General features: G+C 34.1%; 33 protein-coding genes and 22 pseudogenes. 37 read left to right on the forward strand and 18 right to left on the reverse strand.

Annotated features, from left to right (window positions below; genetic code table 11):
• The first annotated feature begins 1,152 nt into the window (after positions 1-1,152).
• Positions 1,153-1,395: a hypothetical protein gene (locus NHG49_RS30345; protein ID WP_258127136.1), complete on the forward strand. Its 243-nt coding sequence runs from the start codon at positions 1,153-1,155 to the stop codon at positions 1,393-1,395.
• A 354-nt stretch (positions 1,396-1,749) separates the two neighbouring features.
• Here NHG49_RS30345 and NHG49_RS31945 read toward each other — a convergent pair.
• The 4 genes and pseudogenes from NHG49_RS31945 to NHG49_RS30360 all read right to left on the reverse strand — a co-directional run.
• Positions 1,750-2,246 (reverse strand): annotated as a pseudogene (locus tag NHG49_RS31945) (transposase); the annotation flags it as partial.
• Between the two features lie 163 nt (positions 2,247-2,409).
• A complete protein-coding gene (locus NHG49_RS30355; protein ID WP_374987943.1) occupies positions 2,410-3,120 on the reverse strand; it encodes an IS3 family transposase in 711 nt (236 codons plus the stop codon).
• On the reverse strand, positions 3,121-3,222 hold the full coding sequence (locus NHG49_RS31790) for an IS3 family transposase (protein WP_374987938.1): 102 nt from the start codon (positions 3,220-3,222) through the stop codon (positions 3,121-3,123).
• A 127-nt stretch (positions 3,223-3,349) separates the two neighbouring features.
• Entirely contained in the window at positions 3,350-4,081 is a 732-nt protein-coding gene (locus NHG49_RS30360; RefSeq protein ID WP_258127137.1) for a hypothetical protein, read from the reverse strand.
• A gap of 306 nt (positions 4,082-4,387) precedes the next feature.
• Here NHG49_RS30360 and NHG49_RS31795 point away from each other — a divergent pair.
• From NHG49_RS31795 to NHG49_RS30385, 5 genes and pseudogenes are all read left to right on the forward strand, one after another.
• Positions 4,388-4,602 (forward strand): annotated as a pseudogene (locus NHG49_RS31795) (zinc ribbon domain-containing protein); the annotation flags it as partial.
• Positions 4,603-5,228: 626 nt separating this feature from the next.
• A complete protein-coding gene (locus NHG49_RS30370; RefSeq protein WP_258127138.1) occupies positions 5,229-6,641 on the forward strand; it encodes an AAA family ATPase in 1,413 nt (470 codons plus the stop codon).
• Complete coding sequence (locus NHG49_RS30375) at positions 6,634-7,416, forward strand: hypothetical protein (RefSeq protein ID WP_258127139.1); 783 nt, start codon at positions 6,634-6,636, stop codon at positions 7,414-7,416. Before NHG49_RS30370 ends, NHG49_RS30375 begins: the two co-directional genes overlap by 8 nt.
• A gap of 178 nt (positions 7,417-7,594) precedes the next feature.
• Entirely contained in the window at positions 7,595-7,993 is a 399-nt protein-coding gene (gene tnpA, locus NHG49_RS30380; RefSeq protein WP_258127140.1) for an IS200/IS605 family transposase, read from the forward strand.
• 11 nt (positions 7,994-8,004) lie between these two features.
• Positions 8,005-9,117, forward strand: a pseudogene (locus tag NHG49_RS30385) (RNA-guided endonuclease TnpB family protein).
• 81 nt (positions 9,118-9,198) lie between these two features.
• On the opposite strand, the gene tnpB (NHG49_RS30390) reads toward NHG49_RS30385, so the two are convergent.
• Positions 9,199-10,320, reverse strand: a complete 1,122-nt coding sequence (gene tnpB / locus NHG49_RS30390; protein WP_258127141.1) for an IS200/IS605 family element RNA-guided endonuclease TnpB — start codon at positions 10,318-10,320, stop codon at positions 9,199-9,201.
• A 1,133-nt stretch (positions 10,321-11,453) separates the two neighbouring features.
• On the opposite strand from tnpB (NHG49_RS30390), the gene NHG49_RS30395 reads away from it, so the two are divergent.
• The 5 genes and pseudogenes from NHG49_RS30395 to NHG49_RS30415 form a co-directional block, all read left to right on the forward strand.
• Entirely contained in the window at positions 11,454-13,328 is a 1,875-nt protein-coding gene (locus NHG49_RS30395; protein WP_258127142.1) for a S8 family peptidase, read from the forward strand.
• A gap of 422 nt (positions 13,329-13,750) precedes the next feature.
• Positions 13,751-14,602: pseudogene (locus tag NHG49_RS30400) on the forward strand (transposase); the annotation flags it as partial.
• 239 nt (positions 14,603-14,841) lie between these two features.
• Positions 14,842-16,030: pseudogene (locus NHG49_RS30405) on the forward strand (IS110 family RNA-guided transposase).
• Between the two features lie 46 nt (positions 16,031-16,076).
• Positions 16,077-16,409: pseudogene (locus NHG49_RS30410) on the forward strand (tyrosine-type recombinase/integrase); the annotation flags it as partial.
• 120 nt (positions 16,410-16,529) lie between these two features.
• Positions 16,530-16,718: pseudogene (locus NHG49_RS30415) on the forward strand (zinc ribbon domain-containing protein); the annotation flags it as partial.
• Positions 16,719-17,077: 359 nt separating this feature from the next.
• Here NHG49_RS30415 and NHG49_RS30420 read toward each other — a convergent pair.
• Positions 17,078-18,426 (reverse strand): annotated as a pseudogene (locus NHG49_RS30420) (IS1182 family transposase); the annotation flags it as partial.
• 369 nt (positions 18,427-18,795) lie between these two features.
• Complete coding sequence (locus tag NHG49_RS30425) at positions 18,796-20,328, reverse strand: collagen-like protein (protein ID WP_258127143.1); 1,533 nt, start codon at positions 20,326-20,328, stop codon at positions 18,796-18,798.
• Positions 20,329-20,641: 313 nt separating this feature from the next.
• On the opposite strand from NHG49_RS30425, the pseudogene NHG49_RS30430 reads away from it, so the two are divergent.
• A pseudogene (locus tag NHG49_RS30430) lies at positions 20,642-20,995 on the forward strand (DDE-type integrase/transposase/recombinase); the annotation flags it as partial.
• A gap of 1,104 nt (positions 20,996-22,099) precedes the next feature.
• On the opposite strand, the gene NHG49_RS30435 reads toward NHG49_RS30430, so the two are convergent.
• Positions 22,100-23,065 carry a hypothetical protein gene (locus tag NHG49_RS30435; protein WP_002144228.1) on the reverse strand — a complete coding sequence of 322 codons (966 nt, stop codon included), beginning with the start codon at positions 23,063-23,065 and terminating at the stop codon, positions 22,100-22,102.
• 1,431 nt (positions 23,066-24,496) lie between these two features.
• Between NHG49_RS30435 and NHG49_RS30440 the strand changes: the two genes are divergently transcribed.
• The 3 genes from NHG49_RS30440 to NHG49_RS30450 are packed head-to-tail and all read left to right on the forward strand — an operon-like array spanning position 24,497 to position 27,519.
• Positions 24,497-25,777 carry a radical SAM protein gene (locus NHG49_RS30440; RefSeq protein ID WP_258127144.1) on the forward strand — a complete coding sequence of 427 codons (1,281 nt, stop codon included), beginning with the start codon at positions 24,497-24,499 and terminating at the stop codon, positions 25,775-25,777.
• Positions 25,777-26,697, forward strand: coding sequence for an ABC transporter ATP-binding protein (locus NHG49_RS30445; RefSeq protein WP_258127145.1), 921 nt, complete (start codon positions 25,777-25,779; stop codon positions 26,695-26,697). Before NHG49_RS30440 ends, NHG49_RS30445 begins: the two co-directional genes overlap by 1 nt.
• Positions 26,698-27,519 carry an ABC transporter permease gene (locus tag NHG49_RS30450; RefSeq protein WP_258127146.1) on the forward strand — a complete coding sequence of 274 codons (822 nt, stop codon included), beginning with the start codon at positions 26,698-26,700 and terminating at the stop codon, positions 27,517-27,519.
• Between the two features lie 137 nt (positions 27,520-27,656).
• Here the strand turns inward: NHG49_RS30450 and NHG49_RS31950 are convergent.
• Positions 27,657-27,770: pseudogene (locus NHG49_RS31950) on the reverse strand (zinc ribbon domain-containing protein); the annotation flags it as partial.
• Between NHG49_RS31950 and NHG49_RS30455 the strand changes: the two are divergent.
• Positions 27,771-28,412: pseudogene (locus NHG49_RS30455) on the forward strand (RNA-guided endonuclease InsQ/TnpB family protein); the annotation flags it as partial. It abuts the pseudogene before it with no gap.
• Positions 28,413-28,532: 120 nt separating this feature from the next.
• On the opposite strand, the gene NHG49_RS30460 reads toward NHG49_RS30455, so the two are convergent.
• A complete protein-coding gene (locus tag NHG49_RS30460) occupies positions 28,533-28,706 on the reverse strand; it encodes a DUF4030 domain-containing protein (RefSeq protein ID WP_258127147.1) in 174 nt (57 codons plus the stop codon).
• Between the two features lie 41 nt (positions 28,707-28,747).
• On the opposite strand from NHG49_RS30460, the pseudogene NHG49_RS30465 reads away from it, so the two are divergent.
• Positions 28,748-28,954 (forward strand): annotated as a pseudogene (locus tag NHG49_RS30465) (transposase); the annotation flags it as partial.
• 140 nt (positions 28,955-29,094) lie between these two features.
• A complete protein-coding gene (locus tag NHG49_RS30470; protein WP_258127148.1) occupies positions 29,095-29,262 on the forward strand; it encodes a hypothetical protein in 168 nt (55 codons plus the stop codon).
• A gap of 236 nt (positions 29,263-29,498) precedes the next feature.
• On the opposite strand, the pseudogene NHG49_RS30475 reads toward NHG49_RS30470, so the two are convergent.
• A pseudogene (locus NHG49_RS30475) lies at positions 29,499-29,606 on the reverse strand (IS200/IS605 family transposase); the annotation flags it as partial.
• Between the two features lie 177 nt (positions 29,607-29,783).
• On the opposite strand from NHG49_RS30475, the pseudogene tnpA (NHG49_RS30480) reads away from it, so the two are divergent.
• Positions 29,784-30,038: pseudogene (gene tnpA / locus NHG49_RS30480) on the forward strand (IS200/IS605 family transposase); the annotation flags it as partial.
• 39 nt (positions 30,039-30,077) lie between these two features.
• A pseudogene (locus tag NHG49_RS30485) lies at positions 30,078-30,764 on the forward strand (RNA-guided endonuclease TnpB family protein).
• A 45-nt stretch (positions 30,765-30,809) separates the two neighbouring features.
• Here the strand turns inward: NHG49_RS30485 and tnpB (NHG49_RS30490) are convergent.
• The gene (tnpB, locus tag NHG49_RS30490; protein WP_258127149.1) at positions 30,810-31,931 is read right to left on the reverse strand and encodes an IS200/IS605 family element RNA-guided endonuclease TnpB; all 1,122 of its coding nucleotides are present in this window, start codon (positions 31,929-31,931) and stop codon (positions 30,810-30,812) included.
• 593 nt (positions 31,932-32,524) lie between these two features.
• Here tnpB (NHG49_RS30490) and NHG49_RS30495 point away from each other — a divergent pair.
• From NHG49_RS30495 to NHG49_RS30505, 3 genes are all read left to right on the forward strand, one after another.
• Positions 32,525-33,715: an esterase/lipase family protein gene (locus NHG49_RS30495; protein WP_374987944.1), complete on the forward strand. Its 1,191-nt coding sequence runs from the start codon at positions 32,525-32,527 to the stop codon at positions 33,713-33,715.
• A gap of 835 nt (positions 33,716-34,550) precedes the next feature.
• Positions 34,551-37,175, forward strand: coding sequence for a binary toxin-like calcium binding domain-containing protein (locus NHG49_RS30500; protein ID WP_258127150.1), 2,625 nt, complete (start codon positions 34,551-34,553; stop codon positions 37,173-37,175).
• A 500-nt stretch (positions 37,176-37,675) separates the two neighbouring features.
• Positions 37,676-39,010: an anthrax toxin lethal factor-related metalloendopeptidase gene (locus tag NHG49_RS30505; protein WP_258127151.1), complete on the forward strand. Its 1,335-nt coding sequence runs from the start codon at positions 37,676-37,678 to the stop codon at positions 39,008-39,010.
• Positions 39,011-39,097: 87 nt separating this feature from the next.
• On the opposite strand, the pseudogene NHG49_RS30510 reads toward NHG49_RS30505, so the two are convergent.
• Positions 39,098-39,741: pseudogene (locus NHG49_RS30510) on the reverse strand (IS6 family transposase).
• A 219-nt stretch (positions 39,742-39,960) separates the two neighbouring features.
• Between NHG49_RS30510 and NHG49_RS30515 the strand changes: the two are divergent.
• The 9 genes and pseudogenes from NHG49_RS30515 to NHG49_RS30550 all read left to right on the forward strand — a co-directional run bounded on the left by NHG49_RS30515 (position 39,961) and on the right by NHG49_RS30550 (position 49,750).
• Positions 39,961-42,576: a collagen-like repeat preface domain-containing protein gene (locus NHG49_RS30515; RefSeq protein ID WP_258127152.1), complete on the forward strand. Its 2,616-nt coding sequence runs from the start codon at positions 39,961-39,963 to the stop codon at positions 42,574-42,576.
• A gap of 827 nt (positions 42,577-43,403) precedes the next feature.
• Positions 43,404-44,525: an IS200/IS605 family element RNA-guided endonuclease TnpB gene (tnpB, locus tag NHG49_RS30520; protein ID WP_258127153.1), complete on the forward strand. Its 1,122-nt coding sequence runs from the start codon at positions 43,404-43,406 to the stop codon at positions 44,523-44,525.
• Positions 44,526-45,300: 775 nt separating this feature from the next.
• Positions 45,301-45,472 (forward strand): annotated as a pseudogene (locus NHG49_RS30525) (DUF6262 family protein); the annotation flags it as partial.
• Between the two features lie 49 nt (positions 45,473-45,521).
• A pseudogene (locus NHG49_RS30530) lies at positions 45,522-45,710 on the forward strand (NUDIX domain-containing protein); the annotation flags it as partial.
• Positions 45,711-46,314: 604 nt separating this feature from the next.
• Positions 46,315-46,488, forward strand: a complete 174-nt coding sequence (locus NHG49_RS30535; RefSeq protein WP_258127154.1) for a hypothetical protein — start codon at positions 46,315-46,317, stop codon at positions 46,486-46,488.
• A 24-nt stretch (positions 46,489-46,512) separates the two neighbouring features.
• Positions 46,513-46,620, forward strand: coding sequence for a DUF3983 domain-containing protein (locus tag NHG49_RS31955; RefSeq protein ID WP_483861637.1), 108 nt, complete (start codon positions 46,513-46,515; stop codon positions 46,618-46,620).
• A 648-nt stretch (positions 46,621-47,268) separates the two neighbouring features.
• Positions 47,269-47,802: pseudogene (locus tag NHG49_RS30540) on the forward strand (tyrosine-type recombinase/integrase).
• A 1,025-nt stretch (positions 47,803-48,827) separates the two neighbouring features.
• A complete protein-coding gene (locus tag NHG49_RS30545; protein ID WP_258127155.1) occupies positions 48,828-48,953 on the forward strand; it encodes a hypothetical protein in 126 nt (41 codons plus the stop codon).
• 431 nt (positions 48,954-49,384) lie between these two features.
• Complete coding sequence (locus NHG49_RS30550; RefSeq protein ID WP_258127156.1) at positions 49,385-49,750, forward strand: hypothetical protein; 366 nt, start codon at positions 49,385-49,387, stop codon at positions 49,748-49,750.
• Between the two features lie 504 nt (positions 49,751-50,254).
• Here NHG49_RS30550 and NHG49_RS30555 read toward each other — a convergent pair.
• Positions 50,255-50,424, reverse strand: a pseudogene (locus NHG49_RS30555) (IS4 family transposase); the annotation flags it as partial.
• Between the two features lie 179 nt (positions 50,425-50,603).
• A complete protein-coding gene (locus tag NHG49_RS30560) occupies positions 50,604-50,804 on the reverse strand; it encodes a hypothetical protein (protein ID WP_258127157.1) in 201 nt (66 codons plus the stop codon).
• A 969-nt stretch (positions 50,805-51,773) separates the two neighbouring features.
• Here NHG49_RS30560 and NHG49_RS30565 point away from each other — a divergent pair.
• From NHG49_RS30565 to NHG49_RS30575, 3 genes and pseudogenes are all read left to right on the forward strand, one after another.
• Positions 51,774-51,920, forward strand: coding sequence for a hypothetical protein (locus tag NHG49_RS30565; protein ID WP_258127158.1), 147 nt, complete (start codon positions 51,774-51,776; stop codon positions 51,918-51,920).
• A gap of 497 nt (positions 51,921-52,417) precedes the next feature.
• On the forward strand, positions 52,418-52,699 hold the full coding sequence (locus NHG49_RS30570) for a hypothetical protein (RefSeq protein ID WP_258127159.1): 282 nt from the start codon (positions 52,418-52,420) through the stop codon (positions 52,697-52,699).
• A 362-nt stretch (positions 52,700-53,061) separates the two neighbouring features.
• Positions 53,062-53,169, forward strand: a pseudogene (locus NHG49_RS30575) (ArpU family phage packaging/lysis transcriptional regulator); the annotation flags it as partial.
• Between the two features lie 155 nt (positions 53,170-53,324).
• Here the strand turns inward: NHG49_RS30575 and NHG49_RS30580 are convergent.
• Together NHG49_RS30580 and tnpA (NHG49_RS30585) are read right to left on the reverse strand one after the other, a co-directional pair.
• On the reverse strand, positions 53,325-54,404 hold the full coding sequence (locus NHG49_RS30580; RefSeq protein ID WP_258127160.1) for an RNA-guided endonuclease InsQ/TnpB family protein: 1,080 nt from the start codon (positions 54,402-54,404) through the stop codon (positions 53,325-53,327).
• A 5-nt stretch (positions 54,405-54,409) separates the two neighbouring features.
• Entirely contained in the window at positions 54,410-54,811 is a 402-nt protein-coding gene (gene tnpA, locus NHG49_RS30585; protein WP_258127161.1) for an IS200/IS605 family transposase, read from the reverse strand.
• A gap of 165 nt (positions 54,812-54,976) precedes the next feature.
• On the opposite strand from tnpA (NHG49_RS30585), the pseudogene NHG49_RS30590 reads away from it, so the two are divergent.
• Both NHG49_RS30590 and NHG49_RS30595 read left to right on the forward strand, forming a co-directional pair.
• Positions 54,977-55,358: pseudogene (locus NHG49_RS30590) on the forward strand (ArpU family phage packaging/lysis transcriptional regulator); the annotation flags it as partial.
• Positions 55,359-55,549: 191 nt separating this feature from the next.
• Positions 55,550-55,828, forward strand: coding sequence for a hypothetical protein (locus tag NHG49_RS30595; RefSeq protein WP_258127162.1), 279 nt, complete (start codon positions 55,550-55,552; stop codon positions 55,826-55,828).
• 1,142 nt (positions 55,829-56,970) lie between these two features.
• On the opposite strand, the gene NHG49_RS30600 is transcribed toward NHG49_RS30595, so the two are convergent.
• Complete coding sequence (locus NHG49_RS30600) at positions 56,971-57,498, reverse strand: helix-turn-helix domain-containing protein (protein WP_258127163.1); 528 nt, start codon at positions 57,496-57,498, stop codon at positions 56,971-56,973.
• Positions 57,499-57,671: the final 173 nt, after the last annotated feature.

Consider the following 57,671-nt stretch of genomic DNA (forward strand, 5'->3'; position numbering starts at 1 on the left):
AGTGGTACGAAAGTTTATGTAAAATGAAATCCCCTCGCTGATTATAAAAACGGTGAGGGGTTAATGTAAGCTAATTTTTATTGTTATATTATTTATTAAGTATTAATTATAATAACCAATATAACCTAGTGGACTCTTATAAGTACAAACTAACTTTCCTTTAATCCCGTTCTTTGTATAAGTTTGTGGGGGCTTTGAGGAATTAAACAACTCAGAAAATTTATGGTTTAAATTTTCACATTGGTTATCAGAAGCTTTGAGCGGTTCATCATTTATTTGTGCCGCTGATGCACCAGTAACACCAGATAATATAATACCAGTTGCTAATGTTCAAATAGCTAATTTTTCAAACATAAAAACATCTCAATTATATTAGTGATTTTCTATCAATCTTTCTATTAACTTTGATAGACATCTCGATTATACAAATGTAAAAATAAAGAAAAAGTAATGTTTTGTAGATTTTGGAAATTAATTATAAAATTCACAAAATTATGATAATTCTACGTGTTAGCCTAGTATTTTAGCGGTTAAGGTCTTTAATGATACTAGTGAAACTAAATAGAAACTTTATTTTGGACTAAAGGGGGATGGATATGCGTATTCCAATGTACAAAAGAGTGCATGCCTTGTATAAAGGTGATCAGTTTATAAAGGAACAAACAAAATTTCTAAGCGGACAAATAGAAGTCTAGCGTGGTTATAACAAATGCTCACATCAAGTTACGAGAAATAGCGAGAGAATAGCAACAATTCCCTTAGATTGTATTTGTTTGATGATGAAGATCAATGCGAAAATTACATTTTTTATAAAATAACAAAAAATAAAACGAACACTCGTGCCAGAGTGCTCGCTTTCAAACACTTACGTCATTCATTATTGTTATGTTTGTGAGTCATGAACAAGTGAATGATACGAAAAGTAAGGTTCAATATAGTATATTACCTGCTAATAAATAGGTGCCTGTACTATAAAAAAACACTGACTAATTATGTCCAAGGGAGGAAGGGAAAAACCACTATAGTTTGTCTGATGAGCGGTTTTTAAATATTTTTTGTAATTTCATGGTGAAAAATATTTTATCAAAATTGGTAGGACACACCACTTTATTGTCGGATTGGTACATAAGCTATAAGGAGGGAGTATAGTATATGTTACATCATTTAATAAAATTAGGGGAAGCATTAGAGTCAGAAGTAAAGCAATCTAAAGGTAGATTATATTTTGATTCAGTAAATTTTGGAGTTTGGGTGTCAAAAAGTATTTTTTATATAGAAAAGTATCATAAAGATACTTTTCTAGTAGTTCAAATGAAGCAAAGCTATAAAGAAATAGATTATACAAATAATTATGTGTTTTACAGATTAATGTTAGATACATTGAAAATAATATAGGAACAAGAGCTTGAAAATGAAGAAATGCGGGTGGTTAAGGCATAATTGATTGAAGGGAAAGTAATGAGGTTATTGTGCATGGTTTGAGTAAAGAAATTGAATATGGTCTGGCTAGAAAACAAGAGGACACCAATTCATTTAAGCAGCAATTATAGCTGTTTTAGGAATAGGTGTCCTTTCTTACAATTAGTCAATCTATATTTTAAATTTTGTTATGGAATAAATATCAAAATTTAAAATATAGATATCCATTATCATGCATATAAAATACCCTTAATATGGATTTGTTTTTTTACTAGGGGGATAGATGGCATGATGAGTGAAACTATGATATTAGGCCGCTAACCGATAATCCTAGTGTTTATCATGTGTAATAGGGTAAAAGATGAGTTTCAATAGCGTATTTACACACGCAATGGACGCAACTTTATGATATTTGTTATAAGGTTGCGTTTTTAATTTATCATAATACTCGACAATATGATTCTGGCTGTAACGTCTTTGTTTAATCATGTAAGAAAAAGGAGTTTTCGTAAATGTTTATTCCCTCGCTTATTAATAATCCTATCTTTAAAAAATGTTTTTACAGATTGAAAACGTCGAATGTCAATACCAGCATAAGCATTCAATTGTTTGTGACTTGTAAAACGAGTCATATCACCAATTTCAGGAATGGATTCGAGCGTTTGAGTTAATCCTGTCATAACTCGCTTAATGGATTTTTCTAGTTCTTTGATTTGCTGTTGATAGGTACGAGTAACGACAATTGACGTTACTAGAAGAACATCGATTGAGCCTTCTACGACCTTATCCAAGCGATAGGAAGAGCGAACAGCCTTTTGAATTGTTGATACCTGGACATACTATTAACTGGGCTATGGATTATTAAAGATCTGTATATTACAAGTGCAACAGCATATACGCAGAATGGAGAAGTAAAAGCACAAACAGTATCTATATAATTAAAAAGAAGAGGACAAAAGCTCAATATATAGTGGTTTTGTTCTCTTCTTTTTATATGTGTGCTGGTCCTATTGCTGTCAAGCTAAGGTTAGGAAAGGTCAACTTCAGATGAGATTTTCGTCCGTTTTGTTGTAGGAGATTAAACAGATGAAGAAAAATCTTTGATAATACCTGAAGTGAACCCGAATAGTGATACATGAAAAAAACACCTATGCTACCTGTTTCTTGTATTCTATAGGAGACAAGAAACAGGTAGTTTAACTTTTCTTGAATACGTTCCGTATTATAATACTCATTATAATCGTGAATGAGTTGTTTGAGAGTAGAAGTTGAATGTAGTTGTTTTTCTTGTGCATAAAATAATTCAGATTTCAATGAGGAATGAAAAAATTCTATTACGGCATTATCATGACAGTTTCCTTTACGGGACATGCTTGTGGTAATGCCATTTTTTTTAGATAACGTTTGGAAAGCGTTGGAGGTGTATACGGCCCCTTGATTACTATGTAGTATAATTTCAGCCTTTTTTTGTGATTTTATCGCCTTCTCAACTGTTTTTAAGACGAGTGTTACGTCTTGTCTGTTATTTATTTCATACGCAATGATTTCATTGTTATATAAATCCATAATACTTGATAAATACAACATCTCTGTACCAAATGGCAAATATGTAATATCTGTAACCCATTTTTCATTTGGTTTGGCAGCTTGACAGTTTCCATTTAAGAGATTCTCTACAACAATGCTATTTTCTCCATTGATTCAGGTTCTTCTCTTTCTTTTAACTCTACATTGTAAACTTTTCTTTTGCATTATTTTTTGTACAGTTTTTCGATTTAAGTGATAATTATATTTTCGTTTCAATAAAAACTTTATATGGGATTTAAAGTTTTGGAGTGGAAAGAGGAATTGGATATTAATATTATGAGATTTTGAATCTGGAAATCAAGGAAACGATATAAACCGTTTCCCTATAGACTAAAGGTTAATATTATTTAACCAAAAGACCAATAATTGGTCCAACTAAATCTTTTACTGCAACACCAGTTGATAAAATAGTATTCATTTTATCAATAATATTAAAGATGCCTTTAACATTGTCATCTTGGGCTACAGGAGTAATAATTTCATTATTCATAAATAGTGAACCGATAGTTTGCTCTAATGCTGTTTTCATACCTTCAATGCCAGAAATTTTATAGGAAATTAAAGAATGTCTTATTGAATCAAGATTTTTAAAAAATAGTGCCTTAACCTCTTCGGGAAGACTTGAGGATGTTATGTTTTCAACTAAAGCATTAATCTCATTGATTAAATCACTAATTTCTTTAGCATCAATTTTACTTTCATGAAGATCATAAATAAAGCCCATATGTTCACCTATAAAAGATAAGGCCGTTAATGTTTCACTATCTATAAAAGATTTGAAGTGGCCCATATCACCTTCAAAATTCATTGAGGAGAGCGCATTTTCGATATTACGTAAAAACTTTAAATTTCTTTCATTATTTAATCGATTATGTTGCATTATGTATTCTTTTGTAGACAAAAAGAGTTGAAACATAGAATTAATTGAAGAAAGTAAAGCGGTTCTATCATTTGGATCGATTTCAAATACTTTTGTCCAGGTTTCTTTAAATGAAGTATTGTAAGAAGCAAGGTCTTTACAATCAGTATAAGCATCGCTTAAAAGAATATGTAGTTTAATCGCTGGATTTTCCATTATAAAAACTCCTTTTTATTTTCTAGTGTTATTTTACTATATAAAAATAAATAAGTGAAAGAGGTGAAACATTATTTATTTGACTACCTGAAAGGTTAACGAAAATTAGAAGGAATTATTACATGCTTAAAACCGTTTTTTGTATATCTATCATTTACTAATGAAGAAATTCGTTTTGATTTATCTACAATAGAGGAAATATTATTTGAGCAGGATCCAATACATCAAAAAGGACATGTTTTATATTGTAAATCTTTATTTTATCTTGATTATCAAAGAATATGTAGTTTTATGTTGCCTGCAAAAATTAAAGGAAAGACCATACCGGATAGCCAGATTAAGAAGCTATTAAATAACAATGTAACAGGTTTTATCAATAGGTTTGATGGGAAAAATTTATATCTGCAATCTGGGACTGTCCTTCTTGCCTTACACACCATGATAGGGATATTAACGCAAGTATCAATCTAAAGAATGAAGCGATAAGGCTTCTAACCGCAAGGACTGTGGAGCTAGCCTAATAAATTAGAGTTCGATAGAACTCTTTACTTAGGAATCCCCCTCTTCTCAACGAAGTGAAAGTGGGGGTAGTTCAAATTATTCACGCATACAATAAACGAGAATAGTCACATATATTCCCTGAAGTGAGTAATTTCTTAGGGCATTGCGTTAATATGTGCCAAAATCTATTATGAAATATGCAACCTATCGATTTCTTTATAAATATTAAATTTGAATCGTGCTATTTCACAAGCCATTTTAACTTGAATTTTGTAGAGTTAATCTAAGCAAAACAAAAGCGGCCTTAGAATAATTACCCTTAATGATAGGGAAGAGTTTCTATTTTATTAATTTAGAATGCAATTCATATGAACTTATGGTCACTTATGTTGAGTTTACTGTTCTTTAGAGAGTGCTAGTTACATCTATAGGCATAAAGATATTTAATCAATTTGAAAAAAAATTTATTATGATATTGTAGTCTAAATACTGATAAATGCAATTATATATTATTAATTAAAGGATTATTGTATAATTATCTGCCGATTTGGTATATTATATTCTATATGGATGAATAAATAAAAAGCAGCGTGATGGTTATTTTTATTTAAATAAACAATATCTCTAGATTGAGAGGGATGAATTGATGAATAAAAAAATACGAGTATCAGAAGTTGAAATTCAAAATTTTAAAAATGTGATAAACGGTAAAATAACATTTCCAAGTTCAAAGAGGCAATCATTTAATGGAGCTGATGTATTAGGGATATATGGTCAAAATGGATCGGGGAAAACTGCTGTAATTGAAGCATTTGAAATTCTTAGCAAGTTATTAAAGGGTAAAGAACTAGACAATAACCTAACAAGGTTAATTAATCAGGATACAGATACAGCAACTTTAACTTTTACTTTTCTTATTGAAATAGATAATGAAAAGTATGAACTAGTTTATTGTTTTGAAATTACAAAATATAAAAATGATAATTTTGAGAATAAAGATTTTGAGAATCCTAAAAGTGAAGATATTATATATGTATCAAAAGAGGAACTAAAATATAAACAACTAAAAAAGGGAGCTAGGCCAAAAATAATTATCCAGTATTCTCGAAGGGATGAAAGGGATGCACTTAGTCCTAAAACACTCTTTAATAAAGTGAAATCTAATAAGACAGAGTTACTTATTTCTTATAAAGTTAATACTCAACTGGCATTTAAAGAACGTACTTCTTTTCTTTTTAGAAAAGAAGGAATGGAATTTACAAAAGAAATTTTTGATGCAGATGTCTATGAGTTAATACCTATTCTAAAAAATACATTTGCAAATAATTTGTTTATTATTAATAATAAACAATCCAGTTTAATTCTAGCAAATGTGATAATACCTGTTCACTACAAAAAACAAGATTTCAATAAGGGAGAAACAGGCTATGGTGTTATTATACTCGGTACCGAGCCTAGAAAAATGTCACGAGACGTATTTGATAAGACCTATAATATGTTAAAAGCTATTAGTAAAGTGTTAAAAGAAATTATTCCTGGATTAACTGTAGAATTGAGAGAATTAGGTGAACAAACCCTTAACGATGGAGATGTTGGTGTAAGGGCAGAACTTATTGCCATTAGAGATGGAATAGCATTACCAATAGCTTTGGAGTCTGATGGTATAAAAAAATTAATATCTATACTAAGTTCATTAATTGTTATGTATAATGACCCCAATGCTTGTATTGTCATAGATGAATTAGATGCAGGTATATTTGAATTTCTTCTGGGAGAAGTAGTCAAAATTTTAAATGATAGCGGAAAGGGGCAGCTATTGTTTACTTCTCATAACCTGAGATTGTTAGAAGTATTAGAAAAAGATAATTTAGTTTTCACTTCCATAAATCCAGAACAAAGATATATTAATTTAAAAGGGATTAAAGAAACGAACAATATTAGAGATGTTTACATAAGAGCTATTCAATTAGGAAATGATGAGGAATCAGTTTATGAAGCAACAGATAGGTACGATATCATGGATGCTTTTGAAGAAGCAGGTGAATTAAATTTTGGCTAAAAAAAAAGTAGTAATTGTAATAGTAGAAGGAATTTCTGATGAACGAGCACTCTCTTCAATTACTAAATATGTAAAAGAAATATTTGATATCCACATTCATTTTGCAAATGGGGATTTATTTTCTAAACATATTGATTTACGAAAGGGAATTAAAGGGGCTATTGGCGACGAGATACAGAAAGTTATGAACGAGAGAAAATATCTTAAAAAGGAAATATTAGCTGTTATTCAAGTTACTGATACCGATGGTACCTTTATTGAAGACAAATCAGTTGTAGTGGACGAAAATATAAATGTAAAAACACTGTATCTTGATGAAGTTATTAAAGTTTGTGATCAAAATGGGGCAATACACATAAAGCAAAGAAACAAAGATAAAGCCTCTAGATTAAAAACTATGTTTACAACAGATAAAGTGAAAACATTTCCATATTATCTACTGTATTTTTCATGTAATTTAGATCATGTGATTCATGATGAGAGAAATATGGAAGATCAGAAAAAAACTCAAAAAGCTCGTGAATTTAATAGTAAATTTAAAGGGAAGCCTAATGATTTTTTAGAATTTTTCAAAGAGAATCAATTTGTTGTTGATGGAACGGTAAGGGAAACCTGGGAATTTATCCAAAGTGAAAATAACTCTTTAAAGAAATTTTCTAACTTTCATTTAATCTTTAGTATATTAGATATGTTAATGAAAGACTCCAAACTAGGTGCAAGTAAATTTATAGATAAATATAGTGAAATAGGTATAGAGCAAGAGCTCAAAAAGTAATATGGTGATTTAATGAATTCCCCGAAAGAATTCTCCTTCCTCAAGCGTGTGCAGGGCGATGGCCCAACGATAGGTGGGAGATGAATTTCGGTTTGGCGTAGCCAAAAAGCACTTAACTGTGCTTTTTATTTTCCCTATGATATAATCAGTCTTATAAAGTATAAAGGTTGGTATATCAATGAAATTAGACAGTAATAATCATTCGGTGTTTTTGCTGTACTACCATCTTGTATTGGTCGTCAAATACAGAAGAAATATATTTGACGATGATATGTCAGACTATGCAAAAGACATGTTTGTCAGGTTATCCAAGAATTACAACATAACACTGGTAGAGTGGAATCATGATGTTGCCCATGTACATATCTTGTTCAAGGCACATCCGAATACAGAAATGACAAAATTCATTAATGCTTATAAAAGTGCAAGTTCTCGACTCATAAAAAGAGATTTTCCACAAGTAAAAAGGAAACTTTGGAAAGAGATGTTTTGGTCAAGAAGTTTTTGCTTACTAACTACTGGTGGTTCACCAATAGACGTGGTAAAGAAATATATTGAAAATCAAGGTGAAAAGTGAGGTGGAATGATATGACAAAGCATAATAAAGCCTATAAATTTCGTTTGTATCCAACAGAAGAACAAGCATATCTTATGCGTAAAACCTTCGGTTGTGTACGTTTCGTGTATAACAGAATGTTAGCTGAACGTAAAGAAGCGTACGAAAAATACAAAGATGATAAGGAACAATTAAAGAAACAAAAGCTTCCAACTCCTGCGAAATACAAAGCAGAATTTGAGTGGTTAAAAGAAATTGATTCATTAGCTTTGGCAAATGCTCAACTAAACTTGCAAACTGCCTATAAGAATTTCTTTCGTGGTCAAAATGACTTCCCAACATTCAAAAGCAAAAAAGACAGAAAGTCTTATACAACGAATGTAGTAAATGGAAATATTATGTTGCTAAATGGTCATATCAAATTACCAAAATTGAAAATGGTACGTATCAAACAACATAGAGAGATACCACAAGGCAATATGATCAAGTCATGTACAATCTCCATGTCATCCACCGGTAAATACTATGTATCCATTTTGACTGAATACGAAAAAGAGATTGTAAAAAAAGAAGTAGAAACATTTGTTGGATTAGACTTTGCGATGGATGGATTATACGTTAGTTCTGAGGGTGAGAAAGCCAATTATCCTAAGTTTTATCGTAAAATATTAGACCAATTAGCAAAGGCACAACGAGTATTATCAAGAAGAACAAAAGGTTCTATTCGTTGAAATAAACAACGTATCCGTGTAGCTAAGTTACATGAAAAAGTAGCGAACCAACGTAAGAACTTCCTTCATCATAAGTCTAAAGAGTTAACTACTCATTTTGATGTTGTAGCTATTGAAGACCTAAACATGAAAGGAATGTCGCAATCACTTCATTTTGGAAAAAGTGTCGCTGATAATGGTTGGGGTATGTTCACTTCTTTCTTAGCTTATAAACTAAATGAACAAGGAAAACAACTTGTGAAAATAGACAAATGGTTTCCTTCTACAAAAGCTTGTAGCAGTTGTGGAAATGTGAAAAATATGTCATTGTCTGAACGAGTCTATTCTTGTATATGCGGTGTAAATCTCGATAGAGATTATAACTCAGCTATCAATATCAAAAATGAAGCAATACGCCTAATAGCGTTAGCTTAAATAGTATTGAACTACCCCCACTTTCACTTCGTGTAGAAGAGGGGGATTTCTAAGTAAAGAGTTCTATCGAACTCTAATTTATTAGGCTATCTCCACAGTCCCTGCGGTTAGAAGCCTTATCGCTTCATTCTTTAGATTGATACTTGCGTTAATATCCCTATCATGATGTGTACGACAAGAAGGGCAGTCCCATTCACGTAGGTTTAGATTTTTAACGTCTTTGTTTTGATATCCACAACAAGAACATAATTGGCTGGAAGCAAATGTTTTCGATACGACAATGACTTGTTTGCCGTACCATTTTGCTTTATATTCCAACATAGTTCGAAACTGTGACCATGATACCTCACTAATTGCTTTTGCTAACTTATGATTCTTTAGCATATTCGATACTTGTAAATCCTCTATACCAATAACATCGTGGTTTTTGATGATTTCAGTTGAGACTTTGTCCAAGTAATCTTTTCTAGCATTCGTCATGTATTCATGAATTCTAGCTACTTTTACTCGTTGTTTATTCCAGCGAGAAGATCCTTTCGTTCTTCTAGAAAGAACACGCTGTACTTTCGCCAACTTCTCTTCTAATGATCGAAAAAACTTCGAATTTTTATAGATTGTTCCATCTGACAAAATGGCGAAATCTTTTAGTCCCACATCCATTCCAATATAAGATCGTGTTTTTGGAAGTTCTTGCACTTCTGTTTCAACTAACAATGACACAAAGTATCTACCAGAATGGTTCCGTCTAACTGTAGCATTTAAAATACGTCCCTTTACTTCACGACTTTTGGCAAATCGAACAAGACCTAGTTTTGGCAATTTCATTTTGTTTCCTACAACGGCAATGTTTTCATTTGTTTGTTTTGTGGTATAAGATTGTACGTTGTTCTTCTTAGATTTGAAACGCGGGGCACTGTTTTGTTTTTTGAAAAAGCGTGTATAAGCATCCGCAAGGTTGCGAACAGAAGACTGAATCGCAATACTATCCACTTCTTTTAGCCAAACAAACTCTTTCTTCATGGCAGGAAGTTTGGCAGAGCATGTACCATATGTCAAACCTTTCCCTGTCTCTTTGTATGCGTTATCCCATAGAGATAGGAAATGATTGAATACAAAACGAGAACAGCCAATCGTTTTATTGATTAGGGTTGCTTGTGCTCTATTTGGATAGATACGAAATTTATATGCTTTATTGATTATCATTCGCTTCACCTCCATTTCGATATACATCCATTATACAACAAACATACATTGGATAGGTAGTGAATGAAGTAACACTTTATGTATGTCGAACAATTAAGATGGCATCTTGCCATCCCTTGTCCGAAGCCAATTCATCTCCCACCTACTCACTTCGCGTTCCTTGAGGAAGGAGTCTTCTTGGCTAAAATGATAAAATAACCTTTGGAACAAGGGAGTTAGCTCGGCTGTCTTAGGACGAATTCGTTAGCTATCAAAAGTAGCGACTAACCGAGAAGCCCCCACTTCAAACAGTCCGTTAGGACGTTAAGTGGCGGGTAGTTCACGTTGAAAAGTACTCATTTGGGTGCTTTTTTTCTCTATCTTACATATACAAAAGGGGATTACATCATGAATATTATTGATTTAGAATTAGTCTGAAAGCGCAAAATAAACAAAGATGAAATGATTACTATACCAATTATTGAACGAGTCTGTGAAAAAAATGGAGAAATTCAGTTTGAAGTAACTGGTGAAAAAGAAGTATCTATTGCTTGGCTAGAAAAGGAATAGATACTTCTATCCTTTATCTAAACAAGAATTTGTATTGTTTCTACAAGTTCTTGTTTATTTTTTTATAGGAAAAAAGTGAATTTTTGAATATTATTTCACTTTCATTTTTTCTCATTCATTGGCTTTTTTGTAATTATGTTAATTTCTCCTAAGAAACTAACGAAAGTATATTTTCGAAATATGATAGATAAAAGGATTAAACATACAGGAATGAACTGCCTGTGTAAAATTTTGGAACTCCATTTGGTGAATCAAAGAAATAACATCTAGGCAACATATTTCCTTTGCACTACTCACCACTTAACGTCCTGACCACCTATTTGAAAACGTGCAGGTCTTTCTAATTTGAATATTGATTTACTAATATTTATTCTCTAGTGATGTTCAAGTTACTTTAAAATACAAACTGCCAAGTGAATATGAAATATTGCATACAGAAACACATTGTAGTTTAAATAGGTGGTGATTATAATCTAGTTAGCATGATAGTTCTTTAAATAACGGTTCGGATATTTTTTAAAGGCTTAAAATCATTTTCACTATATATAATGATTTTATAAAAAAAGAAAATGGAGGAATAATGAATGAAATTTTTAAAAGGAATGCTGGTTTCTACAATTGTGCTTACAGCTTTTACGGGAGTAGGGAATAACACGAATATTGTGAATGCTGATTCAGATGATTCTAAAAAACAGCAAGTAGAATTTAATGTAGAAAAAGAAGAAGGGAAACAAATAGTTGTAAAGTTTAAGAATGAGGTGAATTTACCATATGAAGATGGCCTTGAGGAACGAATCAAACATGAAAAAAATGATAAGGAATTAGAAAGGTTTTTTTCGGAATTCTCAAATTTAACATTAACTCGTTTATTTACATCTGTAAGCCCTGAAGAAATTCAAAATATAGATAAAAATATAAAAACGGATAATAATAATTCATCTTCAAATTTATTAAACTATTATATAGTTCAAGTTCCTAAAAATGTACAAGCAGAAACATTGGTAGAAAAACTTAAAACATCCTCTTTAGTAGAAGAGGTATATGTTAAGGAAATGCAAAAATTAACACCACCTGAAATGCAATTACCTAATTTAGCCCTTAACCCATATAATGATCCTAGATTTAAAAAACAGGGATATCTTGAAGCTGCACCAAATGGTATTAACGCACCGTATGCATGGGGAATTAAGGGCGGTGATGGAAAGGGTACAACATTTGTAGATATGGAATATGGATGGTTATTAAATCATGAGGATTTAGTGCATCAAAATATCGAACTTATGTCTGGACGAAATATAGATCAACATGTTGGTCATGGAACTTCGGTACTAGGAATTGTTTCATCCGAAGATAATGAGATTGGTAATATTGGTATTGCGCCAAAAGCTAAAACAAAAGTAATTTCTCAAATAAGAGACAATGGTCTTTATAATACAGCCGATGCCATACTGAGTGCTGTAAATGATTTAAACGCTGGTGATGTTTTATTATTGGAAGCCCAAGCATCCTATGATGGATATGGCGCTAATTATTTACCAGTTGAGGTGCAACCAGATATATTTGATGCCATTCGTGTTGGAACGGATAAAGGGGTAGTGATTATAGAGGCAGGGGGAAATGGCTCTAATGATTTAGATCAATTTAGAGATAGGAATGGAAAACAAGTCTTGAATCGTAATAGCAAAGATTTTAAAGATTCAGGTGCAATAATGGTAGGTGCTGGCTCATCATCTGTCCCGCATGAACGTTTATGGTTTTCAAATTATGGAAGTAGAGTTGACGTATATGGATGGGGAGAAAATGTAGATACAGCTTCTGCAGAACAAAATAGACATGCTATAAATCTATATACATCTAGCTTTAATGGTACGTCTAGTGCTGCACCAATCATTGCTGGTGCAGCAACTTCCATTCAAAGTATTGCTAAAGAACATTTTGGAAATCCCTATAAACCAGATGAGTTAAGAAATATATTAAGTAGTCCTAGCACAGGAACGCAATCTAAAAATCCATCTATTGATAGAATTGGAGTTTTACCAGATTTGAAGTCCATATTATTAAACTTAGGATTCAAATCAAATGTATCAGGTTTAGGGAGTTTAGAACACCCACAGGATCTACAAGCAACGGAACAAGAGCCAAATAATCAACCTAAACAGGCAAATCTGTTGGATTTTAGTACAAATATAAAAGGAAATCTTAATGGAAATGATAATGTAGACGTGTATTCTTTTAATATTGACGCACCGCAAAATATTGATATTTCTGTATTAAATGAAAATGAGATTGGAATGACATGGGTACTCCATCATGAATCAGATTTACAAAACTACGTAGCGTATGGACAAAATGATGGTAACCGCATTAAAGACACATATGAGGCAAAACCAGGGAAATATTATCTATATGTCTATAAGTTTGAAAATAAAAACGGTACATATTTATTAAACGTGAATTGAACTACCTCCACTTAACGGCCTTCCGGCCTGTTTGAAGTGGGAGATTCCTGCTAAGATAACCGATGTTTAGCAGGTTCTGCCCGTAGTTCCTACGGTGAGAGCTAAAGTACCTTGTACGTTGACCCACCATGCTTCCTACTTTAGCTTGGTTTTCGCAACTTCGGCAAGCGTGGGACGATAGGACGTTGAAGATTTTACGATTGCAACGATTTTTCTGCAACCAACCTCATGTCTTCAGTTTTCAATGAGCAATCTGTACAAGTATATAGTAGCAAACATTTTGGCTTACGCTAACCGACAGAAGAATCCCACCTATTTGTTGGTGCTATCTCATCGCTATCCAGCTAATAAAAAGAAATACCCTCAAAATGAAAAAATACGTTATTCTTTCTGTAGAATCATAGGAAAGGATGACGTTTTTTATGTCTGTTTCTGTGTCTGACGAATTACAACTATTTGCTCAAGAGATTCAAAGTGTTTTATCTCCAAATACCTTACGGGATCTTGCTAGAGATGTTGGTTTTGTACAACGAACCAGTAAATACCAAGCAAAAGATTTAGTAGCTTTATGAGTATGGGTGAGCCAAAATATAGCTATGAATTCTTTAACACAGTTATCTAGCTGTTTAGAAGCATCAACGATTTAATAAGGCGGCCGTCCAACTTTTACAACGCCTACTAGCCGAACTACTAAGCAAAAAATTGGCCGCATCTATGCCGATTTCTTCTCTATACACTTCTGTTTTCAAGCATATTCGTATTTTAGATTCAACTGCATTTCAAATCCCGGATGTATTTTCATCGGTTTATCCAAGTGCAGGAGGATGCAGCCATATAGCGGGGGTGAAGATTCAGCTTGAGTATAATCTATTAAGTGGACAGTTCTTACAAAATCAAACTGTAAGAGAAAAAAGAAAGGAATGAAGTATTCTACTCGTAGTAAACGACTTAGCGATATCAATGTATATATGACAAATACCCCTACAGATATTATTCCGACGGGACAAGTACATGATTGGTATTCTTTACGTTGGCAAATCGAGATTTTATTTAAAACGTGGAAATCATTCTTTCATATTCATCACTGTAAAAAGATAAAACCAGAACGATTGGAGTGCCATCTATATGGTCAATTGATTGCCATTCTACTATGTTCTTCTATCATGCTTCAAATGCGCCAATTGCTCCTCATGAAGAAAAAACGAGAGCTTAGTGAGTATAAAGTCATATATATGATTAAAGACTATTTTCTTCTTCTATTCCAAACTATACAAAACATACTAAGATTAGTAGTGTAGACCAAGGCATTGGTTCGCACTACTATTTTTTATATAGTAGAAGTGAAGAGAAGGTCGTGAGTGTTTTGGGATCCTGAATCCGTATACAAAACCGACCTTTTTCACTTACCTTATTTGAATCAGTTTTTAGTATGTTGGTCTTCGAGATCGTGTATAGGAAATGAGAATAGATAAGTGTAAGTTGAAGACTTCAATTCCACCTGAGGAGGAGCTATATGAAATACTTTATTGCATTTGATGTCAGTATGGGTAAAAGTTATATGGTAATTTATAAAGTACAAAAACAATGTGTATTCGAAAGTGAAATCAAGCATACTAAGCCTGATTTTAAAAAGCTACAAGAAAAGATACATAAGCTTACAGATGAAACCGGCGAATCACCCGAAATTGTGTTCGAAGCAACAGGAATCTATTCCAGACAGCTAGAACGATTTATGCAAAATAACCAGTATATATGTTGTTTATTAAACCCACTAGAAGCCAAAATACAATGTGATTCCTTGCGGATTCATGAGACAGGCCGAAGCGACGCACACCGATTAGCTCTCACTCATTTTACGGTTACCCGAAGGGTATCTACCGGAACTGATAATTTATTCTATCAGGTAAAATCTCTTTCTAGATTATATAGTAAACTGGATGATGAATTATCAATAATTCGCGGCCGTATGCATAAAGTAATCCAATTCACATTTCTAGAATTGGAAAGAATATTTACTAGTAGATCTGATTTGTTTTTAAATTTTGTTCAACTATTTCCCCACCCAGATTGTGTTTTAGGCCTTTCTAAAACCATTATAAAAAATCGTATTCGTGCCAACACCAATAAAAAAATATCAAATATTACGGCGGAGAAAAAAGCGATTTAGATACTTGAAATAGCGAAAATTTGCTATCCTGCTGTTTCTCAGAACGATGTTCTGTGTGGCCAGCTCAAATTATACGCAAGGCGCTATCAAGAGCTTCTTCACCAAAAAGAAAGCTGTATTAGTTAGTAAGATGGTGTATGTAGCTGAGCAACGTGCAGAATACGATGTCATTCGCAGTCTTCCTGGAATTGGACTGAATCCTGTCGTACGCTTGATGGCTGAAATAGGAGATATTACTCGCTTTAACAATAACAAGCAACTCAATGCATTTGCTGGTATTGATATACGCCGTTTTCAATCAGGTAAAACCTTTTTTAAAGATAAAATCAATAAACGTGGAAATAAACATTTGCGGAAGCTCCTTTTCCTCATCATCCAGAACATGATTAAACAACGACGTTACGGACAAAATCATATTGTTGAGTATTATGATAAATTAAAAACGCAACCTTATAACAAGTGTCATAAAGTTGCGTCCATTGCATGTATAGATAAATTATTGAAGCTTCTCTTCTATCTCATTACACATATATAGTTCGTTTATTATGTAGCTCATGTTTAAATTATTGGAGGTGGTTAGATTGAGAGTTCAAGAAGTGAAGCTAAATTGTAATAAAAAGAGGTATTTGTTACTAGCTGAGCAAGGTAAACCTGTAATACCAGTAGTAAAGTACCTCAAGTTTTTAGACCAAACAGGAAAGAGTGACAATATTCAGAAGACATATTGTTATGCCTTAAAGCAGTATTTTGATTACCTAGGGGAAATTGATAAAAACTACATGGAGATTATCTTACAAGACTTATCAATCTTTGTTGGATGGCTGCGGAATCCATATAACAGTGATAAAGTTACTCCTTTTAAAGAATTTAAGGCAAAAAGAGCAGAGAGAACAATAAACCTTACGGTTACTATGAAGTGAACCCGAATAGTGATACATGAAAAAAAACACCTCCTGAATTCGCATACTAAGTATGCAAATTCAACGGAGGTATTTTTCATTTGAAAGAAAGCGTACATTACCCAGAAGAAATAAATTGGTATAAAGACCGAATATGTGAATCCTTCTTATACAAGTCAAGCATGTCCGAAGTGTTCTGAAAAGAACAAAGCACAAGATAGAAAATATAAGTGCCAATGTGGGTCTGAGAAGTATCGTGATATCGTTGGGGCGATGAACATTCGCTACGCAACTGTGGTTGATGGTAATAGTCAATCAGCCTAAGAACCTATATGGTCTGTCTTAGGAGGGGGGATGGCACCCCCTCATCTTGAAGGCTGTTCAAAACAGAAATGAACTGCGGACGGGTTAGTCATTCAAGAATCCCATCCGTTACACCGTAAGGTGTAGGACTTGCGGCTTTAGCCGTGGGAGTGTCGCCTCCTAATTAGTTATTATTGCTACCTACAAATGATATTCTTATAAAATAGCATGAGAGGTATTGGTTTACTATCTTTATTTCTTACATAAACTTTACATTTTGTAAGTTTATATTTTTGAAAAAAAAGCCTGTTCATATATGAACACTCTGGAATCTTTTTTGATTTTAACGAAAGAAAACAATATAAATAATAGAGTTTAGAAAAATAGCCCTCCACCAGCCCCTTTTTGGTTAAGTGGAGAGCTATTTTTTTCATATTTTGACAAGCTGCGGTGAGATAAGCCTGCATTTGGACAAACTTCAGCCCCCGAAACCGTGCATATCGATAACCATGCAGTTCTTTGGTGTCCGCAAAGCTTCGCTCTATAGTCGAACAGCGTACTTTATACAGTTTTTTCTAGCGATACCTTTATATTTCTCCCACATATGATGAGTGATAACTTTTTGTTTTTGTTTCTCTGAAAAACAATCCTTACGTAGTGGACATACAGCGAAGTCTTCTAGATTCGATTTATACTGACGATATCCTTCGCGATCCGTTGTCGCATATTCTAAAATACATCCCATTGGACAAGCAAATACATTTATTTCTTTTTCATATTTAAATTTACTTTTCGAGACTTCTTGATTTCGTTTTCCAAATCGGCGATACCCCATCACCATAAATATATTCTGTTCTGATAGTTTCTTACAGATATAACCTGTAAAATAGCCTGCATCAAGAGCTACAGCATCAACTTTGAATCCGAATTTATCAATTTGAGCTTGTAGACGTGCTAAATATGGCTCGGAATCTGCCATATTTCCAGCCGTTATATAGGTATCTGTAATAATATTGTACTTCGCATCAGTCGTACGATGATCTAAGAAATGAAAACCGTTCGGTTTTCCATCCCTCATTAAAAATCCACTATCTGGATCCGTTGTACTGATACGAGTTTTTTAGTAGGGGTATCACTTTCCTTTCTAGGTTTTAATTCTTTTTTCCATGTACCTCGCGATCTTCGATTACCGCAGCTTCTAGTTCATCTATATAAAACTTTGCCTTTTCTTTTTTTATATTTATGTATAAATTTATTTTTATTGGCATTCGCCTTAATATGTGTAGAATTTGTCATCAACGCACGTCCTCCCACCATACGGTGCTCCGTTGCTTGACTCACGATCTCATCAAAAATTTCTTCGAAAATGTTTGTATGAATGAAACGAGTACGGCGATTCCAAATGATTGTAGAATGATCTGGAATTGTATCCGATAGAGAAAAACCTAAAAACCAACGATAGGCAATATTCGTTTTAATCTCCTTTTCCAATTGACGCTCTGAACGAATACCGTAAAAATATCCAATAAACATCATCTTAAATAAAACGATAGGATGGATTGACGGACGTCCATCCATTGTTTTCACAGTAATACGGACGTAACTTTTCCTCAATAAAATCAAAACTAATTGTCGCTTCAATTGCACGAAGAAAATGATCTTGTGGAACTAACTCTTCTACAGAAACAGACACACGCTCATCACGATGATTTTTTAAAGCACCCATCATAAGAAATCTCTCCGTTTCCTCTTTTTTATCAGTGTTGACACATAAAAAGAGGTTCAGACACAAAAACAGGCTGTGGAGAAGACTTTCTCCACAGCCTGAAAAGCCTGTTCATATATGAACAGGCTTTAAATTCGACTGATTTTCTCCAAATATATAAAGGTTGTGTGAAAATGGTGTTAAAAATTATAGGCGCTATATCTAAAACATCTAAAAAATTTCAAAAAATAATATTTTAATATATAAAGTTATACTATAATCCAAAGAAGAATGTTTTCTCTTTGGATTGTCTTTATCCTATCGAATTTGAGAAAACCTACTTATGGTAATTAGCTAACTTAATGTCCAATAAATATTGACAAAGCCAATTTATTATTGTAATGCAACAATTGTTAAATTACAGTATTGTCCAATATACGTGGTTGGTGTTGAACCGTTTACAAGAGTAAGAGTATTAATTCCGGTACCTGTAGTGATAATTGTTGATTTTGCAACTGTATATATTCCCTGCTGATCGACTCCAGAAGTTGATCCTAAAATCAAAGATCCATTTAATGCTAAAGCCAAATTAAAGCCAGCACCAGATGATGTACCAGTCATAGAGTATATTACTAAATATGTTTGATTCGGATTTAATGTAATATCAGTACTTCCAGCTGTATGAGAGATAGCTGTTCCATTAATCACTAAATTAGAACTAAAAGGTATAGGTGTATTTATTGCTATATCTTCGTTACCCCCCTGATATATTGTGGCATTATTTGCGGTAATTAGAGGTCCTGTTACCCCAGTAGGTCCAGTAGGTCCAGGTGTACCATTCAATCCAGTAGGTCCAGTAGCCCCAGGTGTACCATTCAATCCAGTAGGTCCAGTAGCCCCAGGTGTACCATTCAATCCAGTAGGTCCAGTAGCCCCAGGTGTACCATTCAATCCAGTAGGTCCAGTAGCCCCAGGTGTACCATTCAATCCAGTAGGTCCAGTAGGTCCAGGTGTACCATTCAATCCAGTAGCCCCAGTAGGTCCAGGTGTACCATTCAATCCAGTAGCCCCAGTAGGTCCAGGTGTACCATTCAATCCAGTAGCCCCAGTAGGTCCAGGTGTACCATTCAATCCAGTAGGTCCAGTAGCCCCAGGTGTACCATTCAATCCAGTAGCCCCAGTAGGTCCAGTAGGTCCAGGTGTACCATTCAATCCAGTAGCCCCAGTAGGTCCAGGTGTACCATTCAATCCAGTAGCCCCAGTAGGTCCAGGTGTACCATTCAATCCAGTAGCCCCAGTAGGTCCAGGTGTACCATTCAATCCAGTAGCCCCAGTAGGTCCAGGTGTACCATTCAATCCAGTAGGTCCAGTAGCCCCAGGTGTACCATTCAATCCAGTAGCCCCAGTAGGTCCAGTAGGTCCAGGTGTACCATTCAATCCAGTAGCCCCAGTAGGTCCAGTAGGCCCAGTTGACCCATGAGCTATAATAATTAGTTGGATTAATAAATTAAAAAGAAATTGTAAAATGCTAGGATCCATTTTCAAACAGAATAAATAAGACCTTAATGCGCTGTAAAATGGGGGTAATAATGACAATAATTGGGCTGTATTTGGGGTAGGGGATTGTAAAAGAGTGATAATACTTTGAATGAATTGTTTGACGTAGTTCCCTTCTGGAGAAGGGATTAAAGAGTTGAATAAATCTAATAATTGAGTAAATATATTGATTAATGCTAACCGATTTGCATCTGATTGATCAGATACATAAGTTGGTATTAGAGTCTTTAAACTTGTGAGTAATGTAATCAATTGGGAAATTTGTTGTGGTGTAATTGGAATTGTTTGACAGCAACTATTGCAACTGTTCGAACCAGATGACGGTGAAAACGGATAAAGTCGTTGATTACAAGGATCATTACAGTCCATGTATAAAACCTCTCCTTATAGAAAGTATTTTCTCATAAAAAATAAAGGTATAGTATAGAGAATGCTTTGAATATAAATGCTACTTGTTTAATAGAAGTGATACTATTAAATCTCCAAAATAAAATTATATTTCACCTTTATTTATTTATGACTTTATAAAGTTACTATATAAACATCCTATGCCGTAATCTTAAGCTTGTTTGTAAAAAACACCTATTTTTATAAAAAAATATAGTTCTTGTACAAAAATAGAGTTTGGGGCAAAAAATTATGAAACTTGGACATACTAGTCTAAAAAGAATGTGGATTCTGCATGTCTAAACCGAGTGCATTCAAAGGGAAACACTACCAATCAGAGATTAGTATGCTGACAGTGAGAGGGTACCTGCGGTACAATTTGAGTTTTCATGATTGAGTGGAAATGATGGAAGAAGGGGGGGGGTGGAACATAGTTCATACAATAATCATGCGTTGGGTTTATCAATATGATCCAGAGTTAAATGAACGGATCCGTAAACATTTGAAGCAAACCAATGATTCTTAGAGAGTAGATGAACCCTATGCAAAAGTTCAAGAGCATTGGACGTGTTTGTATTGCACTGTAGATTCCAAAGGGAACATAATTGAGTTCTATCTAATTGACACTCCCACCCCTAAAGGGGCAAGATGACTAACGTCAGTGGAATTCTTGCTACCAAAGGCGAAGTCCATTTCTGGTATCGCTGACGTGCAAGATGGCGGTGTGCCATCACCACTCTCACGACAGACCTTATAGGTTTGTGAGCTACGGTACTATAACCATACCGTACAGATGCGTGTCCAAATGTTTTAACGTCTTGTTCTTGACGACACATATCATTTTACCGATAGCATGAATTAGGCTACCGAACTCCATATGATATCTTATTTCAAGGAACACATTGGTGTTTTAAAGACTTGTACATGTCTATAGTTTAAGTATAACCAAAATACAACTGTTTTTCTATGAAAAAGCGATACGTTCGCCCATGCTTAAAGGCGGACTAAAGTCCGATATGGGGTTTCTCGAATCGCGAAATCTGTAAACGTTGATTACGTTAGGAATCTATATGAGTTTTTTACAAAATAACATATTTGCACCAGAACCTGTCCATGTGATATTAAAAATTTTATAAAAGCAAGACAGAAAATTCCGTAAAATAGTAAACCACCTTATATGAATAACTTTTTAGAAAAAAAGCAGATTAGATAACAAAATTCAATAGGAGAAAAGTATAAAAAATACAATCTTTTTTGAATTATACAAACCTATTGATTTGATATAAATATTTTAACTGTGACTTTACCCATAAAGTTGCCGCTAAAGGAAGCATATCCTTGCCGGAAATTACATGTTTTTGAGGAGATTTAGTTGATTGTTCGAGGGAAAAGGAAGCATATCTTTGCCGTGGATAAATTATTAACCCATAAGCTTGCCGTGAATGCTGTTGGTTTGTAATAAAGTTTGATCAAAAGCATGCTACAAAAATTGATTTTTCAACAGAAGAAACCCAAACATTTTGAAAAAAGTTTGATCAAAATGCTTGGGTTATTTGTTGCTAGTGAATAATTTTTTATAAAAAGTTTAATCATTTTTCTACCTGTGTTTGCTCCACAATCGCGCCCTTTAATCGAATAAACCACTAATTATTTTTGCTCTCGAAAATCTTCGATTGTAAAGTACACTAACTCTTCTCCACGCGAAATGAGCTCTTGCACAATTTTAATAGTCCGTGGTTCTGTGTAATCAACTTCAGTTGGACTCATCTCGAAGGGCTCGACGGCGTTCGTGCAGCACCAGCAGGATAATCATCCCCATTATTACACCTAAGACGATGCCGGCCTGTGTGGTCAACAACCATGCCAATGGGTACTCTGGGGAGGGTGGCGCATCGAGTCGAACTGAAGATAAGGCGGAATAGAGGTTGTTGGAGAACAACGCTCCCGATGAAATCCATGTCGCTGCCATAGGAGGTAGAAACCACCTTGATCCACGGCGGGATGATACCACCAGTATGCCCCACGCACCAGCAAAGGACCACACACCTGTACTCAATGACAGCAGGTACCACCATACATCGCGTCCCTCCATAGTTGCCTGGTCGATGCCAAAAGAGCCACCAACTGCCCAAAACACCTTGATGACACCGAGCAGAATGCAACCGGCAGCGACAATCCTAGCTAAGATGATCTGTAGTTGTAAAGTATTGCCCGGCAACTCCTTGTAGTCGGTTGTGCCACTCAGCGCCTCTGGCCAACGTGCCATTGCATACCCCGCTAATGCAAGCGGCAGGAAGATGCCAATCCCGAAAAGTGAGATCATGACGAAGATCTGCTCGTATACCCAGAAGTCGGCGGCACCTGCTTCTTGATCCCGGATCATAGCTGCAGGGCCCAGAATCGGTGCAATCAACAAAATGGGAACGAGCAAACCGGTACCAACCCAAATGGGTAGAGCGACCAACCACGCAGGTAGCCGCTCCCCCCATGGCCTGCAAAACGCCATTGCAAGAAGGATGCCAATCGCAGCGAGAACGGCGGTTACTGCGTTTATAATGCGCCAGCTGGCGTCACCCATTTGCTCGGTTGGAAGGAAGAAACCAAAAGTCCATACAATTTTGATCAGCAGGTAAGGTGTTACTGCTATTGCCGCACTATAACCGCAGATTCTACGCAACCTCATCAATCTTAAGGCCTTCCTCTCTGCACTAATTGCCATCTTCTCATCTCCTCTACAAGTTCTAACTCACTTTGTTTCATAATTATATATTCACAACTATCCTAATGCCTTTAAACCTTCTTTGTACAACTTTCAAGTACTTATATTTCCAAGACTCATATTAGTGCCTTCCTTACATAAGATAGTTACTCTAGATTATCGAATAAAATGCCATAACTTAACTTCGATTTCCCTTTGAATAAACCTTTCCTTAATTCCATTAGATGTCCTTTTAGTGGAGTAACTTTATTGCCGCTCAACAGTTCCTTAATCCGCCTTTCAGTTCAGATTTTCTTTTCACTATAAAAACATCCCCTTAGATAAACAGATCCAAAGGGACAAAACATCGCGTCTTTTTTAAAAACACCGTGACTTTATTTAAAAGCGACATTAAAAATATTCTTCAAATCCTGGAAGCATAAGTTTGCCGCAAACAAAAAGAACCATAAGCTTGCCGAAGCGGCAAACTTATGGTTCATATCACATTAACAGCTATTTAAAATGGTTATATCAAATCAATACCTCCATGGATCGTTGTTATAAAGTGTTAAATAACATTTTAAATAAATAAGTTATATAACTGAAAAATATTTAGAAAACAAAAAACATTGATTATTGTTATTTTTCTGATACATTTTAAGTGTGAAGAGAAAGGAGGGAGTAACATGAACCGAAATGAATTTCTATCATTGGAGGAATTTTTATCTAAATCTATGATTGACACATTAAAACGTTGCGGAACACGTAGAACAAAACGTACAAGTTAAAACGGATTAGTAAATTTTAAATGAAGGGAGAGACACAAATGAGTAGAAATGATTTTTTATCACTAGAAGAATTTTTGTCTAAATCTGTGGTTGACACGTTAAAACGTTGCGGAACGCGTAGAACAAAGCGTACGAGTTAAAAATATTATTATTTGTATCATGTAGGGGACAATTGTTCTGTGTCCCCTTATAACGCATTATGATTAATGTTAATTATAATGCGAAGTTGCTAAGTTATTTATAGAAAACGCTTATTTGAACTATCCGTCACTTAGTCATGTTTGAAGTGGGGGATTCCTCCGAACACTAGCGTATCTACTAGTTGTTTTAGTAGGCTCTATCCGTAGTTCCTACGGTGCAAAAAAATATTTGTATATTGATTGGACTTACACGTCTCTGAATTGGCTTTCGCTCTATTTCGGTAAGCGTGTACGACGTTGAAGAGTTTACTTTGTAGACTTCCTACAACAATTTTATACTTTCAGTTTTAAGTGGGACATCCGTACAAAAAGTCATACAACAGAACTATATGTTTAGTTATGCAAAAAGTCAATCCGTCTCCTAGTTATGTATTGGTGCTATGCGCCTACACACATATTGAAGAAGGAGCTTTCTTGGCTAAGACTGATACAGTGATAGATTGGAGGACTGAAGATGTATCCATATGTACTACAAGAAGTTACAATACATTATTTTGGTGAAAAAGGGAATTTCTGTAAATAACAAGGATGGTAATCACTATTTTTTGAATAAAAATGAGTTATATTTATTAGAAAAATGCACCGGTTATAATTCAATTGATAGTATCGTTTATGAAACAGCTGAGGAAATAAAAATTTCAGATTTTTCTAGAGTTCAGGAAGCAATTGAGAAATTTATAGATTTTCAATCGCAAAGAAAATTAATGAATGTAAAGGATACAGTAAGTGATTTCCCTATACGGTTTACTGGAAAAAAAGGATATGAAATTCCAATGGAGATTTTATTAGAGATAACAAATCGTTGTAATCTTAAATGTATTCATTGCTATAAAGAGGCAGGTTATAATAAACAGGATGATATAGACATATCAAACATACTGCCTAAATTAGAATATTTTAAAGGTCACATACATTCACTACAAATTAGTGGTGGAGAACCAATGAGTCATCGTAATTTCTTTGATATTTTAGAATATTGCACGTCTTTTTTTCCGACTTCACTTACTACAACAGCTACTATGATAAATAAACATAATGCACATAGATTTACACAAGTGGATAACGTCCAAGTTTCTGTTTATGCAGCTACTCAAAAAGAACATGACCAAATTACATTAGTAACAGGATCTTTTAATAAAACTGTAAGAGGATTACAAGAGCTAATGAAGAAAGATAATAACGTAACAGTTTCTTCTATTATTACGATGGGAAATTATAGAAATATAGAAAGTATAATAAAATTAGCAATAGATATAGGTGTACAAGGGGTTAAGTTTGGAGAACTTAGCAGATACGGACGAGGAATAAATTTAGGAGAAGAGTGGGAACTGGACAAGCGTTTGGATGATTATATTACTAAATTGATTGCAGAATTAGGTGAAAAATATAAAGATAAAATAGTAATTGAAAATTATTATGATGACTTATTGGATTCAAAGTTTGATCAAAATCATAAGGGATTTTCCTGTGGAGCTGGTAATTTATCTTGGACAGTTAGTGAATTTGGAAACATTAAACCCTGTGTATTTCTTCCAGAAGATAAATTTAAAACAGGTAATATATTTACAGATGACATGGATATGTTATTTAAAAAAAATCATATTCGTAATCTTCATTCAAACATTGTAGAATGGGAAAAAAGTTTAAATCATCAAAATGTTAGTGCGAAACAAATATGTCCAGTTATGAAAAATTATGAGGAATTTTTCGATAGTAAATTATGGGAAGTAAATGGGGCGAAATAATGATAAGTGTAGATATAAAAAATGTAAGTAAAGTATTTAAAACAAAACATGAAAATATAAAAGCAGTAAATAATGTAACTTTTTCACTGCAGAAAGGAACAATCACCTCTTTATTAGGACCAAATGGTTCTGGTAAGACGACTCTAATTAAAATGATATGTGGGCTAATTATTCCGGATCAAGGGTATATTTTGAATAAAGGTATATCTGTTATTAAAAATATAAAAGAAGCTAGTGCTTCTGTAGGTTGTATTTTAGAAGGTGAACGTAATATTTATTATTATTTGTCTGTCTATGATAATTTATACTATTTTGGAACATTGAATTTCATACCGAAAAGAGAGTTAAAAAAAAGAATTGATGAGGTCCTTGCATTATTAGATTTAGAAGAAAAAAGATATGAACTTGCCTCTAATTTATCGCGAGGAATGCAGCAGAAGTTAGCATTAGGTATAACTTTAATAAAGGATTCAGATATTTTATTATTAGATGAACCAACTCTCGGATTAGATGTTAAATCTACCAACCATCTTTTAGATACACTGAAAAAATTAGCTGGTGCAGGAAAAACGATATTACTTACAACACATCAGTTAGATATATCACAACGTATAAGTGATGACATTATCTTATTTAATAAAGGAGAAATCTTTCAACATACTTCAAAAGATAATTTACTTAAAGAAGCAAATTCAGATTCTATATGGATTGAATTAACCCTTAATATTAGCGATATGCAAAAAGTTGATGATATTTTCTCTGGAGCCTCATATCGTCATATAGGTGAAAATAAATGGTCAATTCTTGTGGGGAACTTGCCTAGTATTTTAAAAAATTTAGATAAATATAACATTGAGATATTGGATTTAAAGAAAAACGAGAAAAATCTAGAGGATATCTTTTTAGAGTGGGTGAAATAAATGGGACAGTTTATATATATTTTTAGAGCAGAATTTTGCAAATTTAAAGGGGAGTTTAAAAGATATTACATAGATTCCTTTGGGGATATTATCGCATATGTTGTGTTATTCTGTGGGATTTTTTTCACAGTCTTTAAAGAGTATGAATGGTCCAACGAAGCTTTTTTTCAGCTGATTTTAGGATTGTTTGTGTGGTACATTGCTATTGGAGCTATAGCTAATTTTACCTTTATTTTGCAAGAAGAGATGGAACTAGGTACATTGGAACAAATATACTTAACCCGCTCGCCTATAATTAAAATTCTAATTGGTAGAGCATTGGGTTCATTTGCATTTGACTTACTAAGTGGGATTATACTATCACTTTGTACTGCTATAGCTATTTCTTTATTTACAAAAAAATACTTTTTTTCAATATTGACTCTTAATGTTTCATGGATATCCCTTGTTATCGTTATGATTTTAATAATGTTAGGTATCTATGGTTTTTCTTTTATATTGGCTGGTATTTCATTGGTCTATAAAAGAATCAGTGCTATCGTTGGCGTTTTAAATAACATTTTTTTATTCTTTACTGGAATTACTATTGCGTCGTCGTTTCCTCCCATTTTAGAAGGAATATCAAAAATTTTACCGATTACGTGGGGAATTATAAACTTAAAGGCTATTATATTGGAGAAGTACTCTTTACAGGAGGTCATAACTAACTCTTCATTTATGTTTTTATGTTTAAATTCTTTTCTTTATATAATAATTGGTATTTCTTCATTTAAATATTTAGAAGCATATTGTAGAAGGAAAGGAACGTTGGGGCATTACTAATGTATCAATGTTCTTTTTTATTGGCTTTTTCGCTAGTAATACACCTTCATGGTTCTCCTGCTTTGAACTACTCACCACTTAACGTCCTAACGCACTGTTTGAAGTGGGAGACTCCTAAGTACTTAAACCTAGCGGTTTTAGGCTATCCCCGTAATCCCTACGGTTAAGAGACGAATCGCTTCGTTTCTAGGATTCATTCCTGCGTTAATATCCCTATCGTGATGTGTGCCACAAGAAGGACAATCCCACTTATGACACCTACTGGTAAATACTATGTGTCCATCTTGACTGAATACGAAAAAGAAATCGTACAAAAAGAAGTAGAAACAGTTGTTGGATTAGACTTTGCGATGGATGGATTATACGTTAGTTCTGAGGATGAGAAAGCCAATTATCCTAAGTTCTATCGTGAAATGTTAGACCGATTAGCAAAGGCACAACGAGTATTATCAAGAAGAACCAAAGGTTCTATTCGTCGGAATAAACAATGTATCCGTGTAGCTAAGTTACATGAAAAAGTAGCGAACCAACGTAAGAACTTCCTTCATCATAAGTCTAAAGAGTTAGCTACTCATTTTGATGTTGTAGCTATTGAAGACCTAAACATGAAAGGAATGTCGCGAGTACTTCATTTTGGAAAAAGTGTTGCTGACAATGGTTGGGGTATGTTCACTTCTTTCTTAGCTTATAAACTACACGAACAAGGAAAACAACTTGTGAAAATAGACAGATGGTTTCCTTCCACAAAAACATGTGGCAGTTGTGGAAATGTAAAAAACATGTCATTGTCTGAGCGAGTCTATTCTTGTATATGCGGTGTAAATCTGGATAGAGATTATAATGCAGCTATCAATATCAAAAATGAAGCAATACGCCTATTAGCGTTAGCATAAATAGCAATAAAATAACCTTTGGAGCAAGGGAGTTAGCTCGGCTGTTTTAGGACGAATTCGTTAGCTATCAAAAGTAACGACTAACCGAGAAGCCGCCACTTCAAACAGTCCGTTAGGATGTTAAGTGGCGGGTAGTTCACGGAAGGTGCTTTCTGTCGGAAAATGATAAATTTCAATAGCATATGACTTATTGTTAACCAATTTATTCACTATCGTTGTTTTGAGTAAGTTATCAATTTCTTTTTCTATTTTCTGTCCAGACTCTTTGGCTACTGGATCAGAATTATTTTTCATTCTTATAATCAGTTTTACAAAACATAAAAGTCGGTATGACAGTGAAATTAGATAGTAATAATCATTCAGTATTCCTATTGTATTATTTACTTGTATTAGTTGTGAAATACGGAAGAAATGTATTTGATAATGATATGTCCGACTATGCAAAAGACATGTTTGTATGGTTATCTGAGAAGTACAATATAGCATTGGTAGAATGGAATCATGATGTTAATCAGGTACATATCTTCTTCAAAGCACGTCCTGTTTGATTTAATTTCTACGTAGCGAGCAATTCTTCTTTTCTTCATTAGTAGCGTATAAAGTGAAAATAACTTATTTTTATATCATATACAAGCATATCGCAACATATATTCTAAAAAATGGTTATAGGGAGGCTGGAAGGATGATTTCAGGATATTTAGTAAGATATATTCTAGTAACAGGGAAATCCTATATAAAAAAAGTTATTACTGTATATGCATCTTCAAGATATTATGCTATTCAAAAGATAAAAAAAGAATTAGAACGTCGCTTTTCTAATCCTACAAAGATTGAGGTCTACACAATTTGATTTGTTCATTTCTAATTTAAATTGAGACTCCCACGACTGAAGTCGCAAGCCCTAATCCTTACGGATTAACGGGTGGGATTCTTGAATGACTAAGCGTTCGCAGTCCATTTCTGTTTTGAACAGCCTTCAAGATAAGGGCATCTCATTGCCCCTCCTAAACCAGGCCATATAGGTGCTTAGGCTGATTGACTGTTACCATCAATCACAGTTGCGTAGCGAATATTCATCGCCCAAACGTCTACTTTTGTGCTTAGAAAAATCTTTCTTCTGTATCGTGGGCAAAACACAAAATGATAGTTAATGAATGATACGGTTGTTTTAGTTCTTCTATAATCGTTTATCATGGTTATATTGCATCAGTTTGTTTATATAACTGCAACAAAAAGGATAAAAAATAAAAGATGCCAACACTTTGGATACTTAAAGTACCACAAACCTTTCGGTTTTTAATGGTACTCCGTATCGCACCTCACTATCATCCCATGCCTAAAGGCGATGGGCTTTCTCGTTTGGAAATGGCTGTAACGTTAGTTGAATGGAATCCTGATGTCGATCATGTACATATTTTATTCAAGGTACATCCTAATACAAAAATGACGAAGTTTATTAATGCTTATAAGAGTGCAAGTCCTTGACTCATCAAGAGAGATTTTCCACAAGTGAAAAAGAAACTTTGGAAAGAGATGTTTTGGCCAAGAAGCTTTTGCTTACTAACTACTGGTGGTTCGTCAATAGACGTAGTAAAGAAATATATTGAAAATCAAGGGAAAAAGTGAGGTAAAACGACAAAGCAGAATAAAGCATATAAATTCCGTTTGTATCCAACAGAAGAACAAGCATATCTTATGCGCAAAACCTTCGGTTGTGTACGTTTCGTGTATAAAAGAATGTTAGCTGAACGGAAAGAAGCGTATGAAAAATACAAATATGATAAAGAACAACTAAAGAAGCAAAAGCTACCAACTCCTGCGAAATACAAAGCAGAATTTGAGTGGTTAAAAGAAATTGATTCATTAGCTTTGGTAAATGCGCAACAAGTATTATCAAGACGCAATAAAGGTTCTGAGCGTTGGAATAAATAACGTATTCGTTTAGCTAACCAACGTAAGAATTTCCTTCATCATGAGTCTAAAGAGTTGGCTACTAATTTTGATGTTGTAGCTATCGAGGATCTAAGCATGAAAGGAATGACGAAATTACTTTATTTTGGAAAAAGCATTGCTGACAATAGTTGGGATATGTTCACATCTTTTTTAGCTTATAAACTACGCGAACAAGGCAAGTAACTTGTGAAAATAGACAAATGGTTTCTTTTCACAAAAACATGTAGCAGTTGTGGGAGCGTGAAAGATATGCCATTGTCTGAAAGAGTATATTCTTGTATCTGTGGTGTCAATCTCGATAGAGATTATAACGCAGCCGTCGATATTAAAAATGAAGCAATGCGCCTATTAGTGTTAGCATTCAGAGCATTGAACTACCCCCACTTTCACTTCGTGTAGAAGAGGGGGATTTCTAAGTAAAGAGTTCTATCGAACTCTAATTTATTAGGCTATCTCCACAGTCCCTGCGGTTAGAAGCCTTATCGCTTCATTCTTTAGATTGATACTTGCGTTAATATCCCTATCATGATGTGTACGACAAGAAGGGCAGTCCCATTCACGTAGGTTTAGATTTTTAACGTCTTTGTTTTGATATCCACAACAAGAACATAATTGGCTGGAAGCAAATGTTTTCGATACGACAATGACTTGTTTGCCGTACCATTTTGCTTTATATTCCAACATAGTTCGAAACTGTGACCATGATACCTCACTAATTGCTTTTGCTAACTTATGATTCTTTAGCATATTCGATACTTGTAAATCCTCTATACCAATAACATCGTGGTTTTTGATGATTTCAGTTGAGACTTTGTCCAAGTAATCTTTTCTAGCATTCGTCATGTATTCATGAATTCTAGCTACTTTTACTCGTTGTTTATTCCAGCGAGAAGATCCTTTCGTTCTTCTAGAAAGAACACGCTGTACTTTCGCCAACTTCTCTTCTAATGATCGAAAAAACTTCGGATTTTTATAGATTGTTCTATCTGACAAAATGGCGAAATCTTTTAGTCCCACATCCATTCCAATATAAGATCGTGTTTTTGGAAGTTCTTGCACTTCTGTTTCAACTAACAATGACACAAAGTATCTACCAGAATGGTTCCGTCTAACTGTAGCATTTAAAATACGTCCCTTTACTTCACGACTTTTGGCAAATCGAACAAGACCTAGTTTTGGCAATTTCATTTTGTTTCCTACAACGGCAATGTTTTCATTTGTTTGTTTTGTGGTATAAGATTGTACGTTGTTCTTCTTAGATTTGAAACGCGGGGCACTGTTTTGTTTTTTGAAAAAGCGTGTATAAGCATCCGCAAGGTTGCGAACAGAAGACTGAATCGCAATACTATCCACTTCTTTTAGCCAAACAAACTCTTTCTTCATGGCAGGAAGTTTGGCAGAGCATGTACCATATGTCAAACCTTTCCTTGTCTCTTTGTATGCGTTATCCCATAGAGATAGGAAATGATTGAATACAAAACGAGAACAGCCAATCGTTTTATTGATTAGGGTTGCTTGTGCTCTATTTGGATAGATACGAAATTTATATGCTTTATTGATTATCATTCGTTTCACCTCCATTTCGATATACATCCATTATACAACAAACATACATTCGATAGGTAGTGAATGAAGTAACACTTTATGTATGTCGAACAATTAAGATGGCATCCTGCCATCCCTTGTCCGAAGCCAATTCATCTCCCACCTACTCACTTCGCGTTCCTTGAGGAAGGAGTCTTCTTGGCTAAAATGATAAAATAAGGGAGTTAGCCCGGCTGTCTTAGGACTGAGTCGTTAGCTATCGTAACGACTAACCGAGAAGCCCCCACTTCAGACAGACAGTCCGTTAGGACGTTAAGTGGCGGGTAGTTCACTGGGGATTATGAGGATGAATAGTAACTTAAACAATGATTATGAAATATTTCATAATCTAATGACAAATAACGGATATCAATATATATTGTTTTTAAGTTAATAATTTAAGATAGAGATTTGGAGATTCATATTATTAGTCCTGTACATATTGTATTGGATTATATTTGTGAATCTCTTTTTATATCTACTTAAACTATTTTATTATATATAAATATAAAGGAGGAATTTTAATGGTAAGGTTATTTGGAATGTCTTTGATGCTATTCTCTATATTTTCAGGCATGCTAATGCCATTTCCAGTACATGCAAAAGAAAAGAGTGCAAATGATAATCCAATTATTTTTGTGCATGGTTTTACAGGTTGGGGCAGAGATGAATTACTTGGTATAAAGTATTGGGGCGGTGTTCACGATATTCAAGAGAATTTAAAGGAAGATGGGTATAATGTCTATACAGCAGCTGTTGGACCATTATCTAGTAACTGGGATCGTGCATGTGAGTTATATGCACAAATCAATGGGGGAACGGTTGATTATGGAAAAGTTCATGCTTTAGAGCATGGGCATAATCAATATGGTAGAACTTATACAGGGTTTGTATCAAATTGGAGTGAAACAAATAAGATTCATTTGATAGGACATAGCATGGGAGGGCAAACGATACGTACACTGGTTCAATTATTGAAAGAAGGTTGTCAGGAAGAAAAAAACTATAAAAAACAAAATGCTGATGTACAAATTTCACCGTTATTTCAGGGAGGAAAGTCTTATGTTCATAGTGTAACAACATTGGCAACGCCACATAATGGAACAACACTTGCAGATGGCAGCTTACTTATACCATCTATTAGACAATTACTTGTTGCGACCGCTGGTATGGGGGAAAATAATAATTTGGCTTTGTATGATTTTAAACTAGATCAGTGGGGAATTAAAAAGAAAGATAAGGAATCATTTCTTCAATACTCAAACCGTGTGTTAAACAGTTCAATATGGAGTGGGACAAAAGATATAAGTCGATGGGACTTAAGTACAGATGGTGCAAAAGAATTGAATGAATGGGTAAAAGCACAACCGGATGTATATTATTTTTCCTATAGTGGGCATGCGACAAAAGAGAAGCCTATTACTGGTCTGCACCTTCCACACGTAACAATGAATAAGGCACTAATGGGAAATACTATTTTCCTGGGTTCATATGTGAGGTGTGATGAGAATCGTCCGATTATTGATTCATCATGGTGGCAAAATGATGGAGTGGTAAATACAAAATCGATGATTGGTCCATCAACGGACGATATCATAGCTTATATGGATACACCACAGCTTGGAAAGTGGAATCATATAGAAATGAAGGATAATTGGGATCATCTTGATATGGTAGGGCTAAGTGTTTCAGATTCATTGGGATTTTCTGATATCAATGCTTTTTATGGTTCAATTGCTGAAATGCTATCAAATCTACCAGATTAAATATATGATTTCAGTAACTTAAATAATCATGACATCATAACTAATTGAACTACCCCACTTAACGACCTTGCGGCCTGTTTGAAGTGGGAGATTCCTGCGACCGCCGATGTAACCAGCAGTTATCTTAGCGGGCTCTGCCCATAGTTCCTACGGTGAGAACTGAAGTATCTTGTACGTTGACTCAGCACGCTTCCTACTTTAGCTTGGTTTTCGCAACTTCGGCAAGCGTGGGACGATAGAACGTTGAAGATTTTACGATTGCAACGATTTTTCTGCAACCAACCTCATATCTTCAGTTTTCAAGGAATAATCTGTACAAGTATATAGTAGCAAACATTTTGGCTTACGCCAGCCGACATTCATCTCCCACCTATTTGCTGGTGCTATCACACCTTCATTCAAATTGAGGAGGGAGTTTTCTGTCGAAAAAAAATAAAAGGTTGTTTTCCTAATGCAAAGAAGGAGACAACCTTTTATTTAATTATTACGTACTCATAGTTCATCAATACCAATTATATTGTGTTCTTCCGAGATTTTCATGGATTAATTCTTAATATTCATGGATGTTATTGAATATCTTTCCTTGATTTAATATTAATGACAATTCTGTGAATTTTTTTGAAAATTACCTCTTACTTTATTTTATCTAAGTACAAAAACCTAATATATGTATATATATTGAACGATTTTTTAAGAATTATTCACAATAAATTGTAGAGGAAACATGTTTTATGTATGTTATTTGAATATATTTTTTTGCCGTTTGTTAAATTTGCTAAAAAATAATATGATTCATTTGAAATGAGACGTTTAAAAAATAAGGAGGAACAAATTAATGAATACTATTACATTTTACAAATGTTTAACCTCTACAGCATTATTAGGTTTACTTATCGCACCAAATGCTTCATATGCACAAACAGATGAAATGAATAAATCTCAATCTCCTCAACAAGAAGTAACAATAGATGCTCGACAGGGGCTTATGGGCTATTACTATAATGACAATAATTTTAAGGAACCGGTATTAATTGCACCAGAAGTAAATGGAGATTTAAAGATTGAAAAAAGTGAAATCAAAGACCTGGTGCAGGAGGATAAACAAAATATTCAATCTGTTAGATGGATTGGGTATATTAAACCTTCAAAAACAGCTGAATATTTACTATCTACTTCATCTGATGAACGAGTCATAATGCAATTAGACGATCAAATTGTCATTAATCAAACAAAAATGACAAAGAAAGTGAAATTAGAAAAAGATAAACTATATCAAGTTAAAATTGAATACCGACCAGAAACGAAAATGTCATCAAATAATCTAGTTGAATTACAATTATATTGGAATAATTCTCCTGAAACAACGGAGTTAATACCCACTGAAAATTTAATGTTACCAGATTTTTCTCCGGAAGAGATTAATAATTCATTTATTCCAAAACAAAATCTATTTGAATCTAATACAAATAACAAAGTTCAAAAAAGAAGTTTAAAAGCAAGTGAAGATGATGAATATACCGATACAGATGATGATTCAATTTATGATAGTTGGGAAGAGAATGGTTACACTGTACAGCAAAAAATGGCTGTTAAATGGGATGAATCTATGAAAGATAAAGGGTACAAAAAGTATGTATCTAATCCATATGAGTCTCATACCGTTGGTGATCCATATACGGATTTTGAAAAAGCTTCAGGTGATATGGATCGAGGTGTCAAAGCAGAGGCAAGGAATCCATTAGTAGCAGCTTATCCAGTTGTCGGTGTAGGAATGGAGAAAATGATTATTTCAGAATTCAATGAGGTAACAAAGGAAAAGGGAGAATCCGTGTCTACTGAAACGTCTAATAGCAATACAGAGGAAAATACGAGTGGAATAGAAGCGTCAGTAGGGTTCGATGGATTGTCAATTAACGGCCAGGTTACAACAAGTTTTTCTCATACCTCCTCAAACACAACAACTGTAGAAAACAGCTCTGAAAAAGATTGGTCAGAAGCAATTGGTATGAATAAAGGAGAATCTGCAGCATTAAATGCTAATGTTCGTTATTACAATACAGGAACAGCTCCTATCTATGATGCACAACCGACAACAAATTTAATTTTAGGCACAGATACACTTCATACAATTAGAGTAAGGCAAAACCAAATTGCTAATACCCTAGCGCCTGGAAAGAGTTACCCTGAAAAAGGACTAGGTCCAATTGCTCTAGATCAATTAGATGATGAAGGTACCAATATTTTTATGAACTATGATCAATTAAGAAAAATACAAAATGGTGAAAAACTTAAATTAGAAACAATGCAAACGAGTGGATTGTATGGTATCAAGGATGTGGATGGTTCAATTAAAAAAGATTCTTCCCAGGAATGGGCACCAGTAATAACTCAAATAGAAAATTCTTCTGCAAATTTAATTCTTAATATAGGAAATGAAACGCTTGAGAGGAGAGTAGCGGCCAAAGATTATACTGATCCCGAAGACAAAAAGCCAGAGGTAACAATTGGTGAAGCGATAAAAATAGCCTTTGGATGCACTGAAGAAGATGGGCAGATTTATTATAATGATATGCTTCTTAACGAAAGTGCGGTAGGGTTTATCTATGATGAAAAAACTGCTCAAGAAATAGCAAGTCAATTAGAACAGATGGATAATAAAAAAATTTATGATGTGAAATTAAAACGTGGAATGAATATTATGATTCAAAAGCCTGTTTTATATTCTTCGGGTGATAACCACGATGAAACAGGCTGGTTGGGTGCTACGTTAGAATGGGTACCAGGTGGTACAACAGGAAGAGCAATGAAATTACAACCAAATCAAGAAGTTTCTACAAGTGCTACAAAATTGAAGCCTAATACAACTTATACTTTAAGTACCTATGCAAAAGTAGATTCCAGTAACAAGAATGATAAACAAAAAGTGTATTTGGAAGCATATGGTCAAGGTGATGATGGACATAAGAGAGAAAAGACGCCTAAAAAAGAAGTCGAAATTGATGGAACAAAATATCAACGCATAGAATTAACATTTAAAACATCACAATATCCAATGCATTTTCAAGGGTTATTTATTGGTAACACAGGGAAGCAACCCATTTTATTTGATGATTTTACATTAGTAGAATGGAAAACAGAACCTATTAGTGAAAAACAAGTAAGGGAAGATCATCCGGTTAAAGAGTGGATGGAAGACAAAAAGATGGGCTATGTAAATGGAATACAATTTTCTAGAGTGCCAACCTATCAAAAGTATCAATATAAATGGGTAGTTAGCGGGGGGAATTTTGAGAAAGATTATGGTCCATATGATATACGTAATTTAGAAAGTGATAAATCGTTAAAAATAAACTTTCCAGACTATAATAATGGATTTGGAATCCCGGTTACAAGTGTGATCAAGATGTATGCTGTTGATCCTATAAGTCATAAAGAGTATCTTGTTGCTAAATGGAATTAGAAGTTTCCTAATAGTGTATTTCTACGGAATGTATGTTGTTTGAGCTCCTCTCACTTATAAAAGAGGAAAGTTTCTGTCAACACCAGACAATTGTTCAGTTATTTTAGCATGATTATCCCATAGTTCTTGTATCTACAGATTTCAAAAGAGTACTTTGTAAAAATATATTCTGCTTTAGAAATGTATGTTGCGCTACTAAAAAAGCCAATGTATCTCCTACTTATTTGTAGATACCATTTATCTTTACACACATTGAGGAGGAAGTTTTCTAGGATGAAATCGATCATGTAGAAAAGAAAAAGGATATGCCCTATATGCTAAAATGAATCAATTTTTATAGTATCTGTTTCGTGTGAAAATTTAATACTACTATAATTCTAACATATAGTTCTCCTAACACTTGAACTATCAAAATAAAATGATTAGTCACTATATTAATTATTGTCAGTTAATTTTTACGTTTATTATCTATTAATTTATTAAATTAAGGGGGAAGTAGAATGGATAAACAAATACTAAAAAAAACTTTTGCATGCATAGCAACTGTAACATTATTAGGACAATTCGGGGTAACTTTCGATACCGTATATGCAGCTGAAAATAACATAAACTCAGTAAACTTAAGAGCAGACAAAGCTGTTGATTTTGATAAAGATAAAGAGAAGGCAATGGAATGGGCTGAAAACCACTCGAAAACTTGGAAAAAGACACTTAATAATGAACAGAAAAAGCTTCTAAACGATACAGGGCGTTTGGAGGAAATGAATAAACAACTAGAAATATTTGATCAGGGAGAGATTTCTAAACAAGTAGAAAAAGATATAGTAACAATGGACAAGGCTCTGGATAATAAGAATGCTCAATTAAGTAAACCTCTGTATGTGTATAAATATTTAAAGTGTGAGGATGTAGGATATAAAGAAGGTTTTTTCCATCAAAAGGATCAAAAAAATAAAGTAGACCGAGAGAAATATCAAAAGCTAGTGAATGAATTTAAGTATGGATCTATTAATACTTTTATGAATGCCGATTTAATACAAGGTTCTACAAATCAATCAACACCTATATTACTTTCCTTAAAGCTCCCAAAAGGAACAAAGGTGGGACACTTAAATGAAGAGCACATTATTATGGAAAGAAATTTAGGAATTGAAATTAAAAAAACAAGTATTATTGTTGAAAAAGGAAGAGAAGTCATTAAACTAGAAGGGGAAGTGGTACCAAAGGAAAAAATTCAAGAAAAAGTTAAGACGGTAGAAAGTAATATAAATCAAAAATTTAAAGAAATAACTGGTTTAAATCAAGATTTATTAAAATTAAAAATAGATAATCTATATACATCAGCTAGTTTAGAAAGAGCACAAACGATTTTAAAACAATTAATCAGCAATGTACCTAATAATTTATTGATAAATATAATGAAAAATATGAATACCACATTATTCACACTAACTGATAAACGTCTCGATTCCAAAAATGAAGATATATTAGGATACTACCACACAAAGGAAAAAACTTTAAAGATACAAGTCAATCACTTGGGACATAAAGAAGCTGAAGGTAATGATACGAATACTCTTCTGCATGAGTTTGGCCATGCTGTAGATGATTTGTTAATCAAAGGAGAGCGACCGTCGATATCTAGTGAGTTTATTAATATATATGAAAAAGAAAAAAATAATATTACAATTGAACCATATATCAAAACTAATTCAGTTGAATTTTTTGCAGGTGTTTTTAATTATTTACATTCTCCTAATCTATCAGATAGAGAACAAATCCAAAAAGAAGCACCTGAGGCTTGTAAGTTTATACAAAATTTAATAAAGGGATAGAAGGGTTCTGTTGCAAAGTTTTTTTAACAGATAGAAAGTTAGGGTAAGTACAGTTAAATCTTATGCGATTGTAAGTAATTGCTGTAATTAATTGTACGTTGAAAAAACGAAGTTTGGCTGCAAACTTCGTTTTTGTTTATATATAGCATGAATCGTTTTGATTCCTTTCAAGGTACGCGAAGCATGGCGAAGACTTTGAAATCCTGCCGATTTAGAAAAGCGGCGTTTTACATGCCTATGGTCCTGTTCTATGAGATTATTCAAATGCTTGATTGTACAATGAGTTGTATGTTTATAAAAGCCTTGTTCCTTTAATTTTTTGAATGCACAAAGTAATGCTGGTGCTTTATCTGTTGTGAGAACCGTTGGTTCTCCAAATATTTTCACTAACCTTTTCATAAAGGCATATACCGCCTGATAATCTCACTTTTTACGAAGTTGAATATCCAATGTGTACCTTTCTTTATCAATTGCGCGATACAGGTAACGCCATTCTATTTTGACTTTTATATAGGTCTCATCTATTTTCCAAGATAAGTGTACTCTTTTATTTTTTTTCTTCCAAATTTGATAGATCAGGTGGCCATCTTCATGAACCTAGCGCATAATCGTTGTTGGATGGACTGAAACACCACGTTCTTTCAAAATTTCAAAGACATCACGATAGCTTAAAGAAAAACGGCTACCAAAATAATATCCTGTTTAAATTGCTTTCCTTTAAAATATTCCAATTATGATAATAGGCATTTTTTACAAGCAAACTTAAGATTATTTTATAGAATAGTAAAGTAGTATAAATTCATGAATAAATAAAGGTGAAATATAATTTTATTTTGGAGGTGTAATAAAATCACTTTGATTAAACCAGTAGCATTTTTAGTCGAAGCATTCTCTATACTATTCCTTTATTTTTCATGAGAAAATATTTTCTATAAGGAGAGATTTTATATATGGATTGCAATGATCCTTGTAATCAGCGGTTTAATCCGTTCTCACCATCACCTAGTTCGAATGGTTGTGGCAGTTGTTGTCAAACAATTCCTATTTCCCAACAACAACTTTCCCAATTGATTACAGTACTCACAAGTTTAAAGACTCTAATACCTGCTTATGTATCTGATCCGTCAGATGAAAATCGATTAGCATTACTCAATGTATTTACTCAATTATTAGACTTATTCAACTCCTTAATCCCTTCTCCTGAAGGGAACTACGTCAAACAATTCATTCAAAGTATTATCACTGTCTTACAATCGCCTACCTCAAATACAGCGCAATTACTGTCATTATTACCTCCATTTTACAACGCATTAGGTTCTTATTTATTCTGTTTAAAAATGGATCCTAGCACTTTACAACTTCTTTTAAATTTATTAATCCAATTAATTATCGAAACTCCTGGTTCAACAGGAGCTACAGGAGCTACAGGACCTATAGGACCTACTGGGGCTACGGGGGTTGGTTTATCTGGAGTTGTACCATTTAATCCAGCGGATGCACCAGGGTATCCAGCAGGTCAAGTAGTTACAATTGATGGAAGCACTTATATTGCAAATGTTCCGAGTCCAGATGGTACTCCTGGATCATCACCTGATTATACTTTGATAGCAGGTGCCGGACCTACAGGACCTACTGGGGCTACGGGGGTTGGTTTATCTGGAGTTGTACCATTTAATCCAGCGGATGCACCAGGGTATCCAGCAGGTCAAGTGGTTACAATTGATGGAAGCACTTATATTGCAAATGTTCCGAGTCCAGATGGTACTCCTGGATCATCACCTGATTATACTTTGATAGCAGGTGCCGGACCTACAGGACCTACTGGGGCTACGGGGGTTGGTTTATCTGGAGTTGTACCATTTAATCCAGCGGATGCACCAGGGTATCCAGCAGGTCAAGTGGTTACAATTGATGGAAGCACTTATATTGCAAATGTTCCGAGTCCAGATGGTACTCCTGGATCATCACCTGATTATACTTTGATAGCAGGTGCCGGACCTACAGGACCTACTGGGGCTACGGGGGTTGGTTTATCTGGAGTTGTACCATTTAATCCAGCGGATGCACCAGGGTATCCAGCAGGTCAAGTAGTTACAATTGATGGAAGCACTTATATTGCAAATGTTCCGAGTCCAGATGGTACTCCTGGATCATCACCTGATTATACTTTGATAGCAGGTGCCGGACCTACAGGACCTACTGGGGCTACGGGGGTTGGTTTATCTGGAGTTGTACCATTTAATCCAGCGGATGCACCAGGGTATCCAGCAGGTCAAGTGGTTACAATTGATGGAAGCACTTATATTGCAAATGTTCCGAGTCCAGATGGTACTCCTGGATCATCACCTGATTATACTTTGATAGCAGGTGCCGGACCTACAGGACCTACTGGGGCTACGGGGGTTGGTTTATCTGGAGTTGTACCATTTAATCCAGCGGATGCACCAGGGTATCCAGCAGGTCAAGTGGTTACAATTGATGGAAGCACTTATATTGCAAATGTTCCGAGTCCAGATGGTACTCCTGGATCATCACCTGATTATACTTTGATAGCAGGTGCCGGACCTACAGGACCTACTGGAGCTACAGGAGCTACGGGATTAGACGGTACGCCTGGACCTACAGGAGCTACGGGATTAGACGGTACGCCTGGACCTACAGGACCTACTGGGGCTACGGGGGTTGGTTTATCTGGAGTTGTACCATTTAATCCAGCGGATGCACCAGGGTATCCAGCAGGTCAAGTGGTTACAATTGATGGAAGCACTTATATTGCAAATGTTCCGAGTCCAGATGGTACTCCTGGATCATCACCTGATTATACTTTGATAGCAGGTGCCGGACCTACAGGACCTACTGGAGCTACAGGAGCTACGGGATTAGACGGTACGCCTGGAGCTACAGGAGCTACGGGATTAGACGGTACGCCTGGAGCTACAGGAGCTACGGGATTAGACGGTACGCCTGGAGCTACAGGAGCTACGGGATTAGACGGTACGCCTGGAGCTACAGGAGCTACGGGATTAGACGGTACGCCTGGAGCTACAGGAGCTACGGGATTAGACGGTACGCCTGGAGCTACAGGAGCTACGGGATTAGACGGTACGCCTGGAGCTACAGGAGCTACGGGATTAGACGGTACGCCTGGACCTACAGGAGCTACGGGACCTAGTTTCTTTCAAGATAACGCATATATATATTTAACAACAAATGCAACACCTGGCGCAAATGTTCGTATTCCTTATCAAGGATCTAATGTTAATAGTCCAAATGGCCTTATTCAATATACAAATGGGTCAGGAAATATTGTTTTAGCTGCGGGACATACATATTTTATTACAGTTTCAAGCTCATTTAATGGGGGAATTGCCGGACTAAGATTACTAGCCAATGGAACCGTATTACCGGGTTCTATTAGTGGATCAGGCGAGGTTGCATTTGGAAGCTTAAGTACCCAGGGAATTGTTAAAACTACGGCTGTTACGACAATTACCGTAGCTTTTGGACAGTCGGGGATAACTGCACTTGGTGGACAATGCGAAGTATGTGTAATAACGCTAGCATAATTGATATCGTAGGTGCCTTTTAATAATTTATGTTAATTTATTATTAAATAGAAATTGATTGATTGAATTTTCAGTATAATCATTTTGTGAAAGGAACTTAAAAAGTTAAACATGTATTCTAAAAAATGGATTCAATATTTACTAGGCACTCAGTTAGGGGAATATTATGAATAGGCTTTCTCAAATTTGGTAGGAGAAAATTAATCCAAGGAATAATGCTTTTTTTATAGGGTAGTACAGCTCTATATATTTAAATATTTTTTTCGAGCTTGTTCAGGTGTTTAAAACTTAGCACCTTGATTGAGCTCTCTTTTTATGGTTTTGCAAAAGCCTCCCATACATGCATTGTCATAGGGGGTTCTTTTTTACTGACCCTCGAAACAGAATCATACTTTTTTAGAGTGGCCTGAAAATTACTGCATGTATATTAAGAGCCTTGGTCTGTATGGATAATTAATCCTGTTTTCGGATGTTCTTTCTTATATGCTTGTAAAAAAGCATTTATCATGAGAAAATCTTGAAACATATACTCATAGACCATACAATCATTTTTTTCGAGCACATATCCCAAAATACCACATGGTATAAAGTTCATTTTTGAGCTGGAGTATAGGTAACATCACCTATCTCTATTTTATCATTTTAGCCAAGAAGACTCCTTCCTCAAGGAACGCGAAGTGAGTAGGTGGGAGATGAATTGGCTTCGGACAAGGGATGGCAGGATGCCATCTTAATTGTTCGACATACATAAAGTGTTACTTCATTCACTACCTATCGAATGTATGTTTGTTGTATAATGGATGTATATCGAAATGGAGGTGAAGCGAATGATAATCAATAAAGCATATAAATTTCGTATCTATCCAAATAGAGCACAGGCAACCCTAATCAATAAAACGATTGGCTGTTCTCGTTTTGTATTCAATCATTTCCTATCTCTATGGGATAACGCATACAAAGAGACAGGGAAAGGTTTGACATATGGTACATGCTCTGCCAAACTTCCTGCCATGAAGAAAGAGTTTGTTTGGCTAAAAGAAGTGGATAGTATTGCGATTCAGTCTTCTGTTCGCAACCTTGCGGATGCTTATACACGCTTTTTCAAAAAACAAAACAGTGCCCCGCGTTTCAAATCTAAGAAGAACAACGTACAATCTTATACCACAAAACAAACAAATGAAAACATTGCCGTTGTAGGAAACAAAATGAAATTGCCAAAACTAGGTCTTGTTCGATTTGCCAAAAGTCGTGAAGTAAAGGGACGTATTTTAAATGCTACAGTTAGACGGAACCATTCTGGTAGATACTTTGTGTCATTGTTAGTTGAAACAGAAGTGCAAGAACTTCCAAAAACACGATCTTATATTGGAATGGATGTGGGACTAAAAGATTTCGCCATTTTGTCAGATGGAACAATCTATAAAAATCCGAAGTTTTTTCGATCATTAGAAGAGAAGTTGGCGAAAGTACAGCGTGTTCTTTCTAGAAGAACGAAAGGATCTTCTCGCTGGAATAAACAACGAGTAAAAGTAGCTAGAATTCATGAATACATGACGAATGCTAGAAAAGATTACTTGGACAAAGTCTCAACTGAAATCATCAAAAACCACGATGTTATTGGTATAGAGAATTTACAAGTATCGAATATGCTAAAGAATCATAAGTTAGCAAAAGCAATTAGTGAGGTATCATGGTCACAGTTTCGAACTATGTTGGAATATAAAGCAAAATGGTACGGCAAACAAGTCATTGTCGTATCGAAAACATTTGCTTCCAGCCAATTATGTTCTTGTTGTGGATATCAAAACAAAGACGTTAAAAATCTAAACCTACGTGAATGGGACTGCCCTTCTTGTCGTACACATCATGATAGGGATATTAACGCAAGTATCAATCTAAAGAATGAAGCGATAAGGCTTCTAACCGCAGGGACTGTGGAGATAGCCTAATAAATTAGAGTTCGATAGAACTCTTTACTTAGGAATCCCCCTCTTCTACACGAAGTGAAAGTGGGGGTAGTTCAATGGATGGAAGATTTTCTTTGGGAACAGCAATGACTTACATGGAGCGCCTTCCTAAATTTGTAAATTTTGTATGTGAACTAGAATCTGAATGGCATGATTTAAGGAAGTTATCCAGAGAACATGTATTGAAATACATAGAGCAAATCTATTACCATGCGAAGACAAAATTGAAACGAAGAGATTCACATCCTGAACATTATGTAAGGATAATCTAGGTTATTATTTGGAATTTTTTAGAGGATCTTCAACCCTATGAATATAGCATCGCCCCTATAAAGAGTGCAAGAACGCTCATTTTTTCAGAGGAAATTTCAAAACTTCGGAAAAGAACTATGATCATGTTGATTACATTCCAGATTATGTGTTGGAGCAACTGTTTCAGAAAATTAATTATCTCCATCCTGAAGTTCAACTATTTATATGGATTGCATTTAAGACAGGTCTCCATATCTCCGATACACTCACATTGACACAAGATTGCTTAGTAAAGCTAAATGGCAAATATCAGATAGTGACGGATATAAAGAAAACCTATGTAAAAGGTCATTCTATACCTATTGATGATGAATTGGCTTTAAATGTCCTTGTAGCTCTTATTGATAAGTCTAAAAAGAATAGTAATGAGAAGAATAACCCCAATCGGTATATTTTTGTACATTATAGCGGGCCTCGAAGAGGACTCCCGTACAGCCAAAACTGGGTTCGCGAGCAACAATCACAAGTTCCTACTCCTAAGCAAATTAAGCGAGAGATCGACGAGAACAATAAAGATGCCATCATTGAAGCGAAGAATCAAAGAAGTAGAAACGGAAAATAAGCAGCTTCGAGAGCAATTGAAAGTAGCATATGCGGATGTATATAAACAAATTTAGAGTATGAGGAGAACGATGTCTCTCGTTCTTATTTCAACATAATGGTAGAATTTGGATAAAAAATGAGGACAAGGTTTTACTCCTCGATAGACAGCATGACGATTTCAAAGGATTCATTCCTCCTGGAGGAAAAGTAGAATTTCCGGAAAGTATTGTTGATAGTGCCATTAGAGAAGTTAAAGAGGAAACTGGTCTTAAAGTTAGCAACCTTGTTTATAAAGGTCTTTATGAAATGATACGATAATATATGAGGATTGATCATGGAAGTGCAAATATCTAATAAAAACAACATTGGCACTAGTGGATTTTAAAAATTAAAACGAGCACCGTATACAAGTGCTCGTTCATGAAGTGTCTAACCATTTATTTTTGTCAATGTGTGTGAGTCATGAACAAGACAATGGTTCGACAAGTAAGGATTCAAATTATTATATGAATTTATTGTGAAATGGTGACACTCAAATATAAAAAATAGATGCTGCTGTTAACAAAAAACGTATAGATAATATGTGGAGGTTTTTGAGTTTATCCCAAAAAATTAAAAGAGCACCTTCGAACAGTGCTCTTTCTATGAATGAACAGATAAATGTAGAGTAGAAGACCAGGCGAAGTATATAAAACGGTGATGAACTAACAAAAGCTAGCTGCTCCGAGCATAGAAACGGGTTGCTTGCATTATTAATTGAATATTTAGTTTTTGTTATAAGGGGAAGAGGGAAATGTTGATTAATCTAGATACGAATTATTTCATAAGTTTTTAGATTCCGATTAAACACTTAGGATTTCGAACTCAAGAATTAGTAGAAGGTAAGTATGTAGGTGAATATAATGGAGTGTATTTAATGACTCATTTTAATAAAGAATTGTGTATTTACGTCGTATCTGAATTAAATTTAGAGGTTGCGATTTGCAAAGCAAAGAGAAGAATTAATATAAATAAAGAGCGTGTTAATTTATGGATAAAAGCGACTAACGCACAGTGCGGAGCATTGAATGATGAAATAATTCGTTTGTAGGGAAATGGACATTACAGGCTTTCAATGAGAAGGTTGAACAACATGAAGAAAAAGAGATTTAAAAAAGCAATTACTCGTCGTATAAAAATGATACAAAATGCTGGAAAAGAACGAGTTGATAAATCATGGTGAAATATTTTTTTACAGGCTGGGTTTCCTTTTTATTTTGAAAAGGGGGAGGGAGAAAATGAAAGTACTACAAAATCAATTATGTGAATGGGAAAAATAAACCAAGCAAAAAAAGAAACATAAGAAAAAGCGAAAAGAGAAGCTAAAGAATTGTTAAATTGTGGGTTTAACAGGGATTTGTGGACTGTGTTATGAGTGTTAAGACAAAAAGAGAAAATTTTATATGAATAAACAATTATCATTTAAAATGCCTGTTGTTATGAAAAGGGAACAAAAAAGCTGTAAAAGAAGTTTTTAAATTGTAAAGATGTTATTTAGTTATTATATTCTATTGTTCCTTCATCTGTTATCAATGAATTTAATAGCTTTACAAAATATAGCGATTGAAAGAGTGGGATTTGAACGGACTAGAGAAAAGTTTATGAGATGAATCCGTCGTGCTGTGAATAGATTGCCTGAGACATAAAAGAAAATCTTAATTGTGTTTTATATGGACAATTAAATGTAATATGAACCTGACATAAGAGAAAAAGTTGGGTTTGGGAACAGAAAGTATTATCAGCTAAAGGGTAAATCTATATAGCGACTTGCATTTAGTTTCAAAAAGTAAATATTCAAACAAGATACGGAAAGTGAAGGGCGGCAAAACGTATGAATATAGTGCAAGAGATTCGAGATAAAGAAACCATCCGGGAGATAATTAAGCAACAGAATAAGCGGAATTATATTCTGTTCCTCTTGGGAATCAATACAGGGTTGCGTATTTCAGATATTCTACGTTCGCGAGTACGTGATGTGGAAGGCAGGAGTATATTCATACGTGAAAAGAAAACTAAGAAAGTGAAAGAATTGAAAATGCCCTATGAACTATAGATAGCGCTGAGAGAATATACAAAAGGAAAGTCAAAGAATGAAATTCTTATGAAAAGTAGTATGGGAAAGAATAAGCCGATTACAAGATCAATGGCACATGTCATATTAAATCAAGCGGCTCAAAAATTTGGAGTAGAAAGAATTGGAACACACTCACTCAGAAAAACGTATGCATACCATCATTTTAAACAATTTAAAGGTGTAGTCGTTTTGCAACGAATGTTGAATCATACCGATCAAAAAGAAATATTAAGATATATTGGTATTGAGCAAGATACATTAAATGATTATCAAAAGAAATTCAAAATCTAAACAGCTCTTTTTTTTAGCCATTTTGAATTAGCTACAAAAGAAAAGTGTTAAATTCATTTATGGAAAATACAGAAAAGATTGGTATATATGAGTGGAAATGAGAAGGTTCAATTCAACGTAATATGGTTTGTAGTGAATTCATATCTAATAATTGCTAATCTTTACCTAACAAAAAGAGGATGGAAAACGATGAAGAAAAATGGTGTGTATGGAATGCGAATTATTTACGGACGAAATTAGGATTTAGCCATGTTATATTTGTATTGTGAGAAGTGGCGTAAAACACAACTCACTAAGTTGTTTCTAAAATTCTAAACGATTCATATTGGCGGTACATTAAAGAATTCATAACCAGATCAATAGTGCAGGTTGAATGAAACCCGTTGATATAGGGGAGCTTTTGCTCTTCTTCCATTTACTTAATCATGTTTGCTGTGTAGGTGAGTATAATAAAATTAGGTGAATAGAAGAAACACAAAAATGTTTTGTGCCTTAAATGAAATGTTAAAATCAACAAATATGTATAACAGGGGAGTTTATTGAAATCAAACTAGTAGAAAGGCAGTGATAACATGAAATACTTAGAAATTTGCATGAATGGTGGGTATAAACATCAAGTTTATATGCCGTGAAAAGAGCTTGAAAATTGGGTTACAGATAAAGAGGGGTTTTTACTTAATAAATTAGTTCTTGTTGGAGACGTTATGATTAATCCAGCTAATATCTCCATGGTTAGAGAAAAAACAAATGCTAATTTCGAAGCTCCGGGGTTATACAAACCTAAATAATATGTGAAAAAGCATCTGTAATGGATGATTTTCTTATTTTAAGGAGACGAATAGATATGGTGTTTTTCAAAAAAAAGAACAGGATACTAACTCAAAACAATGTTAAAAGAAGTAATGAAAGTTCAACTAATGATTTACTAATCCACACTACGACATTAAGTGTAGTGCAGGATAAAATTTAAAACGGTTATTGCTGCAAAACATACTGATTGATTACGTTGTGTTAGATGTGGAGGTATGACAAGACCGATGTCGTTCAAACAGACGGAATATGATAAACCTAAAGAATTAACAATTCAAGTGAATGCTGATAATAAAAAAGTATTAGAGGGAATTAAGGACGTAACAGAAGCCTATGTGTAGTGAACTAAGGGGAAAACTAAAAGAGGCTCCTCTTGTCTATATAAGGAGACCTCTTCTAGGGATGTCAGTTATTTGTAAAGTGTATTGTATTATATGCAATAGTTCTAACATATTATAACTTAGAAAATAAAATAGGAAGATGAAAGCAGAGCGCCCTTGACCAAGGAGTGCTCTTGTTACATAAAATGATTATCATACAAGAGAAACAGGTGCGAAGTCTATTTATATAGTAATATGTTGTAATGTGAGAAAAAGGCCATTATTGAAAGATACGCCTTTTTTATTTGATGATATATGGGATATCGATAGTAATGAGCAAGTGCAATCTAATGTGTATGCGTATATTTTAGGCAGAAGATATAACGTTTGGCCCTATCACATTGGGAATAGCTTGCATAGGATATAGGGAGAACAATGGAAGGGGTGAAAATATGGGATATAAATACAGTAAGTCAGGGAAGAAAAATTCAAATTGTTCATGTGGTAGTAATGAATGTTGGAATCAATATGAAAAATGTATAAATAGTCAAAATGAGGTTTGTGATAGTTGTTGTGTACAAGGTATAAAAGAAGAGTTGTACAATTTAAGAAATCAAACGGTTCGGATTGATACTCAATCACGCAGTTATGTGGGAATTATCATCTCGGTTGATTGTGATGTCGTTAGATTAGAACCAAGTACTAATACGGTCGCTACTATTATTTCTATTTGTAAAATAGAAGCGATTGTTCAAGCAACTACTATTGTTACAACTGAATTCAATTTAAGTGATACTGATATAGCTAATAAGGAATAGGCGAATTTAGTTGTAAAATGGTTGTATGATCTGACTTTTAGAAACCCTCTAATATCTAAAAAAGACACCTTCTCCAGTTGAAGGTGTCCTCATATGTGGTGATTCTCTAAATGATATTTATAGTAAATCAAATATCAACAAGTGATAAAACAGGTTATTGACTTTTGATTTGAATATAGTATATTCAAGATATAAACTCTAAATAATTTCTATAAAAAATCTGTTTCCTTTTGGAGGTGGATTTTTTGTTATATTTGACTTTGGTAAATTATATAAAATCAGCTTTAGTATTTGATTAAATAATTCTGGGCGAGTCAACAACTAACATGATATTAGTTGGGCTTCCGGAAATGGCTATTCTTACTCCATCAATTTTTATTGCTTGGATTATTCAATTGAGTATTAATTTCTTACATTATCTTGTCTGTTTTTTATTGTCAGCTACTATTCCTATTTTATCATCCGCAGAAGTACTAAGAAAAGTTTTTTTATCTAACGTATTCGCAACAGCTTCCATAACCTTTGAATCTTAAATCCCACTGTATGGTTATACCCTCCTGCATCCAGATGAATGAAAAGGGATTGGGGAGTTGAAATGCATTTGAATCTAAAATACGAATACGTTTAAAAACAGAAGTATATGGGGAGGAAATCGGTATAAATGAGACCAATTTTGGTTTAATAGTTTAGCGAATAGTTGTAATTCATCAGATACAGGAATAGACATACAAAAATGCAACATTTTCTATAATTCTACAGAAAGAATAGCGTATTTTTTCATTTTAGGGGAAATTTTGTTGTGTTAGCTTCATAGAAATGGGGTATCTTCATTTAACATCTATATATAAATCTATCAACTTAGCATATATATGTTTTTCATTTCCGTTTTCAATGTCTCTGGCACATTTAAATATTCGATAACTGTATTTGCCCTCGCCATATAATGCGATGCGTTCCCCATATAAACTAATGACTGAAATACACGTTCGTTTTCTCTACCAATATTTTTGAAATTATTGCGTAATGGCTGATGTGCTAAAATGTCTTCTTTCATATCCATTCCCCTTTTCCATAAGATAACTATTTTGTTCACATTCTTTCGATACATGCATATACTAAGGTATACGATATGCGATAACATTCGCGTGGCTCTTTTGTGGGGCTTTTTTTATTTTCATTGTCATTCCTACTACACCTTTCCATATTTGATTGTACAGCCACTTCTTTTCAGACATGAGCTCGTTCGTTTTATTCCTTAAAAACCTTCAAGATGCTTCGTGCAATATTCACTCCGTTCAAAGAACACTGTTAGAAGGTGCTCTTTTTATTATGATAATAATGTAAATGCAAGTAGAAATCTGGTTGTTGTTGCGAATTTTGCTGGTTCAAATAATGACCGATATGTTAATTTGACGATTTTTAGTTTTAGGGATGGAGCTAGAACTTGGAATGATGAAGCTTTATCAGCAATTGTGAAAACTAATTAAGAGTAGAAAAAAAGCCACAATTATGTAGCTTTTTTCGCTTCTTTCTTCTTGTCTCTTTGTTGTTTTACTTAATCAATGTTAGCATTTAATGTTTCTATAATATTGATGATATTTGTAGTAGGATGTATCGTTTCATTCTTTTCTTATTGTACGATTTTTTTCTATAAAGTCAGGAAGAGCTTCTTTATATTCATCCATATATTCTTCGGATTTAATAAAAGAAACAGGATATTTATAAAAATACTAAATATTGAATAATAAAACGTTTTGATAATATCATATAACAGAACCGTAGACATGTGAAAAGTTGTTTTGCAAAAATCTCAGTATTTCAAAACCTTGGTCATGCTTCGCGTATAATGAATTACAACAATTACTAAATATTGCTTGAAAGAATTACTACGGGATTGTGGTAAGGAGGAGAAAGAAAGACTGTTGCTTTATTAGACTCGTTACTGGAAGACGGATTTGATACGGAATGTGATGGTGAGGTCTGCCAGGTTGTAGAAGTAAAGCTCAGTGAAAAGGTTAAAAGTGTGCTGAATCATTTTCGGAAAGTTGATTCGTGGATAGAGGTAAATAAATTTGTGAATGACGATGATGTAGAAGTTATAGATTTATGTCACGTCGCTTGGTATTATGCAGAGTGTTTTGTAGGAGATAAATTTATCGTCAAAAAATGACACAAAATCCTTATTAAAATAAATATATATGTGAAGTTAAAAGAGCACATGTATCAATGTGCTCTAAGAAGGGAATCTTAGGGGTTTCCAATTGTATTATATATAATATATGCTTTTCATTTTTAAGTGTGAATGAAATAAAACAAAAAAATTATTTTGCAGAAAATATTCAGAGTAAAACGAGCACTTGTGCGAGAGTGCTCGTTTATGAAACCTTAGGCCATTTGTCAATGCTTGTGTGTGGGTCATGAACAAGTAAGGGTTCAAGGTAGTATATGTATATTGGATAAAATGGTGATTACAACCAAAGAAGAGTAGCTAGCAAAAGCTAGCCGCTCTTCTCCAAGTTGAGGAAGGAAAAAAAAACGCTACAATTTGTCTGATGATAGGTATTTAAATATTTTTTTGTAATTTAATAGCGAAAAATATTATATCAAAATTGGTAGGACATACTATTTTATTGTCGAATTAGTACGTAAACAAAAAGGAGGGCGTATATGTTATATCATTTAATAAAATTAGGTGAAGCACTAGAGTCAGAGGTAAAGAACTGTAAAGGAAGATTATACTTTGATTCAGTTAATTTTGGGGTTTGGGTGTCCAAAAGCATTTTGTATATAGAAAAATATCATAAAGATACTTTTATAGTAAATCAAATGAAGCAAAACTATAAAGAAATAGAGTATACAAATAACTATACATTTTACAAGCTAATGTTAGGTACATTGAAAGTAATACAAGAGCAGGAGGATGAAAAAATACATGTAGTTAAATCATAATTTATTATAAATTTTTAATGAGGATCAAAGAATTGTAAAAGTTGAATTAGAAGTATATTTTGGTAAAACCTTAATACATAGTAGAAGTTGATTATGCAATCATTATTTTTTAAAAGTATAATTAATTTAAGGGGGAGTAATGGGATTATTGTGCATGGTTTGAGGAGAGAAAGAGAATATAGTTCGGCTAGAAAGCTAGAGGACACCGATTCTGAAAACAGTAATAACTGCCGCTTTCAGAATCGGTGTTCTTTTTTCTTTGAAAAGGGAGCTAGGAAGAAGGTATTTTGGGATTAATTCCATGAACGTAGAAGAGGATCTGCAAGGTAAAGGTAATTAATAAATAAAGGGAGTGTTCTTATATGACTAAACAATTATCTTTCTTACCAAAAATTGATAGAGCAGCAACAAAAGGAAAGTTAGAAGGTGTTCTTGAAAGTATACGCATATATAAACAGTTTAGAATGATTCTTGCGACTTCCACCACTGAAGTCGCAAGCCTTAATCCTTACGGATTAACGGGTGGGATTCTTGAATGACTAAGCGTTCGCAGTCCATTTCTGTTTTGAACAGCTTCAAGATGAGGGCATCTCATTGCCCCTCCTAAACCAGACCATATAGGTGCTTAGGCTGATTGACTGTTACCATCAATCACAGTTGCGTAGCGAATATTCATCGCCCCAACGATATCACGATGTTTCTCAAACCCACATTTACAATTGTATTTTCTGTCTTGTACCTTGTTCTTTTCAGAACATTTTGGACAGCTTTGACTTGTATAAGCAGGATTCACATATTCAATCTTAATACCAACTAATGTTGCTTTGTACTCGATGAATTGTGCTAAACGATAAAATGACCAAGTATGTAGATTTTTTTCGTTTTTACGGCTTGTTCTTGCCGTCTGTCTAATATTCGTTAGTTGTTCCAATCGAATGACAGAAATATTATCATATATTGCAAAATCAATAATTTTACGACTTACTGTGTGATCTTCGTTTTTCATCCATCTTTGTTCTTTATCCTTATATTGGCGAATAGCATTCAATTGCTTACCTTCTCCTAACTGCTTGCGGACACTACGAAACTTACGTTTCATATATTTATTTCGTCTTCCGTTTCCGAAGAAACGAACCTTGTCACCGTCTGTTACTGCACCAACGGGAACTTTTAGCCCTAAATCGACACCCATTATCTTTGTTCCTGTCTTTTTGATTGTAGGAATTGTAACAGATATTTGATTTATCCATTTGTGAGATTTTTTGGTGATGCGGAGTGTACCTAACTTGTGTTTTAACAAATTATAGTTACGATTATTCTTATCTACTAATAAAGCACGTATTTTCAGACGAGTTGATTTTCCATTCACCATAAATGGAAGCGAGATGTATGTGAAGTTAAATGAATAATTTTGGTTATTCCATACGCAAACGGTTTTCTTTAAAATCGGAACGATTTTGTATTTACTTTTTTTCACCTTTGTAGAAAACACACTTTTCGCATCTTTAATCGCTTGATTCTTCACCGCACTTGGTAGGTTAGCGAGAACATCTTTTGTACTTTTCTTCGTGCTTTTCTTTAAGTCAACCATTTCAGATACAAGCTCATTCATGACTCTGATATATTCATGGCTACTTTGTTCCAATAAACAGATTTGTTCTTTTGTTGGAAGCAATTTAACTTGAACTGTTATGGTTTGCGACATACGTTTCACCCCCTTGTTTTTTGATTTTCAACATAATGTTTTATTGTCTCACTTGATACATTTCCAGCAGTAGAAACAAAATAGGAACGTGTCCATAAACTTGGCAAGTGCATAAGGTGAGGAAATTCTTCCCTCAAATGTTTTGATGTCATCCCTTTAATTTTTGCCATTGTATCGGTGGGACTAAGTGTTGGCATTGTATTTAAAAACAAGTGAACGTGGTCTGTATCACATTCCATTGCGATAATAACAATATCCAATCCGTTACATATTTCTTGAACCAACATTTTGAAACGTTCTTCTACTTTTGTGTTTAGAAAAATCTTTCTTCTGTATCGTGGGCAAAACACAAAATGATAGTTAATGAATGATACGGTTGTTTTAGTTCTTCTATAATCATTTATCATGGTTATGTTGTATCAGTTTGTTTATCTAACTACAACAAAAAAGGATGAAAAATAAAAGATACAAACACTTTGGATACTTAAAGTACCACAAACCTTTCGATTTTTAATGGTACGCCGTATCCAACCTCACTATCATCCCATGCCTAAAGACGATAGGCTTTCTCGTTCGGAAATGGCTGTAAGAAAATGAAAGTCATTTCTTATTATGAAATGAGAGAACATGGCCCTACACATGCAGTTGGAAAAACTTTAGAAGATGTTGCATTAGTAAATGTGAAACAAGGTAAACGAGAACAGTGGTTAGAGAATATGTCATTTCGAATTGACCAAGCTTTAAGTCGGTTCGGAAACAGTATAGCCGGAAAAAATCAGAGGGATATTATAGTGAAACGATATTTAGAGGATGAAGATGTATGTGACTATATGGTTTATAGCGAAATTGACATGAATGAGCGTACATATCGATGAGTTTAGGGCATTCTATAAGCTTGCTTTTGTTCTCAGACCAGAAATTTATGCATCCATCAAGATGCTTCCCTGTTATTAATAAGCAAACCGTACAATCATAAGTGTGATAAAAACAAAAATAAATAACAGAAAGTGTACAAGTTTCATGAAGCACCCCTTTTAGAAGTAGTATGTGTTAAAAGTGCAAATAATCTAATACAAATAGTGAAAATAAGTATACAGCAATATATTATGAGTCATTTATTTTATGAAGTAAAGGTGGTAATCAGGATGAGTAGTTATTCTAAAATTATTTTATCTAATGGGAATGAATATATTGTGCCTATCAAGCCTAGTGTTTTGATTGAGGGGGAACTTATAAATAAGGATGGGGAAATTTACAATAGGTTTATTCTTGTTCCACAAATAGATTTAGAAACGGGGAATAAGATGCATGTTACTTTAAACCCCCAGCACATAGTAACAATTGAAGAAGTTAGTATAAAAATACAACCCAATGTCCCTTCCGTATTTAGAGTTGAAACAAATAATGAAAGATTAAAGTTTTAGATGAAGGAATCCTCACGCAAATTATAAAGGATGGTAGTATGATAGCTATCAATATGCTTTCTGGAACAATTACAATTGATAATGAGAAATATTATTTTTCTTGAGCATGATACTTAATATTCTTTTGTGTTTGCTCCAGATTCTACTTTTGGCTCATTTTGATCAATTTTAATACGAATATCCTCTAACATGTCGTTTACTTCTCTAGTTGCATCAATTTTTAATGATTCGAGTGAGAGCAAGAGTACGTCGGGATTGTCTCCTAAATAAGTAGTCCTGTGGGACAATAAAGGATATATAATATGAGAAAGATTTTCCCTGGTAAAGCATACTGAAGGATATTCTTCTTTTAAGCTTATAGATATATATAAAATCCCATCAATTTAAGAATTTCCACTAGCCTCCAGCACCAAAAAAGCGCTATTCTTTCTATATGTTAGATTAGAAAGAATAGCGCTTTTTTGAATTTTTCGATTCAAGATGAATTACAATTACTTTCTGAAGATTTCTTCCGTAAATTAATCTAATTCTTTTGGAAGTACTCAAAAAGAATTAGGTTTTGTAAAAAAGACAACGAAAGCTTAGTAGTATTTCGTTTATCCTTAGGGGGAAATGATTCTTTTGTAACCGCTGATTGTAAAATGAGTGTTTTAACATATTCTGGATGTTTAACAGGAAATTAGATTCTACTAGAATCTCTTGCAGAAATAGCTAGAATGTGAACTTTTTCAATGCTTAATTAGTTTAATTTTTTACAGAATATTCATACGACTTCGCCAGACTCCCCCAACCTCTTTTGATATTTTCCTTTAAAATAGCCCATCTGTGATTTTCTTCGCTCTATCTTGCTAGAGTGCGGCTCATTTTTTAAAAATTCGCAACATACCTCATTTAGTTAATATTATTTATCTTTCTTGGAGATTTTATAGTTCAATTATATATAAGTCCTCTTTAAAAAATCGACATATCTGCACATTGAATACCACTTCTTGCATCAATCGTACCGAATAAAGACGTCGAAATACGCGTTCCTAACACTGCAATTTTCTTTTGTTTCCCTTTTGCAAACCATGTAGCATGAACGGTTTGACTATCTCTAAAGTGACATGCATCTTGATATAAGAGTACGGTATTTTCATCAATTAAGTTTTTTTTATCATATCTAATTGTTTTTGAAATTGTATTTGCTTTTCTTTATTCGCTTGTTTCAATACGTAAGTAGCATTTGTATAGGAAAAATTCATCCGATGTAACATTTTTCGGATGCCTTCACGCGACATACAAATAGCAAATTTCTCTTTGATGACGTATTGGATATTGCGTGTATTCCAGAAAGCTTCTTGACCGAATTGCAACTCCGCTGGAGTTGTATTTAAAATAAGTTGTTTCAATTCTCCCTGTTGTTGCTTAGTTAAATGCGGCTTTTTACCTGGGATTTTTTTACGAGTGAGTAATCCTTCCAGTGCATGTTCTTTGAATTTTTTCACATAACTAGAAACGCTTTGACGATGCATACCAAGTATGGCCGCTACGTCCGCCATTGTATATCCTTCCATTACCATTCGAACAGCTGTAATACGTCGTTGACGAGAAGTTTGTTTTTCTTTTTTCTCTAATTTTCGTAAATCTGATATTGTGAAAGGTTGTGATTTTTGTATTTTATGTGGCATAGCGTATCTTTCTCCCCTTATGCTTTTTACAAACATTATCGGGTATCCTGAAACGATTTATACATGATGATATTTTATAGTGGACTTATATATACTAAGCTATTTTTGTTAACCTAAGAGTTACATTAGTTGGATTTAATCCATTATATAAGCTGGTATAAGAGTCTTTAAAC

Source organism: Bacillus sp. IBL03825, from assembly GCF_024712505.1.
GTDB lineage: Bacteria > Bacillota > Bacilli > Bacillales > Bacillaceae_G > Bacillus_A > Bacillus_A wiedmannii.

Bases quoted from the DNA above. Each gene is read 5' to 3' on its own strand.
- NHG49_RS31955 (WP_483861637.1), top strand. From the start codon at position 46,513: ATGAGAAGGTTGAACAACATGAAGAAAAAGAGATTTAAAAAAGCAATT.
- NHG49_RS30570 (WP_258127159.1), top strand. From the start codon at position 52,418: ATGTTATATCATTTAATAAAATTAGGTGAAGCACTAGAGTCAGAGGTA.
- tnpA (WP_258127161.1), bottom strand. From the start codon at position 54,811: ATGATAAATGATTATAGAAGAACTAAAACAACCGTATCATTCATTAAC.
- NHG49_RS30470 (WP_258127148.1), top strand. From the start codon at position 29,095: ATGATTTCAGGATATTTAGTAAGATATATTCTAGTAACAGGGAAATCC.
- NHG49_RS30595 (WP_258127162.1), top strand. From the start codon at position 55,550: ATGAGTAGTTATTCTAAAATTATTTTATCTAATGGGAATGAATATATT.
- NHG49_RS30545 (WP_258127155.1), top strand. From the start codon at position 48,828: ATGACAAGACCGATGTCGTTCAAACAGACGGAATATGATAAACCTAAA.
- NHG49_RS30395 (WP_258127142.1), top strand. From the start codon at position 11,454: ATGAAATTTTTAAAAGGAATGCTGGTTTCTACAATTGTGCTTACAGCT.
- NHG49_RS30345 (WP_258127136.1), top strand. From the start codon at position 1,153: ATGTTACATCATTTAATAAAATTAGGGGAAGCATTAGAGTCAGAAGTA.
- tnpB (WP_258127153.1), top strand. From the start codon at position 43,404: ATGATAATCAATAAAGCATATAAATTTCGTATCTATCCAAATAGAGCA.
- NHG49_RS30580 (WP_258127160.1), bottom strand. From the start codon at position 54,404: ATGTCGCAAACCATAACAGTTCAAGTTAAATTGCTTCCAACAAAAGAA.
- tnpB (WP_258127141.1), bottom strand. From the start codon at position 10,320: ATGATAATCAATAAAGCATATAAATTTCGTATCTATCCAAATAGAGCA.
- NHG49_RS30435 (WP_002144228.1), bottom strand. From the start codon at position 23,065: ATGGCAATTAGTGCAGAGAGGAAGGCCTTAAGATTGATGAGGTTGCGT.
- tnpB (WP_258127149.1), bottom strand. From the start codon at position 31,931: ATGATAATCAATAAAGCATATAAATTTCGTATCTATCCAAATAGAGCA.
- NHG49_RS30505 (WP_258127151.1), top strand. From the start codon at position 37,676: ATGGATAAACAAATACTAAAAAAAACTTTTGCATGCATAGCAACTGTA.
- NHG49_RS30560 (WP_258127157.1), bottom strand. From the start codon at position 50,804: ATGAAAGAAGACATTTTAGCACATCAGCCATTACGCAATAATTTCAAA.
- NHG49_RS30535 (WP_258127154.1), top strand. From the start codon at position 46,315: ATGACTCATTTTAATAAAGAATTGTGTATTTACGTCGTATCTGAATTA.
- NHG49_RS30515 (WP_258127152.1), top strand. From the start codon at position 39,961: ATGGATTGCAATGATCCTTGTAATCAGCGGTTTAATCCGTTCTCACCA.
- NHG49_RS30450 (WP_258127146.1), top strand. From the start codon at position 26,698: ATGGGACAGTTTATATATATTTTTAGAGCAGAATTTTGCAAATTTAAA.
- NHG49_RS30370 (WP_258127138.1), top strand. From the start codon at position 5,229: ATGAATAAAAAAATACGAGTATCAGAAGTTGAAATTCAAAATTTTAAA.
- NHG49_RS30600 (WP_258127163.1), bottom strand. From the start codon at position 57,498: ATGCCACATAAAATACAAAAATCACAACCTTTCACAATATCAGATTTA.
- NHG49_RS30495 (WP_374987944.1), top strand. From the start codon at position 32,525: ATGCTAATGCCATTTCCAGTACATGCAAAAGAAAAGAGTGCAAATGAT.
- NHG49_RS30550 (WP_258127156.1), top strand. From the start codon at position 49,385: ATGGGATATAAATACAGTAAGTCAGGGAAGAAAAATTCAAATTGTTCA.
- NHG49_RS30445 (WP_258127145.1), top strand. From the start codon at position 25,777: ATGATAAGTGTAGATATAAAAAATGTAAGTAAAGTATTTAAAACAAAA.
- NHG49_RS30360 (WP_258127137.1), bottom strand. From the start codon at position 4,081: ATGGAAAATCCAGCGATTAAACTACATATTCTTTTAAGCGATGCTTAT.
- NHG49_RS30500 (WP_258127150.1), top strand. From the start codon at position 34,551: ATGAATACTATTACATTTTACAAATGTTTAACCTCTACAGCATTATTA.
- NHG49_RS30460 (WP_258127147.1), bottom strand. From the start codon at position 28,706: ATGAAAAATAATTCTGATCCAGTAGCCAAAGAGTCTGGACAGAAAATA.
- tnpA (WP_258127140.1), top strand. From the start codon at position 7,595: ATGAAATTAGACAGTAATAATCATTCGGTGTTTTTGCTGTACTACCAT.
- NHG49_RS30440 (WP_258127144.1), top strand. From the start codon at position 24,497: ATGTACTACAAGAAGTTACAATACATTATTTTGGTGAAAAAGGGAATT.
- NHG49_RS30425 (WP_258127143.1), bottom strand. From the start codon at position 20,328: ATGGACTGTAATGATCCTTGTAATCAACGACTTTATCCGTTTTCACCG.